Here is a 56,828-nt window from a genome sequence, read left to right as displayed (position 1 = left end):
CCGCCGCCCGAGGCGCGCAGCGCGGCGGCGTCCTGCCGCAGCCCCAGCGGCGACGCGGTCCGGCCCCCTCGGGGACGCGCACCCCGCCCCCGACTCCCCCACTCGAGGTCCGCACCGCCGGGGTGCCCGGGAGGGAGGCCGCCGGCATCAGCAGCGAGCCCGACGGTGCGCCCTCGGTCGCGGCGGGATCGTCGAGGCCGGTCGCACCGGTCTCCTCCGCTCCTCCCGGCGCCTGCCCGGCCCGCCGCTCGGCGCGGCGCCGCCTCCCGTGCCCGCCCCGGCGGTCCCGGCACCCGCCGGCGATCCCGACTCGCCGCCGGTCCGGGTACCGGATCCCGCACCGTCCTCGGTGCCCGTGCCCGTGCCCGTGGAGCCCGTGCCCGCGTCGGTCCTCGCGCCCACCCCACCGTCCGGCACGTCGACCGCGCCGGTCGGGTCCGCCCCGGACCCGACCGGCGTCCCCGGACCCCCGACCGGCTGCGACGGCCCCGCGTCCGCCTCCGGGGACTCGACGGTGCCGCTCCGGTCCCGGCGCACCAGCGGCGGGCCGACTCCCACGAACGAGACCAGCTGCCCGGCCTCGCTGAGCGGCATCGCGGACGCCGAGGACTTCACCGGCGCGGTGTAGGTCCGGCCGAGCTCCGCGGCGAGGGCGGCGCGCTGGGTGGCGCCGCCCGACGTGGTCTCGCCGCGGGGCGGGTCGGGCAGTTCGCCGAACCGGCTCTTCGTCGACGACGCCGTGCTCGACAGCGATTGCACTCGACCGACCAGCTGCGTCACCGCAGCCCCCGTCTCGTACGACTGCGCCGCGTACTGGCCGATCACCGCGTACGAGCCGTCCTGCGCCTCGCCCTGCCACCGGGTGCCGATGGCGGCCGCGTCCCGTTCCAACTCGGCGATGCTGTCTGCCAGCTTCTCCCCCGCCGTGGCTATGGCGCGCGCATCGGCCGCGACCCCCGACGACGAGAGGGCGCGCGCGAACGCTCGCACCTCCCCGGTCGACCAGCCGGTGAAGTCCGTCGCGTCGACGTTGCGAAAGTCCGCCATACCAATTGGACGCACCAGGACGGCCCGCGGTTCCCGATCCGACGGATTACGCTGACGGGGGTGACTGACACGATCGCCATGCCGAACCGGGACACCGTCCTGTGCATCTCCCTGTCGGGCCGTCCCAGCAACATCGGGACCCGGTTCCACAACTTCCTGTACCGCGAGCTCGGGCTCGACTACCTCTACAAGGCATTCAGCACGACCGACCTGCCGGCCGCGATCGCCGGGGTCCGGGGCCTCGGGATCCGCGGCTGCGCGGTGTCGATGCCGTTCAAGGAGGCGGTGATCGAATTGATCGACGTCATGGAGCCCTCCGCCTCCGCGATCGACTCGGTGAACACGATCGTCAACGACGAGGGGGTGCTGCGCGCGTACAACACCGATTACGCGGCCGTCGCTTCGCTGCTCACCGCGAACTCCGTCGACCCGGCGCTGCCGGCCGCGGTGACCGGCGCGGGCGGGATGGCCAAGGCCGTCGTGGCCGCGCTCCGCGACCACGGCTGCACCGACGTCACCGTCGTCGCCCGCAACGCCGCCACCGGCGCGGCGCTCGCCGGCCAGTACGGCTTCCGACACGCGTCCACCCCGCCCGACGGCACCCGGGTCCTCGTCAACGCCACTCCCGTCGGCATGGCCGGCGGGCCGGCCGCCGACGACCTGGCGTTCGGTGCACCGCTGATCGAGGCCGCCGACACGGTGTTCGACGTGGTCGCGATGCCGCCCGAGACACCCCTGGTGCGCGCGGGCCGCGCCGCGGGCGCGAAGGTCATCACCGGCGCCGAGGTGATCGCGCTGCAGGCCGCCGAACAGTTCGTGCTCTACACCGGCGTCACACCCGACCCCGAGCTCGTGCGCCGCGCCTCGGAGTACTCACGGTCCTGCCCTTCGGGCGCTGCTCAACGTGGGCGGCTACTCCGTGTCGATGTCGAGCCCCACGGGCTCCCAGAGCTCCACGGAGCCGTCGTCGGCGCGCTCGCCGACGGTGAGCGCGCGCTGCAGGGTGAGCGGCGCGACGCCGCGGCGATCGAGGGCCTTGAGAACCACCGACATGGCGGCGTCGGCGTCGGTGAGGAACACCGACTCGCGCACGCGCACGAACTCCCACCCGCAGCGCCGCAGCTCCCGCTCGCGCTCGATGTCGGACCGGGCCTGCTCGGGCGTCGATGCGAAGTCCGCGCTGTCGCACTCCACCGCGAGACGCCCCTGCTCCCCCGTCACGACCAGGTCGATGACGCGGTTGTTCACCGTCACCTTGGGGTTCACGTGGTAGCCCATGTCGCGCAGGCGCGCGAACACCTGCTGCTCGAAGAGGGTGTCGAACGGCTCGACGCGGCGGTCCACGGGGACGTCCGGCGGCATCGGCTGCGCCACCTCGACGTCGGCGCGCGTGACGTAGCGCAGCAACGATGCCCGCAGGTCGGCCGGCTTGAGGTCCTGCTCGTCCACCGAGGTGAACAGCCACATCTGGTCCCGGGCGCGGGACGCCGCCACGTTGAACCGCCGCTGGAAGTCACGCCCCGTCAGCGCGCGGAAGCGGTAGCCGGGCGCGATCACCATCGACAGCAGCACCACGTCCCGCTCGTCGCCCTGGAAGTCGGGCGGCGTGCCGACCCGCAGCCGCCGCGCGTCCCACTCGTCGGGGTCGATCGCCTCGCGCAGCCGGCGGTACAACTCATCGACCTCGCCCTGCCCCTGCAGCACGATCACGCCGAATGTGCGACCGGCGTACAGCGGATCGGCGAAACACCGCGCCAATTGGTCGACGATCGCCTGCGCCTCGGCGGGGTTGCTGATCCGCGCCCCCTCGCCCGCGACCTTCGCCTTCGGCACGTGCGTCACCCGCAGGGGTACCGGGCGATCGGCGCCGTAGTGGCGCACCGGGATCAGCGGCGCGTCGCTGTAGAACTGCCGGGAGCTGAAGTCGATGATCTCGGGCATGCACCGGAAGTGCTCGCGCAGCCGCACCGTGTGCCCGAACCTCGTGCGCAGCAGGGTGAACAGGCTCGACCGCGGGGTCAGCGAGTCCCGCAGGTACGGCGGGATGTCAGGCAGCTGCGCGTCGAGTCGCGCGAACACATCGTCGAGGCCGACACCGGTGAACGGCAGGGGCGCACTGATTCTCGTCGCCCACCACGATCACGCGCGGGGCGAGCCACAGCAGGAACGAGCTGGTGATGTCGGCCTGGCTCGCCTCGTCGACGATCACGACGTCGAAGGCGTTGCGGCTGGGCGAGATCGAGGCGACCACCTGCGAGATCGGCATGATCCACGCCGGGACGGCGGACTGGGCCTGCCGCATCGCCTCGCGCGCGGCCACACGGAACCGCTCGGCGTGCCGGCCCGAGCCGCGGCCGACCGACGAGACGTGATCGCGGTAGGCGTGCAACGCCTGGATCTCGTCGAACGTCATGCGGCGCAGGCACTGCCGCCACGCGCTCGCCGTGGCGATCCGGGTCGTAATGGGCCACGTCCTGCTCGGCGGCCTGCAGGTCGGCCTCCAGCTGGGCGTCCTCGCCCGGATGGACGCGCTGGGCTGCCCACGCGACGGCGCGCCGCCACGACCACGCGGCGGCGATCTCGGCACGCGCGCGTCCCAGACGGGGTCGTCCGCCGTGCGGGCCACGAGGTCGAACAGCGCGGGCGCCTTGGTCCGCAGTCGCAGGGCGAGCAGGTCGAGCGCGCCGCGGTCGTCGCGCTCTGCACGAGCCGCGTCCCACGCCCGGCGCGCGTCGCGGATGGGCGCGAACTTGTACTGGCGCAGCGCCGCGACCATCGCGTCGCCCTCCGGCGACGGTCCGCGTTCGACGATCTCCTGCACGCGCACGCGCGCCGCGTCCAGCCGACTGTGGGCCTCGCGCGCGCCCGCCGCGGCGGAGATCGCGACGACCTGCTTCGCGACCCGTTCGGTCTCGGCGAGGTCCTTCGGGCGGGGTGAATGCTCGGACAGCTGCTGCAGGGCGACGACGAGGCTGTCCCGCTCGGTCACGAGCCGGACCACGGTACGCGCGCGCAGCAGCTGATCGGCGGCCTGACTGAGCCGTTCACTGCGGCTGCGGGTCGCGGTCCGACCGGTCGGGTCGGTGGCGGGGGCCTCCATGCCCAGCGCGCGCAGCACGTCACCCACGCGACCGATCGCGTCCTCGACTCGCAGGTGCTCGGACGCGGCGGTCAGGTGCGCAGCCGTCGCGCCCTCGGCACCGTCGACCTCGATGCCGAGGCCCGTGGCCTCGAACGTCTTCTGCTCCGGCTTGCGGAACCGCCGGCGCGGCTCGTTCCCCGCACCGAGATGGCGCGCGTAGTCGGCGATCGCGGCGCGATCGTCCGCGTCGGGGGTGTCGCTGAGCTGCACCGCGACTCCGGCGAGACCGGAATCGAGCTCCTGCGCTGTCGTGATCTCCGACTCGAGACCCACCAACTGGGCGGCCAGGTGCGCGCGGTCGCCGATGAGCATGTCCTCGGCCAACAGCTGCGCCGACGGCGGGTAGCGGCGTACGCGGTCGACCAGTTCGGTGATCACCTCGGCGCGCGCCCGGATCACGGCCAGACGGTCCGCGTCCACCCCGCCGAGGACGTGGGCGAGGGCACCGTCGCTCGAACCGTCCCCGAGAGGGGATCCGGCGAGCGTCGCGCAGAGCTCCTCGATCCCGTCGATCTCCGGGACCTCGACCGACAGGTCGGGAAGGTTGTGCGCAAGCCGGCGCGAGAACCGCTCGTCGTTGCGCCGCAGCAGAGCGATGAGGCGGTCGAACTCGCGGGTGTCGAGCGGAGGCACCGCACCGTCGACGGGACCGGGCAGCCACGAGTAGCGCTCGGCGTCCCGTCGGACCTGCATGACGATCTGGGCGGGCTTTCCGGAATAGGCGGAGGTCACCCAGTCGGAGTCGTCCGTCTCCGCGGAGCGCAGCGCCCACACGCGGCGCAGCAGGTCCTCGCGGTGCGCGATCGCCCGGTCGCGCTTGGCGCGCAGGTCGCGCAGCTCTGCGTCGGCGAGCGCCTCGGAATAGGTTGACTTGCGGGTCGCGATCTCGGTGACGGACGCGGCGAGCGACGCCGAACCGTCCTTGGTGACGTCGGTGACGGACACGACGAGCTGGCGCAGTTCCGGCGGCAGCTTGTCCTCGAGCACCGCCAGCGCCTGGGCCTTCTCGGACACCACGAGCACGCGCTGTCCCTTCGCGAGCAGCGCCGAGAGCAGGTTCGCGATGGTGTGGGTCTTGCCGGTGCCGGGCGGCCCCTCGACCACGACACCCGAATCGGCACCCATGTGCGCCAGGATGTCGCGCTGCTCGACATTGGACGGCAGCACGTAGTAGGCCTCGTCCAGCAGGTCCAGCGGGCTGATCGCGCCGTCGGCCGCCAGGCTCCGCAGCCGTTCGTCGGAGCTCACCGCCTCGACCAGTTGCGCGAGCCCGACGGGGACCGGCCGGTCCGTATCGGCGACGTCGGCCTTCATCGCGTCGTAGAAGCCGAGCAGCGGCGCCGAGCCGCGGGTGCGCAGGACCAGGGCGGGCGCGAAGTCGACGTGCGCTCCCCGTCGGGGGCCACCGCCGCGAGCCAGTCCGCGGTGAACTCGCTGCACGCCGGGTCGAGCACCGTGCGGGCCTTCTCGCGCAACCCGGCCTGCAGCTCGGCGGACGCCGACAGGTCGAACGAGGGCAGGCCCGCCAGCAGGAGCGAGTCCTCGACGCGGGGCACCGAGTCCCGCGGCAGGACCACGGTGAGCTTCTTGCCGCGGCGGTCGCGCTCGAGCAGCACCGGCTGGGTCAGCAGGTGCGCCCGGATCCCCACGTCGCCGTCGCGCGCGGTGAGCAGGCCCGAGGCCAGCACCAGCTCGACGGACTCGGGGTGGTCGTTCAGCTCGTCGAACACCCGCAGCAGACGGGCGTGCGGGGAATCCGGCGCGTCGTCGCGCGGAACGGTGAAGACGGTGCCGCCGGGCTTCGCGTCGGCGTCCCAGGCGTCGGTCAGCGCGCCCTCGCCGGCGAGCGGGAGGGTGGCGAGGTGATCGTCGAGGTCGCGGGCGACCACCGACCGGGAGCGGATCAGCTCGTCCAGGTACTGCAGCAGGCGGACGACGCGATCCCGACGGCCACCCGGGCCGTCGCCCTGATCACCGGCGGCGGTCATGCGCTCCTCAAGTCTCTCGGGTCGGCGGCGGCCGACACTCGGCATACCCCTGGTTGAGCTATACCTTGACTAAAGGTTAATACATGTCGGCGCCGACGCCGACCGTCGTCATCGCTTCCGTCCCGCGCGGAACCGCTGCTTGCCCGCGGAGGGCCGGCCCGACGGTGCGCCGGGGTCCGGTTCGAGGTTGATGAGCTGGCCGGAGATGCGGGTGCGGGCCAGCGCGTCGAACACGTCACGCCCCAGATCGTCGGGCAGCTCGACGATGCTGTGGTCCGGCCGGATGCTGATGTGACCGAAGTCGCTGCGCCGCAGCCCGCCCTCGTTGGCGATGGCGCCCACGATCTGCGACGGGGTGGCGTGCTGGCGCTTCCCGACGGCGATCCGGTACGGCATCATCGGCCGGCCCGTCTTGCGATGGGTCGACGGTTCCCTGTCCCGGTCACGGCCGCGCCGGTCGCCGCGGTCCGGGCGATCGCCGAAGTCGCGGTCCCGGCGGTCGCGGGCGTTGCGCTCACGCTCCGGCGGATCGGGCTTGAGCAGGAACGAGGCGCCGTCGCGGGACTGCAGCGCCAGCGCCGCCGCCACGTCGACCAGGGGGACGTCGTTGGCGCCCACGTAGTCCTCGATGAGGCGCCGGAACAGCTGCAGGTGATCGTTGGCGAGGTTCTCGGTGATCGACTCACCGAACTTCTCGACGCGGTGCGCGTTGACGTCCTCGACCGACGGCAGGCCGATCTCGGCGAGCGGCTGCCGGGTGGCCTTCTCGATGGCGCGCAGCAGATGCCGCTCGCGGGGCGTCACGAACAGCAGCGCGTCGCCCTTGCGGCCGGCGCGGCCCGTCCGGCCGATGCGATGCACGTACGACTCCGTGTCGTGCGGGATGTCGTAGTTGACGACGTGGCTGATCCGCTCGACGTCGAGGCCGCGCGCCGCGACGTCGGTCGCGACCAGGATGTCGACCTTGCCGTCCTTGAGCTGTCCGATGGTGCGCTCGCGCTGCGCCTGCACGATGTCGCCGTTGATCGCCGCGGCGGCGTGCCCACGGCCCGCAGCTTCTCGGCGAGCTCCTCGGTGGCCGACTTCGTGCGGACGAAGATGATCATCCCGTCGAACTCCTCCACCTCGAGGAGGCGGGTGAGCGCGTCGAGCTTGCGCTGGTGCGCGACCTGCAGGTAGCGCTGCGTGATGTTCGACGCCGTCGCGGTCTTGGCCTTGACCGTGACCTCGACCGGGTCGTGCAGGTACTTCTTCGAGATCTTGCGGATGCCCGACGGCATCGTGGCCGAGAACAGCGCAACCTGCTTGAACTCCGGAGTGTCGGCGAGGATCCGCTCGACGTCCTCCTGGAAGCCCATCGTGAGCATCTCGTCGGCCTCGTCGAGAACCAGGAACTCGAGGTTCGACAGGTCCAGCGTGCCCTTCTCGAGGTGGTCGATCACGCGGCCCGGCGTGCCCACGATGATCTGCGCGCCCCGACGCAGCCCGGACAGCTGCACCCCGTAGCTCTGGCCACCGTAGATCGGCAGCACGGTGACGTTCGGCATGTGCACGGCGTACTTGCCGAACGCCTCGGACACCTGCAGCGCCAGCTCGCGGGTGGGCGCCAGCACCAGGGCCTGCGGCTTGCGGTTGTTCCCGTCGATCTTGGACAGGACCGGGACCGCGAACGCGGCGGTCTTGCCGGTGCCGGTCTGCGCGAGGCCGACCACGTCGCTGCCCGAGAGCAGCGGCGGGATGGTCGCGGCCTGGATCGGCGACGGGTTCTCGTAACCGACCTCGGCGAGCGCGCGCAGCACGCGCTCGTCGATTCCGAGGTCGAGAAAGGTCACGGGTTCGGGGTGCTCTCGGCCGGCCTGCTCGTCGGTGTCGACGGCGGCGGGGGCGGTGCGCTCGGCACCGAATTCTTCAGACATTGTTTTCCCAGCATATGCGGTACGCCCCGGTCACGCGAAACACCAGCGGATTCGGACATCGTGCGATAGGTTGGTGAACGCTACCTATCGCCTCCGGAACAGGGCCCGTCTCGTCGGGTCGAACCGGGGTGACGGTCGCGCCTCATCCCACTGAAGGAGTTCCCACTTGCGCATCGAGGCCACCGCCGCCACTCGCACCCACGCACCGTCGGACAACCTGACCACCAGGATCCGCGTGCTCACCGCAGAGGCCCCGGCGACCGAACTGTTCCTCCGCCCCACCGGTTCCGGTTGGACGCCCGTGACCGTCGCGGAGTTCGACGAGCTGATCACCAAGGTCGGCAAGGGCCTGATCGCGCGGGGCGTGCAACCCGGCTCGCGGATCGCCCTGATGAGCCCCACGCGGTACGAGTGGGCCGTCCTGGATTACGCGAACTGGGCCGTCGGCGGCTCGACGGTGGCTGTGTACGAGTCCAACTCGGCCGCACAGGTCGAGCACATCCTGACGGACTCCGCGTCGATCGCGCTCATCACGAACAATCGGGAGACGGCCGACCGGGTCGCCTCGGGCGTCCCCGCCGGCGTCGGCGTCTGGGTGATCGACGACGGCCTGATCGACGAGCTGATCGCCGAGGGCGCCGCGGTGTCCGACGCCGACTACGCCGACCGGATCGCGGGCGTGACCGCCGAATCCGAGGCCACGCTGGTCTACACCTCGGGCACCACCGGCAAGCCGAAGGGCGTCGTCCTCACGCACGACAACCTGCTCAGCGAGTACGACGCGATCCACGACGGCCTCGACAAGATGGCCGGGAAGAACGCCAGCACGGTGATGTTCCTGCCGCTGGCCCACATCTTCGCCCGGGCCATCTCGGTCGCAGCCGTGCAGCACTCCATCCGGGTGGCGCACACCGCCGACCTGTCGAACCTCACCGGCCTGTTCGCCGAGCTCAAGCCGACGTACATCCTGAGCGTCCCGCGCGTGTTCGAGAAGGTCTACAACACGATGAGCGCGAAGGCCGAGGAGGGCGGCAAGGGCAAGATCTTCGGCGCGGCGGTCGATACCGCGATCGAGTTCAGCAAGGCGCAGGACACCGGCGGCGCCGGACTGGTGCTGAGGCTCAAGCACACCCTGTTCGACAAGCTCGTCTACTCGAAGCTCCGCGAGGCGCTCGGCGGCAACTGCACCTGCGCCGTGTCGGGCGGCGCCCGCTGGGCGCGCGCCTCGGTCACTTCTTCCGCGGCGCCGGCGTCACCGTGTACGAGGGCTACGGCCTGTCCGAGACCAGCGCGGCGATCACCTGCAACACCCCCACCGAGCAGAAGATCGGCACCGTCGGGCGGCCGGTCCCGGGCAACGAGGTCGCGATCGCCGACGACGGCGAGATCCTGCTGCGCGGTCCCGTCGTGTTCGGCGGTTATTGGGGACTACCCGAGGCGAACGCCGAGGCGCTGCAGGACGGCTGGTTCCACACGGGCGACCTGGGCTCGCTCGACGCGCAGGGCTACCTCTCGATCACGGGCCGCAAGAAGGAGATCCTGGTGACCGCGGCGGGCAAGAACGTCGCTCCCGCGCAGACCGAGGACGCGCTGCGCCAGCACCCGCTCGTGTCGCAGGCCATGCTGCTCGGCGACAAGCAGCCGTTCGTCGCGGCGCTGATCACCCTCGACCCCGAGGCCCTGCCCGGCTGGCTGACCGCCCGCGGCCTGCCTGCGATGACGGTGCCCGAGGCCGCGGCGCACGAGACGCTGCTGGCCGAGATCGGCTCCGCAGTGGCGACTGCGAACTCCCTGGTCTCCAAGGCCGAGCAGGTGAAGAAGTGGACGGTGCTGACCACCGACTTCACGATCGACGGCGGCGAGCTGACGCCGACGCTCAAGGTCAAGCGCAACGTCGTGATGGACAAGTACGCCGACGACGTGGCCGCGATCTACAACTGACACCGCGTCCGGCGCCGCCGGGCCACCACCTCTTCGGGATGACACTCGGATTCTGTCCATCGCAGACTCCGCGTCCGATACGGACAGGATCCGAGTGTCCCGCAAGAGCCACACCTCGTCGTCCCCAATGCCCGTGACGGGCGTCCGGCCGACGACCGTCAGAGCTGGAACTGCGCCCGGATCTCGTCCGAGTTCTTCTTCTCGAAGTAGAACGACGCGAACGGGATCGTGCCCGCGAGCAGCGTGAGCAGGAAGCGCTTGGCCGGCCAGCGGACCTTCGAGCCCAGATCCAGCGTGAACAGCAGGTAGATGAAGTAGCACCACCCGTGGACGGCGCCGAAGTAGAACAGCCACGCCGGGCTCTCCCAGTCGAAGGCCGGCGCCAGGGCGTACTTGTAGATCATCTCCGCGCAGAAGACCAGCAGAATGACGCCCGTCAGGTTCGCCATGAACCGATAGCGCTTGAGAGCGCCGCCCACCTGATCACGGCGCTTGGCCGCCAGCTTCTCCGCAGTCGGCGCCTGTGCGTCGGTCACTTCTTCTCCTCGATGCCGTCGCTGCTCGCCAACTCGGCGAGGAGCTTGTTGTACTCGTCGTGCGCCGGATCGTCCGGCGCGGTCTCGGGGCCCGACGGTGCCGCCGCCCGCGCGGGCAGGAAGCCCTCGGGAAGCGCCGTCATCGGGGCCGCCACGACAGGCGCGATCGGCCCGACCTCGCCGGTCGTCTGTTCGGCCTCGGCCAGCTGTTCCTGCAGCTCCGCCTCGTCCTCGAGCTGGACGAACCGCTTGTACCCCCACAGGAACGCGACGGCGAACAGCGGCCACTGCATGGCGTATCCGAGGTTCCGCGCGGACCCCGCGGACGATTCGAACCGCCCCCACTGCCACCAGCCCAGCGCTAGGCACGCCACCGCGGCGACCACCACGAACGCGATGAGCGCGGGACGATGGCGACGACGTTTCACGCCTTCGACGGTACCCGTCCCGGCGCCCGTGTCCGAAAACCGGTATCGTGACCTGCGCCGCAGCGGGTACCGTTCGCTGTCGCACGCGCCCGTGGCGGAATTGGCAGACGCGCTGGATTTAGGTTCCAGTACCTCCGGGTGTGGGAGTTCAAGTCTCCCGGGCGCACCGTCGGGCCGTCCTGAAGACGGCCAACCCCCGTCGTGGTCATCCCGCGCGGCGCACCGTTTTCGGACATTTTCCTCACGGTCCTTCGGTCTCCTTCTCAGCCGGGATCCCCCTGGACAGACCGGTCGCACCGCGCGGAAGCGGGCCGCACACCGCCGTTACCTGTGAATTCTCTTGGCCCGAACTCAGATTCGCGTCGGTACGTTCGTCGGCGTGGCCCGGACAGCGTCTACCGATGCGACCGGGCGACCACGAAAGGAGAAAGACATGCTCACTCGTTGGAAGATCGCGGCGACCGCCGGCACCGCAGGCGCACTCGCCCTCGCGCCCGCGGCGATGGCTCAGGCAGCACCATCCGATCCCGTGCCGGGGACGAACTGCACGGTCGCTCAGGTCGAGCGGGCACTGGTCGCCGTCTCGCCCGAGGCCGCGGCCATGGTGAACCAGGTCCCCGGCGGCCGCGCCGAGGCGGAGCGCATCCTCACCCTGCCACCCGCCGAGCGCACCGCCCGAATCCAGGAGCTCGGCCATCAGAACCCGCAGCTCGCGACCTACTACATGCAGAACCAGGGCACGATCAACCAGACGATCGGCGTGGTCGCGGCGACCTGCTCGCGCTACTGATCGCCCACCCGGCACCGAGGCGCCGGCTCCCGGAGGATCCGGCGCCTCCGCCGCGCCCCGAGCCCGACCGTCAGGAGATCGGGATCTCCTTGATCGTCGAGTCCGCGTTCCCGGCGGTCTTGCAGTAGACCCTGGCCTGCTCCTGCAGGGCGGTAACGATCAGCGTGGCGGGCTCGGCGCCGTCGTGCTTGTCCTTGTACAGCGTCGTGACCTGCTCACGCTGATCGCCGTCGGACATCTTCAGGTAGTCCTCGCAGGTGGTGTCGCCGCCCTTCGCGGTACACCCGCTCACCGCCAGTGCGAGCGCCACCACTGTCACCGCGCCGAGCCTCGTCCGCGTTCCGATCCGAGTCATGGGTACTCCTTCGTCAGTCCACGCAGGGGATCTGACCCCCGCGCAGGGTGGTGCCCGAGTCCGGGGTGGGCCCGGGCATCGTGCTCGTCGTGGCCGCCGCCCCGCCCGACGGTGCCGTGGTCGCCACCGTGCGCGGCACGGCGTATCCGACCGGGTCCGGGATCGGCGTGCCGTCCCCTTCCGGCGCGGTCGATGTCGTCACCGACCCCGCCGGTTGCTCGTCGGGGTCGGGCACGGACTGTCCGAAGGCCTTCTGCACCTGGGCGCGGATCGCCTTAGGGTCGACGATGTTCACCGCCTGCTCGTCGATCATCTCGTAGCGCAGCACCGGCAGGGTGGTGAACGTGAGATCCGTCCCGGCGATCCGACCGATCTGCGTGGCGAACTGCTGCAGGTCCCAGCCGTCGGACACCACGACGTCCTTCTGCGCCACCGCGATCAGCGACTGCAGTTTGCGGACGTCGCCGAACACGCCCTGCTTCTGCAGCTGGACCATGACCCCGGCGATGAAGGCCTGCTGCCGGTGCGTGCGGTCGAGGTCGCCGTCGGCGAGCCCGTGCCGCTGCCGGACGAACGCGAGGGACTGCGCGGCGTTCAGCTTCTGCCGCCCGGCGGGGAACGCCGCGCCCGAATAGCCGTCCCGCACGGGGTTGTTGAGGCACACCTCCACGCCGCCGAGCGTGGTCGCCAGATCGTAGAAGCCGATGAGGCTGACCTCGGCGAAGTGGTCGATCGGCACACCCACCAACCGTTCGACCGTGGCCAGGGTGGCGGCGCGCGCCGACTCCCGGCTGCGTCGCTCGAGCTCCGCGCGGTCCGAAACCCCCTGTGCGGCCAGCTGATCTTCCACCTCGGCCTTGCGCAGGCCGTACGCCTCCTTGATCTTGCCCTGCGCGCGGGACTTCACGCCGACGAGCTTCACGTAGTCGTCGCGCGGGATCGAGAAGGCGGTCACCTTCGTCCCGTCGGCCGGAACGTGCAGCAGGATCAGGGTGTTGGTGTTGTACCCGCCGTTGTCGCTGGTACCGGCGTGCAACTGTTCGAGCACGTCGGCGGGCAGCGGGTCACCGTTCTGGTCGCGCCGGCTGTCGAGCCCCATGAGCAGGATGTTGCGGGCACCGCCGGTCGACTTCGCCACCTTCGCCTCGGCCAGCGCTCGCGAGACGTTGAATCCACCGACCACCAGATTGGTGCTCCACCAGATGGTTCCAGTGAGCGCGAGCACGACCACGGACAGCATCGCGACGGCCACGCGGCCACCACGCAACCCCGACGGTCTGCTCTTCACGCGGTCACGCTACCGCGCGCGGGCACCCTATTCGGGGACGCGCGCCGCGAGCTCGCGCAGCGGCTCCACCAGCTGCGCCAGCGCCCTTGCGCGGTGGCTGATCGCGTTCTTCTCCTCCGGCGCCAGTTCGGCCGCCGTGCGGTCGGAACCGTCGGGCAGGAAAACGGGGTCGTACCCGAACCCGCCCTCGCCGAGCGGTTCCCGCAGGAGCGTCCCTCGCCAGGTGCCGCGCACCGTCGTCTCGCCCGACTCGCCCGGCCCGCTGACCAGTGCGCACGCGGAGACGAACTCGCCGCCGCGCCGCTCGTCGGGGGTGTCGGAGAGCTGCGCGAGCAGCAGGGCGGTGTTCGCCGGGTCGTCGCCGTGCCGGCCGGACCAGCGGGCCGACAGGATGCCGGGCATCCCGTTCAGCGCGTCCACGCAGATCCCGGAATCGTCGGCGAGGCAGGGCAGGCCGGTCTCGGCGTAGCCCTGGCGGGCCTTGATCAGCGCGTTGCCCTCGAACGTCGGTGCGTCCTCCGGCAGCTCGTCGAAGGGGCCACCTCGTCGAGGCCCACGATCTCGAGCCCGACGATGCCCGCGTCGGCCACCACCTGCCGCAGTTCCCGCAGCTTCTTGACGTTCCGGGAGGCGAGCAGGACCCGCACGGCGGACGTCACTGCCCGAACTTCTTCTTCTGTTCGCCCTCGAACTCCGGAAGCACGCCCGGGTACGGCGCGGCGAGCGCCTCCTTCTGCACGGCGAACAGCTTCTCCGCGCCGGCGACCGCCGAGTCGAGCATCCAGTCGAGCGTGGTGCGCGCGAACGTGGCCCCCTCGCCGGTGCCCTGTACCTCGACCAGCGTGCCGGTATCGGTGGCGACCACGTTCATGTCGACCTCGGCGCGCGAATCCTCCTCGTACGGAAGGTCGAGCCGCACACGGCCGTCGACCACGCCCACCGAGACGGCGGCGATGGCACAGGAGATGGGTTGCGGGTCGGTCAGCTTGCCCGCGGCGCCGAGGTAGGTGACGGCGTCGCAGAGCGCGACGTACGCGCCGGTGATCGACGCGGTGCGGGTTCCGCCGTCGGCCTGCAGCACGTCGCAGTCGATGGCGATGGTGTTCTCGCCCAGGGCCGCCAGGTCGATGCAGGCCCGCAGCGAGCGCCCGATCAGGCGGGAGATCTCGTGCGTGCGGCCGCCGACCTTGCCCTTGGTGGACTCACGGCGGCTGCGCTCGTGGGTGGCGCCGGGGAGCATCGCGTATTCGGCGGTCAGCCAGCCCCGGCCCGAGCCGCGACGCCACCCCGGCACACCCAGCTCGACGCTGGCGGTGCACAGCACCTTGGTGTTGCCGAACTCCACGAGGACCGAGCCCGCGGGGTTCTGCGTGAATCCCCGGGTGATCGTCACGGGGCGGAGTTCGTCGTCGGCCCGGCCGTCTGCGCGTCTGCTCACGCGCCCAGCCTATCGTCTCGGGCCGACTGCGAGCCCGCGGAAGGTGCTACAGCTCGAAGACGTCGCCACCGCTGACCGCGTCGACGGGGCCGTCGTACACCGACCGCGCCTCGGCGAGCACCGCGTCACGCGAGGTCCACGGCGGGATGTGAGTGAGCAGCAGACGACCGACACCCGCGGCGGTCGCGGCCTCGCCCGCCTCGATCCCCGAGAGGTGAACGCCCACCGGACGGTTGGCGGGGTCGTGCGTCCAACTGGCCTCCGCCAGCATCACGTCGGCGCCGCGCGCCACCTCGACGAGGTTGTCGCAGACGCCGGTATCACCGGTGTAGGCGAGGACCTTCCCGCTGGGCGCGGTGATCCGCAGACCGTGCGACTCCGGCGGGTGGAACATCCGGAACGGGCGCACGGTGAACCCACCCACCTCGTGGTCCGTGCCCTCGTCCCAGGCGCGGAAATCGAAGGTGTCCGAGATGTCGTCGAGCATCGACGCCGTCTCCGCGGACGCACGGCCGATCCGCTCGACGGTGTCGGCCGGCCCGATCAGCGTGGCCCGGCCCTGCGCCGGTGTGGGGTGGTAGCGCCGCCACACCAACAGCGACGGCAGGTCCAGACAGTGGTCGGCGTGCAGGTGCGAAAGCATGACGGTGGCCGTGTTCGGGTCCACTCGCTGCTGCAACTCACCGAGAACGCCGGGCCCGAAATCCATCACCACCGGCTCGTGCCCGTCCACCTGCAACAGATACCCCGAGCAGGCCGCTTGAGGACCGCCGACGCTGCCGGAACACCCGAGGATGGTGAGACGCATGCCGCTCATGCTGCCAGATCCGCGATCGTCACGAGGCAATCGCGCCGACCTGACGAGAATTGCCAGGTCCGGACTTCGCCCGCGAACGCCTCCCCAGCAGCACCGCGGCCAGGACGCCGCCGACCGCGCCCCAGAGGTGCGCCTGCCAGGACACGCCCTGCTGGCCGGGCAGGACGCCCCACAGCATGCCGCCGTAGAGCAGCATCAGCACGACGCCCACGATCAGGTCGACCGGCTTCCGGGTGAACAGTCCCCGCGCCACCAGGTACGTCATCCAGCCGAACAGAACGCCGGACAGGCCGATCACCACGGTGTTCGCACCTCCGGTGAACCACACGCCGACGCCCGACACCACCCAGATCAACACGGTGGCCAACAGGAAGCGACCGGCGCCGGCGACGAGGCCCACGAACCCGAGGATCAGCGCGGGAACGCTGTTGGCGGCCAGGTGCTCCCAGCCTCCGTGCAGCAGCGGAGCCAGGGCTATCCCGCGGACCGCCTCACCGCCGTCCCGCGGGTGGATGCCCCACTGGTCCAGGGAATTGCCGGCGAGGGTGTCGACGACCTCGATCCCCCACAGTGCGGCGACGAAGACCGCGACCACGATCGCGGACCGTACGGCCGTGCTCCCGGCCGCGCGCCGCGCGGGCGACCGCTCGTCGTTGATGGGAACCGTCATGGCGACCTCCTCGCGCGAGCGGAGGCGGTGCCGGATCACGCCCAGAGCTGGCCGTCGAGGGCCTCCTCCGCATCTTCCAACGTACCGTCGTACGCGCCGGTCGACAGATACTTCCATCCGGCGTCGGCCACGACGAAGGCCACGTCGGCCCGCTCCCCGCCGCGCGGGCCTGGTTCGCGACCCCGAGCGCGGCGTGGAGCACCCCACCGGTGGAGACGCCGGCGAAGATCCCCTCGTCGTCGATCAGCTGTCGCATGCGCCGCACGGCGTCGTAGGCGCCGACCGAGAACCGCCTGGTGAGCACCGACTCGTCGTAGAGCTCGGGGACGAAGCCCTCGTCGAGGTTGCGAAGTCCGTAGACCAGCTCGCCGTACCGCGGCTCCGCGGCCACGATCTGCACGTCCGGGACGCGGTCGCGCAGATACCGACCGGCGCCCATGAGCGTTCCGGTGGTACCGAGGCCCGCCACGAACGCGGTGATCTCGGGCAGGTCCGCGAGCAGCTCGGGTCCGGTCCCCGTGTAGTGCGCGCGAGCGTTGGCGGGGTTGCCGTACTGGTAGAGCATCACCCAGTCGGGGTGCTCGGCCGCGAGCTTCTTCGCCTCGGCGACGGCGCGGTTGGAGCCGCCCGCCGCGGGCGAGGAGATGATCTCGGCGCCGTACATGGTGAGCAGCTGCCGCCGCTCGGCGGAGGTGTTCTCCGGCATGACGCACACGATCCGGTACCCCTTGAGCTTCGCCGCCATGGCCAGGCTGATCCCCGTGTTGCCGGAGGTCGGCTCGAGAATGGTGTCGCCGGGGCGAAGCCGCCCGTCCGCCTCGGCCTCGGTGATCATCCGCAGCGCCGGGCGGTCCTTGATCGACCCCGTCGGGTTTCGGTCCTCGAGCTTGGCCCACAGGCGCACGTGCGGCGCACCGTCGGCGTCCTCCCAACGGGGAGACAGGCGCGGCAGCCCGACCAGCGGGGTCCCGCCGAGCGAGTCGAGCAGGGAGTCGAACCTGGCCACGGTCCGCGTGCCCGCTACCCGCCGGCCACCGCGGGCAGCACCGTCACGGTGCCGCCGTCGGCGACGGGGGTGTCCAGGCCGCCGGTGAACCGCACGTCCTCGTCGTCGACGTAGACGTTGACGAACCGGTGCAGCGCGCCGTCGGCGATCAGGCGGTCCTTGATCCCGGCGTGCCGGGTCTCGAGATCATCGATGACGGCGGCCAACGTCGCCCCGTCGGCGGGCACGCGCTTCTGGTCGCCCGTGAGCGGGCGCAGGATGGTCGGGATGGAGACGGTGACGGACATCAATCCTCCTCGATGTGGACGGGCTCTTCGGTGATCACGGAATCGACGATGCGGAAACTGCGGACCTCGGCGTCCGGTCCGAGCTCGTCGCGGGTGGAGATCAAGACGTAGTGCGCGGTGGGCTCGGAGGCGAGCGTTGCGTCGGTGCGCGACGGGTACGCCTCGGTCGCGGTGTGCGAGTGGTAGATCACCACGGGCTCCTCGCCGCGCTCGTCCATGCCGCGCCATACGCGCAGCTGCTCGCCGGAGTCGAAACGGTAGAACGTGGGTGAACGCTCGGCGTTGAGCATCTCGATGAACCGCTCGGGACGGTCCGAACCCTCGGGCCCGGCGATCACCCCGCACGCCTCGTCGGGGTGGTCGCGGCGCGCGTGCGCGATCATCTTGTCCACCAGCTCACGCCGGATCTGCAGGCCCGTCACGCCCCCTGCAACCGCCGCGGCGCGCGCCCTATTCCGGCGCGCGGTCCAGCATCACCGACACCAGCACGTCCAGCATCGCCGACAGCCAGTGGTACACGTCCACGTGGCCGGCCCGCGCCGGGTCGTCGGACGACGGCCCGTCGGGCAGGTCGGCGGTGATGCCGAGCAACGTGCCGAGCGCCAGCCGCAGGTCGTTGATGCAGGTCAGCCAGTCCTGCGCCTCGCCCTCGGTCAGCGAGACGGTGCCCGCCCGCTCCGGAAGGGTGGCCAGGATGGTCTGCGCCGCGGTGCGCTTCGCGTCGATCACCTCGGGCTCGTTGAGCGAGCGCAGCGCGCCGTTCAGGTCCCGGGCGTGCTCCCCCGACGGTGCGCCCTCGGCCTGCGGCGCGTTCGCGTCGGGCCGGTAGAAGTCGGGAAGCAGGCGCCGCAGCACCGTTTCCGGCGGAGGCTCCGAGTGGCCCGTGCGGAGCCCGGTGAGCTCGGCCAGATCGTCGTGCGGCGCGGAGTCCTCCCGCTCGTCGAGCAACTCGACCAGGGAGCCCACGAGCGACCGGACGAGACCGACCTCCTCCGGATCCATCTTCGAGACGAAGCGGATGTCACCGCGTACGCCCCGCTTGACCTGCCAGTTACGCACTCAGCTGTCGCGCTGCATCGTCGCCCACAGCCCCGCCGCGTGCAGCTTGCGGACGTCGCCCTCCACCTTGTCGCGATCGCCGGAGGACACCACAGCCTTCCCCTCGGTGTGCACCTGCATCATCAGTTCCTTGGCCTTGGCCGTGCTGAAGCCGAACAGCTTCCGGAACACGAACGTCACGTACGACATGAGGTTCACCGGGTCGTCCCAGACCACGGTGACCCAGGGCTTGTCGATCGCCTCCTCGGTCCTGCGCTCGAGGACCGCGGACGAGCCGGGCTGGGCGCCGGCGCCCGGGGCCCCGGTGCGGCTGCGCTGCTGTCGGTCATGGTTCTAGGGTACCCAGTGTGACGGTAGATGAAAACGGGGCCGACTCCTCCTGGCGCAGCTCCGCCCTGCTCACGGATCAGTACGAGTTGACGATGCTGGCGGCGGCCCTCAAGGACGGCACGGCGCACCGCCCGTGCGCGTTCGAGGTGTTCGCCCGGCGGCTGCCCGCGGGGCGTCGCTACGGCGTCGTCGCGGGGACCACTCGGGTGCTCGACGAGCTGCGGCGGTTCCGGTTCGGCCCGGACGAGCTGGCGATCGCCGAGCGGTTCCTGGACGCCGAGACCGTCGCCTGGCTGCGCGACTACCGCTTCAGCGGCGAGATCGACGGCTACCGCGAGGGCGAGCTGTACTTCCCCGGCTCCCCCATCCTGACGGTGCGCGCCTCCTTCGCCGAGGGCGTGATCCTGGAAACGCTGATCCTGTCGATCCTCAATCACGACAGCGCGATCGCCTCGGCGGCCGCGCGCATGGTCTCCGCCGCAGCGGGGCGACCGCTGATCGAGATGGGCTCGCGCCGCACGCACGAACGGGCCGCGGTCGCCGCCGCCCGGTCGGCGTACCTCGCGGGGTTCTCCCTCACCTCGAACATGGAGGCGGCCCGGACGTACGGCGTGCCGTCGGGCGGCACGGCCGCGCACGCCTTCACCCTGCTGCACACCGGCCCCGACGGCCCCGGAGAGGAGAAGGCGTTCGCCGCGCAGGTCGCGGCGCAGGGCCCCGGCACCACGCTGCTGGTGGACACCTACGACATCACCGAGGGCGTCAACCGTGCGGTGCGCGCGGCGGGCCCAGAACTCGGCGGTGTGCGGATCGACTCCGGCGACCTCGGCATCATCACGCGGCAGGTCCGCGCGCAGCTCGACGAGCTCGGCGCGACGAACACGAAGATCGTGGTGTCCGGCGATCTGGACGAGTACGCGATCGGGGCGCTGCGCGCCGAGCCGATCGACGTGTACGGCGTGGGCACCTCGCTCGTGACCGGGTCGGGCGCTCCCACCGCCGGGATGGTCTACAAGCTGGTAGAGGTGGACGGGCGGCCGGTCGCGAAACGCAGCTCGCACAAGGAGACCCACGGCGGCGAGAAGCGGTCGGTGCGGCTCGCCAAGCGGACCGGCACCATCGTCGAGGAGGTACTGTTCCCGCGCGGCGCGACCCCGACCGTACCCGCCCACCTCAACGCCACCGAACTGCAGATCCCACTGGTGCGAGGCGGTGAGCAGGTCGACGGCCTGCCGGACCTCGAGGCCGCACGCGAGCACCTGCGCGAGGCGCTGATCACCCTCCCGTGGGAGGGCCTCGGCCTGTCGAACGGCGAGCCCGCGATCCCCACCCGGTACGACGCACCGAAGGAGACTCCCGCATGAGCACCGCCCCGTTCCCCGCGGAGCGCGGCGGAGCACTGATCGTCGTGGACGTGCAGAACGATTTCTGCGAAGGCGGCGCGCTCGGCGTGGACGGGGGCGCGCGGGTGGCGCGGCGCATCCACGACGACCTGCTGGAGCGGTACCCCGTGATCGCGGCGACGCGGGACTGGCACATCGACCCGGGCGCCCACTTCTCCGCGACGCCCGACTTCATGGACTCCTGGCCCGCGCACTGCCGAGCTCGCACCGCCGGCGCCGACTTCCACCCGAATCTGCGCCTGCCGCGGCGGGTCCCGGTGTTCAGCAAGGGCGCGTATTCGGCCGCGTACTCGGGCTTCGAGGCCCACGACCCCGACGGCGCCTCGCTCGCGGAATGGCTCGCCGCGCACGAGATCGACACCGTCGACGTGGTCGGGATCGCCACGGACTACTGCGTGCGGGCGACGGCATTCGACGCCCTGTCCGCGGGCCTGACGGTGCGCGTCCTCGCCGACTACACCGCCGGGGTAGCGCGGGAGTCCACGGCAGCGGCCCTGGCGGAGTTCGCCGCCGCCGGGATCACCGTGGCCTGAACATCACCCGCCGGCGCGGAGCCGCAGCGCCGCCAGCTCGGCCTGCAGCTCGTCCGGGTACTGCATCGGCAGCGAATGCGTCCCGTCCGGCCAGACACGCACAGTCGCGTTCGGCAGGCGCCGTGCGGCGGACGCCGCGGCGGCGGTGTCGGTCATGGCACTCCGCTCCCCGAGCCCGACGAAGACTGGCATCGTCAGGCGGGCGCGGGCGGCACCGTCGAGCACGGCGGGCGTCGGGAGCTTAGCGACGTAACCGGAGGTCCCGGAGTCGACCATCGCGCCGACGGCACTCGCCCGCGGGTCACCGCTGTCATCGCCGCCGATCCAGGAGAGCCCCTTCCGGCGCAACGACTCCGGGAGGAACGGCAGGGCCGAGGGAAGCACGGCGACGTACATCTGCCAGCGCAGTCCTGCGAACACGAGGATCGGCTCCCACAGCGTGAGCGAGACGACCCGGTCGGGGTGGCGCGCGGCGTAGTTCGCCGCGGACCACGCGCCGAACGAATGCCCGACGAGGTGGACCCGGCCCAGGCCGAGCGCCGCCCGTACCTCATCGACCCACGCCGCCACATCGTCCTCGCCGCGGATCGGCTTGTCCTGGATGCTCATTCCCGCATCGCCGAGCGCGTCGACGGCGTACACCGCGCCACCGTCGGCGAGCATCCGCGACAGGTTCTCGGCCCACATCGGCACGCCCGACCCCCGCCCCGGCAACAGCAGGATCGGCGCCCGCCCGGGCTGCGGATCACCGAACCGGTACGCCCGCACCACCCCGAACCCGATGCGCAGATCGCGCGTCTCGCGTGGAGCGGGGAGCTCGGCGAAGGCGCGGCGGTAATCCTGCGCGTACTGCTCGTACGCCTGCGCGGAGCGCCAGTAGCCGACGGGAGCGGGGTCGCGCACGAGGTACGCCGTTACCGCGCCGACGACGAGACCCGTCGCCGTGATCGCGACGGCCGCGCGCCGCAGGAGTCGAGACATGAGACCTCCTTTGTCAATGCGTTCGCATTGTATCAGCATTGCGATGCGCTTGCATTGCTATACTCGAGCGATGCCGAGAGTCGTCGACCACGCGCAACGACGCGCCGAGATCGCACAGACCGTCTGGGAGATCATCGCGACCGACGGGATCGGCGCCGTCACGTTGCGCACCATCGCCGCCCGCGGCGGCGTCTCGATGGGGCGGATCCAGCACTACTTCCCCACTCGGGACGCGATCGTGCAGCACGCGCTCCGCGCGCTCATCGACGCCGCCACCGAGGCCAATCCGGTCCCGGCGGCACCGTCGGACACCCTGCGCATGCTGCTCACGCACGCCGTTCCGCACACCGAGGCGCAGCGGCTCGGCTCCAAGGTCTGGTACGCCTACCTCGCCGAGGCGATCACCGATCCGGAGATCGCGGCGATCGTCGGCGAGGCGCTGCAGGGCGGCGAGGACCTCGCGACCACCACCCTCGACGGTGACCGCGCCCGCGCCCGCGCACTCCTCGCGGCGGCGGACGGCTTCGCCTACCGCACCCTCGTCGGGGTCATCACAGCCCAGGAGGCGGGGGCCGCGATCGACGCCCTCCTCGCGGCCCCCGCGGCGCGCCCCGAGGTTACCTCCGAGTAGCAAGCAGCGGATGCCGGCGTTTCCGCAGGAGGCAGTCTGAGCTAACGCTGTTAAGTGATGGGGGTCGGGGTCGAGCGGCGGAGCGATCGTGGTCGGACTCGAGAGCGACGGCGAGGGTTACAGTGCAGAGATGCGACTGACCGCCGAATTCACCAGCGAGCCCTTCGAGGGCGAGGGCGACGTACCCCGGCACGCGGACCGCGCCGTCGGGGTGTTGCGTGCGGCCGGACTCGACCACGACTTCGGGCCTCTGGGCACGTCCGTGGAGGGCGACCGCGATTCGGTGCTCGACGCGCTCCGCGACGCCCTCGACGCCGCGTTCAGCAGCGGCGCCACCCGCGTCACGGTGCAGATCGAGCGGACCGATGACTGACGCGGAACATCCACTGCTCGAAGCGATCCGCGAACTCGTCGACCGGGTCGGCGGCACTGTCATCGGGCCGGACGAGGTGACCGGATCCGATGTGCCGCTACGCTGGGAGGGGCGCACCGTCGGCGGTGTCCGGCTGCCGGCCGCAAGTCCGTCCGAACCCACCCCCGGCGATCTCGACGCCCTCCTTGCGCACCTCGCCGACGAGTTGGGCGGCCCACTGAGCGAGCTGGACCGCAAGGAGAAGCAACGCGCCGTCCGCCTGCTCGAGGAGCGCGGCGCGTTCAGTTACCGCAAGTCGACCGAGACCGTCGCCGAGGCGCTCGGGGTCACCCGTTTCACGGTCTACAACTATCTCAACCGGCTGCGCGCCTGACACCGCGGCGGAAGAACCGGCGCAACAATTTTTCAACAAACTGTTGACGTGACCCACGTCACATGCCATCCTTCGATCAGTGGAAGACATCTTCCGCAGACCGAAAGAAGGCAGGTCACATGGACCTCGAACAGTTCAACGCCGCGGATCCCGCAGAGCTGAACACCACCCTCCTCGCATGCTGCGACGTGCCCGCCTGGGCCGCTGCGGTGATCGCGGGACGGCCGTACGACTCGGCGGCCGACGCGCTGTCCGCCGCCGCCACCGCGGCGGACGACTTCGCCGCCGCCGACGTCGATCGCGCCCTCGCCGCGCACCCCCGCATCGGCGAGCGCGCCGCCGGCGCCTCCACCGAGGCCGCGTGGTCGCGCAAGGAGCAGGCCGGCGTCGCCACCGACGCCGAGACGCAGGAGGCCCTGCTCGCGGGCAATCGCGCCTACGAGGAGCGCTTCGACCGCGTCTTCCTCATCAACGCCGCGGGGCTGGACGCGACGACGGTGCTGGCCGAGTTGCACCGGCGCCTGAAGAACGCACCGGACGCCGAGGCCACCGAGGTCGCCCGCGAGCTGCGGGGCATCGCCCTGCGCCGGCTCGCCCGGGTACTGGAACTGGAAGACGAACTCGCAGAGAGGCAGTCATGAGCACCGTCACCACCCACGTCCTCGACACCGCGCTCGGGATCCCCGCGGCCGGCGTCCCGGTGCGACTCGAACGGATCGGGCCGGGCACCGTCGACGAGGTGGCGCGCGCCGTCACCGACGACGACGGCCGCGCCCGGGACCTCGGCCCCGACGACCTCCCCGCCGGGACCTACCGGATCACGTTCGACACCGCGGCCCACGCCAGCGCGACCGCCCAGGACAACTTCTTCCCCGAAGTCGCCATCACTTTCACCCTCGTCGCACAGGACGACGGTGCCGTGGCCCACCACCACGTCCCCCTCCTGCTCAGCCCGTTCCACTACTCCACGTACAAAGGAAGCTGATCCACCATGGCAATTCACCTCGGCCCCAACCAGTACGGCAAGGCGGAGAACCGCGTCGTCCGGATCTACCGCGACACCGCGCGGCACACCATCCGCGACCTCAACGTCTCCTCGGCGCTGCGCGGCGACTTCACCGACGCGCACATCAGCGGCGATCAGGCGGCCGTCCTGCCGACCGACACCCAGAAGAACACCGCGTTCTCCTTCGCCAAGGAGAAGGGCGTCGGCGCCATCGAGGACTACGCCCTCACGCTCGGTGGGCACTTCATCGATTCGACCCCGAACGCCGACGGCGCCCGCATCGAGGTGCACGAGTACCCGTGGGACCGCATCCAGGTCGACGGCGAGGGCCACGACCACGCGTTCGTCCGCTCGGGCGGCGGCATCCGGTCGACCGTCGTCAACATCGACGGTCGCGGCGCCGACCGGAAGACCAACGTGGTCTCCGGGATCCACGACCTGACGCTGCTGAAGTCGACGGGGTCCGAGTTCCACGGCTTCCTCAAGGACAAGTACACGACGCTCCAGGAGACCGACGACCGCATCCTGGCGACGTCGCTGGTGACCAAGTGGCGCTACAACCACACCGACGTCGACTGGGACAAGTCGTACGACTCCATCCGCGCCATCCTCCTGCAGCGCTTCGCCGAGATCCACAGCCGGGCCCTGCAGCAGACCCTGTACGGCATGGGCGAATCCGTGCTCGAGCAGCACCCGGAGGTCGCCGAGATCAAGTTCTCCGCACCCAACAAGCACCACTTCCTGGTGGACCTCTCCCCGTTCGGGGTCGACAACCCCGGCGAGGTGTTCATCGCCGCGGACCGGCCGTACGGCCTGATCGAGGCGAGCGTGGTGCGCGACGACGCGACCGACGCCGGCTCGGCCTGGCACGGCGTGCCCGGATTCTGCTAGCGGGATGGCGACCACGATGACCTCTGCCACCGAACTGCGTCCCGAGGACGAGAAGCTGCCCCTCGGCCGCACGCTCGTGTACGGCCTGCAACACATCCTCACGATGTACGGAGGCGTCATCGCGCCGCCGCTGATCGTGGGCGGGGCGGCCGGACTCTCCGCCACGGACATGGGCCTGCTGGTGACCGCCGGCCTGTTCATCAGCGGCTTGGCCACGATCCTGCAGACCATCGGGATCGGCCCACTGGGCGCCAGACTGCCCATCGTCCAGGGACTCTCGTTCGCGAGCGTCTCGACGATGACAGCGATCGCCAAGGACGGCGGCGTCCGCCCGATCTTCGGTGCGATCATCGTGGCCGGCCTCATCGGCCTGGTCCTGTCGTCGTTCTTCGCGCGGCTGATCCGGTTCTTCCCGCCGGTGGTGACGGGCACGATCATCACCGTGATCGGCCTCTCGCTGCTCCCGACCACGTTCACCTGGTCGATGGGCGGCGCCGGCGCGAAGGATCTGGGCTCGATGGCGAACATCGGACTGGCAGGGCTGACACTACTGATCATCCTGGTGATCAGCCGGCTCTTCCAGGGCGCGATCTCCCGGCTGTCGATCCTGATCGGCATCGTCGTCGGGACCGGCGTGGCCGCGCTGTTCGGCAAGGTCGACTTCTCGAAGGTCGGCACCGGACCCGTGTTCTCGCTCCCACCGGTCATGCACTTCGGCACGCCGACGTTCGAGATCGGCGCGATCATCTCGATGACCATCGTGATCCTCGTGATCATGACGGAGACCACGGCCGACATCCTCGCCATCGGCGAGATCGTGGACACCCCCGTCGACGCCCGGCGGGTGGCGAACGGCCTCCGCGCGGACATGCTCTCGACCACGGTCGCTCCGGCGTTCAGCGCGTTCCCGTGCAGCGCGTTCGCGCAGAACGTGGGACTGGTCGCGCTCACCGGGATCAAGAGCAGGTACGTGGTGGCGATGGGCGGCGGCATCCTCGCCGTGCTGGGGCTGCTCCCGATCGTCGGCCGGGTGATCGCCGCGATCCCGTACCCGGTCCTCGGCGGAGCCGGCATCGTGCTGTTCGGCTCGGTCGCGGCCAGCGGGATCAAGACCCTGTCCCGTGTCGATTACGACGGCAACCTGAACATGGTGATCGTCGCGGTCTCGCTCGGCATGGGCATGATCCCGGTGGCGGCACCGAAGTTCTGGGAGGCCTTCCCCACCGCGGTCGAGACCGTGATGCACTCCGGGATCAGCGCGGCCGCGATCGTGGCAGTCCTGCTCAACCTCCTGTTCAACGAGATCAAGGCGGGTAACCGTCCGGACGTGTCGGTGTTCGCCGCCGCGCCCGACGAGCGCGGCAACCGCCCCGAGCACTGAGCGGGGGCCGCGCCGAGGAGCCGGAGCGTGCCGAGCGCGCTCCGGCTCCGTCGATTCAGGCCGCCGGCGCTGCGTCCGTTCCGGTCCACCGTGCCCCCTTGACGTGACTGCCATCACATGCCACAATTCCATGGTACGGAAGTAATTCTTCCAACAGGCGAAAGCTAGCAGGTCGTACGATCTCGCCAGAGCCCGAAACCCGTACGACTCGCCCCCGAAGGAGCACATACATGAACCAGCCGGCGATCCGCCCGAACTACACCGTCAACTGCTCGATCCTGCTCACGGACGTCCCCCTGCTCGACCGCCCGCAGAAGGTGGCCGACGCGGGCTTCGGCGCCGTCGAGTTCTGGTGGCCCTTCGACACCGCGGTCCCGGCCGACAAGGACGTCGACGCCTTCGTCCGCGCCGTCGCCGACGCCGGCGTGCAGCTGTCCGGCCTCAACTTCTTCGCAGGGAACATGCCCGCCGGCGAGCGCGGCATCCTCTCGGATCCCGCCCGTGTCACCGAGTTCCGGGACAACATCGACGTCACCGTCGGGATCGGCGAGCGCCTGGGCACGCCCGCATTCAACGCCCTGTACGGCAACCGGTCCGACGGTGCCTCCCCCGCCGAGCAGGACGAGACGGCGTCCGCGAACCTGGCCGCCGCGGGCACCGCGGCCGCCCGGATCGGCGCCGCTGTGCTCATCGAGCCCGTGAGCGGCGCGCCGCTGTACCCGCTCAAGACCGCGAACGATGCGGTCGCCGTGATCGACCGGGTGCGCGCCGAGCACGGCGTCGACTCGCTCCGTCTGCTCGCCGACCTCTATCACCTGCAGGTCAACGGCGACGACGTGGCTGCGGCGATCGACGCGCACGCCGGCGTGATCGGGCACGTGCAGATCGCCGACGACCCCGGCCGCGGCGAGCCCGGAACCGGCACCCTCGACATCGACGGGCACCTCGCCCACCTGGCCGCCGTCGGCTACCGCGGCTACGTCGGCCTCGAATACAAGCAGTCCCAGCCGGATCCGTTCGCCTGGCTCCCGGAGTCCGCTCGTAGCTCCGCCCTCTCCTCCTCCACCGGAAAGGCCCAGTAATGACCACCATCGCCTTCATCGGACTCGGCATCATGGGCAGCCCCATGGCCGTCCACCTGGCCGAGGCCGGCCACACCGTCGCGGGGTTCAACCGCACACCCGAGCGCGCCAAGCCCCTCGTGGACGCGGGCGGCCGGGCCGCGGAGTCGATCGCCGATGCCGTCGCCGGCGCCGAAGTCATCGCCGTGATGGTGCCCGACTCCCCCGACGTCGAGGCCGTGCTCGCCGGCGAGGGCGGCGTCTTCGACAGCGCGCCCGCCGGGGCCTGATCATCGACTTCTCGTCCATCCGGCCGGACGTGACCACGCGCCTCGCCGAGCAGGCCCGCGAGCGCGGATTCCGCCTCATCGACGCCCCCGTCTCCGGCGGCGAGGCCGGCGCGATCAACGCCGCCCTGTCGATCATGGTCGGCGGCGCGCCCGAGGACTTCGCCGCCGCGAAGCCGGTGCTCGACGTGGTCGGCAAGACCATCGTGCACGTGGGCCCCAACGGCTCGGGCCAGACGGTCAAGGCCGCGAACCAGCTGATCGTCGCGGGCAACATCCAACTGCTCGCGGAGGCCATCGTGTTCCTCGAGGCGTACGGCGTGGACACCGCCGCCGCGGTCGAGGTGCTGGGCGGCGGCCTCGCCGGATCGGCGGTGCTGAACCAGAAGGCCCAGAAGATGCTGGACCGCGAGTTCGAGCCCGGGTTCCGGATCGACCTGCACCACAAGGACCTCGGCATCGTCACCGCCGCTGCCCGCGAGGCCGGCGTGATCACCCCGCTCGGCGCCGCGTTGGCCCAGCTGATGGCCTCCGCCCGCGCGAACGGCGACGGCGGGCTCGACCACTCCGCCCTGTTCCGCGGCGTCGAGCGCCTGTCCGGCCGCACCTCCTAGACCACCGAAACCACTGGAGTACTGACATGGCTCGCATGCGTGCCGCCGAGGCGGCGGCCAAGATCCTGGAACTCGAAGGCGCCACTCAGGCGTTCGGCGTGCCCGGCGCCGCGATCAACCCGTTCTACGCCGCGCTCCGCGCGCACGGCGGAATCGGCCACGTGCTGGCCCGCCACGTCGAGGGCGCCTCGCACATGGCGGAGGGCTTCACCCGCGCGCAGGCCGGCAACATCGGCGTGTGCATCGGCACCTCCGGCCCGGCTGGAACCGACATGATCACCGGGTTGTACTCGGCGATGGCCGATTCCATCCCGATCCTGGCGATCACCGGCCAGGCGCCCGTGGCGCGGCTGCACAAGGAGGACTTCCAGGCCGTCGACATCGCGTCGATCGCGGGGCCCGTCACCAAGATGGCCGTCACGGTGCTCGAGCCCGCCCAGGTCCCGGGCGTGTTCGCCCAGGCCTTCCACCTCATGCGTTCGGGTCGGCCCGGTCCCGTCCTCATCGATCTGCCCATCGACGTGCAGCTCGCCGAGATCGAGTTCGACCCGGACACCTACACCCCGCTCCCCGTCCACAAGCCGGCCGCCACCCGCGCCCAGGCCGAGAAGGCCCTGGACATGCTCGCGGCCGCGGAGCGCCCCCTGATCGTGGCCGGCGGCGGCATCATCAACGCCGACGCCTCCGCGCAGCTGGTGGAACTGGCTGAGCTGCTGGACGTCCCGGTGGTGCCCACGCTCATGGGCTGGGGCACCATCCCGGACGATCACCGCCTCGCAGCCGGCATGGTGGGCCTGCAGACCGCGCACCGGTACGGCAACGCCACCATGCTCGCGTCGGACTTCGTGCTCGGCATCGGCAACCGGTGGGCCAACCGCCACACGGGCGGCCTGGACACGTACCGCGGCGACCGGAAGTTCGTGCACATCGACATCGACCCGACGCAGATCGGGCGGGTCTTCGCGCCCGACTACAGCATCGTCTCCGACGCCGGGGCCGCCCTGGACCAGCTGGTCGCGATCGCGCGCGAGCGGCGCGCCGCGGGCACGCTGCCCGACCGCGGCTCCTGGGTCGCCGACTGCGCGGAGCGCAAGCGGACCATGCAGCGGCGCACCCACTTCGACGACATCCCCGTCAAGCCGCAGCGCGTGTACGAGGAGATGAACCGGGTGTTCGGGCGGGATACCCGCTACGTGAGCACCATCGGGCTCTCGCAGATCGCCGGCGGCCAGTTCCTGCACGTGTTCAAGCCGCGGCACTGGATCAACTGCGGCCAGGCCGGGCCTGGGCTGGACGATCCCCGCGGCGCTCGGCGTGGTCAAGGCCGACCCGACGGCGGACGTGGTGGCCCTGTCGGGCGACTACGACTTCCAGTTCATGATCGAGGAACTCGCGGTCGCGGCGCAGTTCAACCTGCCTTACGTCCACGTGGTGGTGAACAACTCCTACCTGGGCCTGATCCGGCAGGCGCAACGCGCGTTCGACATGGACTTCCAGGTGCAGTTGGGCTTCGACAACATCAACGCCGATGTCGACGACGCCCACAGCACGAACGGATCGGACCCGATGCCGATGGCCCCCAAGGGCTACGGCGTGGACCACGTCAAGGTCGCGGAGGGTCTGGGCTGCAAGGCGCTGCGCGTCACCGATCCCGCCGACATCGCCGGCGCGCTCACCCGCGCCCGGACCATGGCGCGCGAGCACAAGGTGCCGGTGGTCGTGGAGATCTTCCTGGAGCGGGTCACCAACATCGCGATGGGCACCGAGCTCGACAACGTCGCCGAGTTCGAGGACCTCGCGACCGTCGGGACCGATGCGCCCACGGCGCTGCTGCTGCTCGACTAGGAACGAGACCATGACCCGTCGAGTGACCACCGTGCTGCTCTCCCCCGACAAGTTCAAGGGCTCGCTGCCCGCGGCCGGCGTCGCCGAGGCGCTGGCCCGGGGGATCGCCGACATCGCGCCCGACTGGGTGTGCGTGCGCGCCCCCATCGCGGACGGTGGGGACGGCACCGTCGACGCCGCGGTGGCGGCCGGATGGGACCGCGTGCGCGTGGACACCACCGGCCCCACCGGGGCGCCGCACACCACGTCGTACGCCCGGAGCGGGCTCACCGCGGTCGTGGAGCTCGCGTCCGCGGTCGGCCTCGAACTGCTGCCCGACGGTGCGCCGGACGCCTTGGGCGCCACCACGTTCGGCCTCGGGACCGTGATCCGGCACGCCCTCGATGGCGGCGCGCGCGAGATCGTGCTCGGACTGGGCGGCAGCGCGTCCACCGACGGCGGCGCCGGCATGCTGCAGGCGCTGGGCGCGCGCATCACCGACCGGGCCGGCGACGAGGTGCGGCCGGGCGGCACGGCCCTGCTCCAGGCCGCCGCGGTCGACCTGTCCGGCCTGCTGCCCGCGGCCCGCGACGCGCGGTTCACGCTCGCCTGCGACGTGGACAACCCGCTGCTCGGCCCGCACGGCGCGGCCGCTGTCTACGGTCCGCAGAAGGGCGCGGACGCCGCGCAGGTCACCCTGCTCGACGGCGCCCTGCGGACCTGGGCCGACCTCGTCGCCGCCACGGCCACCGACGTGCGGGACGTGCCGGGGGCGGGGGCCGCCGGCGGCACCGCGTTCGGCGCGATGGCCGTCCTCGGTGCCGTCGCGCGACCGGGCGTCGACATCGTGCTCGAGCTTGCGGGCTTCTCCGGCAAACTCCGCAACGCCGATCTCGTAGTGACCGGCGAGGGCTCACTCGACGCGCAGTCGCTGCACGGCAAGGCCCCCGTGGGGGTGGCCGCGGCGGCCCGCGCCGCGGACGTGCCGGTGATCGCGGTGGCCGGGCGCAGCGTGCTCACGCCGGATCAGTTGCACGAGGCCGGTTTCCGCCGGGTGATCGCCCTCTCCGAGCTCGAACCCGATCCGGCGGTCTCCATCGCGAACGCGGCGCAGCTGCTGCGGCGGGTGGGGCGCTCCATCGCGTCCGGCTGCGCGGGCCGGTTGAGCTGATCCGCCCGTCGGGGCACGCCGACCAGGGCGGGTACCCGACCGGCGATCACGCGACGCGCCAGCGGACGAGCGCGGCACCCACCGCCACCACGGTGAGCGTGGCGACGCCTAGCCCCAGCGCGGGGTAGGTCCACGCCGAGACCACGACGCCGGAGGCGAGCCCGCCGCCGGCACCGGAGAGCGCGATGAGCACGTCGACCTTGCCCTGGACGCGCGCCCGGTCGACGAGCTCCGTCCCGTCGACGACCAGCGCCGTACCGGCGACCAGCCCGAAATTCCAGCCGACGCCCAGCAGCACCAGCGCGGCGATGTTCGCCGCGAGCGACTCGCCCGGGCCGACGGCGGCGAGCAGCCCCGCCGCCGCGAGCACGACGCCGGACGCGACGACCATCGGCAGGCGCCCCACCCGGTCGACGAGCAGTCCCGTGACCGGCGACGGCAGGTACATCCCCGCGATGTGCAGGCCGATCACCATACCGACGGCGCCGAGCCCGTGATGGTGGGACTGCATGTGCACCGGGGTCATCGTCATCACCGCGGTCATCCCGATCTGCGTGACCACCATGACCGCAGCGCCGAGGTACGCGGGCGGCCGCACCCTGCGGCGACGCCGCGGACGGCCTCCTCCTCGGGGACGGCGCCGAGCTCACGGGCGAGGATGAGCGGGTCCGGCCGCAACAGGACCACCAGCACCGTTCCTGCGGCGGCGTACGCGACGGCGGCCAGGAGGAACGGACCGGCGAGCGCGGGAAGGCCGAGCCGACCCGCGAGCACACCCAGCGGCTCGACGAGGTTCGGCCCCGCGACCGCGCCGAGGGTGGTGGAGAACAGAGCGAGGCTCACGGCGGTGGCCCTCCGCTCGGGGATCGCGAGGTCGGTCCCGGCGTACCGCGCCTGCAGATTCGTCGCGGTGCCCGCGCCGTAGACGAGGAAGGAGGCGAACAGCAGCGCGACGCTGCCGAGGGCCGCGGCGACGACCACGCCGGCAGCGCCCGCCGCGCCTGCCGCGAACCCCGCGGCGAGCCCGACCCGACGCCCGGCCCGCTGACTGATCCGCCCCACCAGGTACGCGGCCAACGCCGAACCGAAGGTGAACATCGCGATCGGGAGCCCCGTGAGCGATGCCGAGCCCAGCATCTCCTGGGCCAGCAGGGCGCCCACGGTGATGCCCGCCGCGAGCCCCGCCCCGCCGAGCACCTGCCCGGCCATGACCACCGCGAGGGTGCGACGCTGCACGCGTTCGCGCGCCGCTTCGGTCTCGACGTGAACGTTCATCACTCCGCCTCTCAACTTGTATCCCAGTTGTATCCCAGTAGGATGGGTACTGTCCAGTGGTCCGAGAACGCCGTCGTTTCTCGGCGTCGACCCCGAGGAGGAGCGGTGCCACCGTCCGACAGCGCGGCGGACCGCGCGCACGCGCACATTCGCGATGCGATCGTGGGAGGCGCGTTCGCCCCGGGGACCATGCTCAGCGAGAACGCACTGGCCGCGGAACTGGGACTGAGCCGGACACCCGTGCGCGCCGCCCTGGCGCGGCTGCGGGACGAGGGGTGGGTACGGATCTACGCGCAGCGCGGAGTGCAGGTACTGGGCCTGTCCGCACGCGAGATCCGCGAGTCGGCGCAGCTGCGGCTGGCGCTCGAGTCCGCGGGCGTGTTCCACTCCACCGAGGCCGGGCGGGAGGCGCTCGCGGCCTGGGCGGAGGGGAACATCGCGGAGCAGGAGCGCGCTCTGCGCGCCGGCGACTACGCCGCGTTCGCGGAGGCGGCGATGGACTTCCACACCTCGTTCGTGGAACTCGCCGGCAACACGGTGATGTCCGCGACCTACGCGCGCCTGCGCGACCGGCAACGATTCTCCCTGACCCACCACGAGGGCACGATCAGCGGCGACCCCGACCAGGTGATCGCCGATCACCGCACGGTGATGGCGGCCGCCGTGGCGGGCGACTGGATCCGCTTCAGCGAGTTGCTCGACGCGCATCAACGCGACAGCTACGGCACGGGCGACGCCCATTCCTGACGCGGCGCGGCGAGGGGCACCGTCGTCACCCCGACGCCCCGGTAGGCTCTTCCGGTGACCGAACCGCCGATCGTGCCGAAACTGCTGGACACCGCGGTCTCCGCGCTCGGCGGTAGCAAGCGCGAGGGACAGGTGCGGATGGCGGCCGCGGTCGCGCATTCGCTGGACACCGGCGAGCACCTCGCCGTCCAGGCCGGCACCGGCACCGGCAAGTCGCTGGCGTACCTGGTGCCCGCCATCCGGCACGCCGTGACCTCGGGCAAGACGGTGATCGTGAGCACCGCGACCATTGCGCTGCAGCAGCAGCTCGTGGATCGCGACCTGCCGCGCCTGTCCAAGGCCCTGAAGCCCGACATCGGCCGTGAGCCCGAGTTCGCCATCCTCAAGGGGCGCGGGAACTACCTGTGCCTCAACAAGTTGCACAGCTCGGTCGCCTCCGAACCGGACAGCGAGGAGCTCTTCGACCCGTTCGCCGCGTCGCGGCTCGGCCGCGAGATGAAGCGGCTGCGCGAGTGGAGCAGCGACACCGAGACCGGTGACCGGGACGAGGTGAGCCCGGCGGTCTCCGACCAGTCCTGGCGCCTGGTCAGCGTCGGCGCGCGCGAGTGCCTCGGCGCCACCAACTGCACGTACGGACAGGACTGCTTCGCCGAGGCCGCGCGCAAGCGCACCGGCCAGGTGGACGTCGTGGTGACCAACCACGCGCTGCTCGCCATCGACGCGATGACCGAGGTGAAGGTCCTTCCGGACCACGACGCCGTCATCGTCGACGAGGCACACGAGCTGGTGGACCGGGTCACCTCGGTCGCGACCGCCGAGCTCACTGGTGCGACGGTCGCCGCCGCCGCCCGCCGCGCGGGCAAGCTCGTCGAGGAGGAGATCGCCGACTCCCTCGTCGCGGCCTCGGAGGGCCTCACCGCGCTGCTGGACGCGTCCGGCACGCGCCGTTGGCTCGGCCTGCCCGACGGTGCCGGCCCCGCCCTGGCCGCGGTCCGCGACGCCGCGTGGGCCGTGCGGACCGCCGTCGGGCCCGCGCGCGGCGCCAATCTCGACTCCGACGCCGCGGCGGCCCGGAGCGCGGCGCTGACGGCCCTCGACGACGTGCACGACACCGCCGTCCGCGTCCTCACCGCGTTCGACGAGCCCGACGAGTCCAAGCGCCGGGACGTGGTCTGGACCTCCGACGTGCCGACCCGGGGCGGCGGCTTCCGCCGCACGCTGTACGTCGCGCCGCTGTCGGTGGGCGGCCTGCTGCGCACCCGGCTGTTCGGCGAGTCGACGGTGATCCTGACCTCCGCGACCCTGGCCGTCGGCGGCGCTTTCGACACGGTCGCCGGCTCGTGGGGCCTGCCCCGCTCGGACGGCGCACCGTCGGCCGAACCCGACCGGGACCCGGCGCTCGCGACCGGGAAGAAGCCCGATGCGAAACTGGAGTGGAGCCACATCGACGTGGGCTCGCCCTTCGACTACGCCCGGTCCGGGATCCTGTACGTGGCGACCAAGCTGCCGCCGCCCGGACGCGACGGCACCAGCCCGGCCCTGTTCGACGAGATCCAGACGCTGATCGAAGCCGCCGGTGGACGCACGCTGGGACTGTTCAGCTCGATGCGCGCCGCGAAGGCCGCCGCCGAGGCGCTGCGCGAGCGGATCGACACCCCGATCCTGTGCCAGGGCGAGGGCAACACCGGGCAATTGGTGCGGGACTTCGCCGCCGACCCGTCGACCTCTCTGTTCGGCACCCTGAGTCTGTGGCAGGGCGTGGACGTGCCGGGGCCGTCGCTCTCGCTCGTACTGATCGACCGGATCCCGTTCCCGCGGCCCGACGATCCGCTCCTGACCGCCCGGCAGCGCGCCGTCGAATCGCGTGGTGGCAACGGCTTCATGGCGGTCGCGGCCACCCACGCCGCCCTGCTGCTGGCGCAGGGCGTGGGCCGGCTCCTGCGTTCCACCGACGACAAGGGCGTGGTCGCGGTACTCGACTCGCGACTCGCGACGGCCCGCTACGGCGGCTTCCTGCGGGCCTCGCTCCCCCGTTCTGGGAGACCGCGAACCGGGACACCGCGGTCGCCGCGCTGCGGCGCCTCGCGCAGTCCTGACCCCGCGTTCCGGACGCGTCCGGGCACGACCGGAAGCACCCGCGGACCGCCTCGCGTCGGTCTCCCCGCGAGCCCGGAGTACCCGCCCGTAAACCGGCCGCGTCGACTACCGTTGTCCCGGTGACAGGGCGCATCGGCATCGACGACATCGAACCTGTGGTGTCGTGCGGTCAATACCCCAGCAAGGCCGTCGTCGGCGAGGTCGTCCCGGTCTCCGCCACGGTGTGGCGCGAGGGCCACGACGCGGTCGCCGCGTCGGTGGTGGTCACCGCCCCCGACGGCGCGACCACGTACATCCGCATGTCCCCCGCGCAGGAACCGGATCGCTTCCACGCGCTGTTCCGGCCGGACCTCACCGGATACTGGTCGCTGCGCATCGAGGGCTGGTCGGACCCGGCGACCACCTGGCGCAGTGCCGTGCAGAAGAAGCTCGCCGCCGGCCAGGGCCCGGCGGAGCTCGCGAACGACCTCGAGCTCGGGGCGCGCCTGCTCGACCGCGCCGCGCCCGGCGTGCCCGACGGTGACCGTGCGGCCGTCCTCGCCGCCGCCTCGGCGCTGCGCGACGGCGACCGCAGCCTGGTCGAACGGACCGGCGCCGCACTGCATCCCGACATCACCCGGCTGCTGCAGCAGTACCCGGTGCGCGACCTCGTGACCAAGTCCCGGACGTACCGGGTGTGGGTGGACCGCACCCGCGCGCTGTTCGGTTCGTGGTACGAGCTGTTCCCCCGCTCCACGGGCGGCTGGGACCACGAGGGCCGCCCCGTGCACGGCACCTTCCACACCGCCGCGGAGGACCTGCCGCGCGTGGCGGAGATGGGCTTCGACGTCGTCTACCTGCCGCCGATCCACCCCGTCGGCACCGTGAACCGCAAGGGCCGCAACAACACCCTCACGCCGGGACCGGACGACGTGGGTTCGCCGTGGGCCATCGGATCCGCCGCCGGCGGGCACGACGCGGTGGACCCCGCGCTCGGCACGCTGGAGGACTTCGACTACTTCACCCAGCGCGCCCGTGACCTGGGGATGGAGGTGGCGCTGGACCTGGCGTTCCAGGCCGCGCCCGATCACCCCTGGGCCGCCGAGCACCCCGAATGGTTCACCGTGCTGCCGGACGGCACCATCGCCTACGCGGAGAATCCGCCGAAGAAGTACCAGGACATCTACCCGATCAACTTCGATGACGACCGGGTGGGCATCTACCGGGAACTGTTGCGGGTCACGCTGTTCTGGGTGCAGCGAGGCATCGAGATCTTCCGGGTGGACAACCCGCACACCAAGCCGCCGGACTTCTGGTACTGGATGATCGCCGAGGTCAAGAAGGTCAACCCGAACGTCCTGTTCCTGGCCGAGGCGTTCACCCGCCCGGCGCGCATGTACGGGCTCGCCAAGGCCGGGTTCACGCAGAGCTACACGTACTTCACCTGGCGCACCGCCAAGTGGGAGCTCGAAGAGTTCGCGCGCGAGCACGCGGCCGAGACGGACGTGTGCCGCCCCAATCTGTGGGTGAACACGCCCGACATCCTGCACGAGAGCCTGCAGCGCGGCGGGCCCGGCATGTTCGCGATCCGCGCCACGCTGGCCGGGACGCTCTCGCCCAGCTGGGGCATGTACTCCGGGTACGAGCTCTACGAACACGTCCCGGTACGCGAGGGCAGCGAGGAGTACCTGGACTCCGAGAAGTATGAGCTGCGCCCGCGCGACTACAAGGCCGCCCAGAGCCGCGGGGAATCGCTGGAGCCGTGGATCACCCACCTCAACGGCATCCGCCGCCGCCACCCCGCGCTGCAGCAACTGCGGAACCTGCACTTCCACGCCGTCGACAACGACGCGCTGATCGCCTACAGCAAGCACGACAGCACGACGGGCGACCTGGTGCTGGTGGTGGTGAACCTCAATCCGTTCGGCGCGGAGGCGGGCACCGTGTGGCTCGACCTGCCCGCCCTGGGCATGGACTGGCACGAGCGCTTCCCGGTGCGCGACGAGGTGTCCGGGGAGGTCTACCACTGGGGTCAGGCGAATTTCGTCCGCCTCGAGCCGTGGCGGAACGTGGCCCACATCCTCGTTCTGCCGCAACTGAACCCGCACGCGCGCCGGGAACTGTCGTATCGCGAGCCGTAGCGCATCGTCGAACCTGCAGACCCGGCGAGGAAGGCCCCACCCGATGAGCGAGAACACCGAAACCGCAGCGGCGGCAGTCGACCCCGAAACCGTGGCGCGGCTGCTGGCGGGCAGCTATCACGACCCGCACGCCGTCCTCGGCGCGCACCCCACACCCCGCGGCACGGTGCTGCGCACCCTCAAGCCCGGCGCGACCGCCGTGTCGGCGGTGATCGGCGGCGAGCACTACCCGATGGCCCGCATCCAGGGCCCGTTGTGGGGCACCGAGGTTCCGATCAGCGATCTCGCGGACTACCGGTACGAGGTGCTGTACCCGGCGGGCAGCGCCATCGTCGCGGACGGGTACCGCTTCCTGCCCACCATCGGGGAGCTGGACCAGCACCTCATCGCCGAGGGCCGGCACGAGCGGCTGTGGGACGTCCTCGGCGCCCACTTGCGCAGCTACGACACCCCCGACGGCACCGTCACCGGCACCTCGTTCGCGGTCTGGGCTCCGAACGCCCGCGGCGTCACCGTGATCGGCGACTTCGAGTACTGGTCGGGCGAGTCGTACCCCATGCGCACGCTCGGCTCCTCGGGGGTCTGGGAGGTGTTCGTGCCGGGTGTGGGCGACGGTGCCGCCTACAAGTTCCGGATCTTCACCGACGGCGGGCCCGTCGAGAAGGCCGACCCGATGGCACGGCGCACCGAGGTGCCGCCCGCGACCGCGTCGATCGTCACCGCGAGCCACCATGTCTGGCGTGATGAGAAGTGGATCGCCGAGCGCGCCAAGCAGATCCCCACCGATCGTCCGATGAGCACGTACGAGGTGCACCTCGGCTCGTGGCGGCAGGGCCTGAGCTACCTCGACCTCGCGCACGAGCTGGCCGACTACGTGACCGACACCGGCTTCACACACGTCGAGCTGCTGCCCGTGGCCGAGCATCCGTTCGGCGGGTCATGGGGTTACCAGGTGACCTCGTACTTCGCCCCCACTTCGCGGTTCGGGACGCCGGACGAGTTCCGCGAGTTCGTCGACGTGCTGCACGCCCGCGGCATCGGCGTCATCGTGGACTGGGTCCCCGCGCACTTCCCGAAGGACGCGTGGGCGCTGGCCCGGTTCGACGGTAAGCCGCTCTACGAGCACGGCGACCCGCAGCGCGGCGAGCAATTGGACTGGGGCACCTACGTCTTCGACTTCGGGCGCCGCGAGGTGCGCAACTTCCTGGTGGCCAACGCGCTGTACTGGTTCGACGAGTTCCACATCGACGGGCTCCGGGTCGACGCGGTCGCCTCGATGCTGTACCTCGACTACTCCCGCCCCGAGGGCGGGTGGACCCCGAACGTGTACGGCGGCAGGGAGAACCTCGAGGCGGTGGGGTTCCTGCAGGAGATGAACGCCACCGTGCACAAGCTGTTCCCCGGCGTGGTCACGGTGGCCGAGGAGTCGACCAGTTGGCCCGGCGTCACGCGGCCCACGAACCTGGGCGGCCTCGGCTTCACCATGAAGTGGAACATGGGCTGGATGCACGACACCCTGGGCTACCTGGGGCGCGACCAGGTGCACCGCAGCTTCCACCACCACGAGGTCACGTTCTCGCTGATGTACGCGTGGAGCGAGAACTTCGTCCTCCCGATCAGCCACGACGAGGTGGTGCACGGCAAGGGCACGCTGTGGACGCGGATGCCCGGCGACGCGCACACCAAGGCCTCCGGCGTCCGTGCCCTGCTCGCGTACATGTGGGGCCACCCGGGCAAGCAGCTGCTGTTCATGGGCCAGGAGTTCGGGCAGGTGCGCGAATGGTCCGAGGAGCGCAGCCTCGACTGGGACAGCCTCGACGGATGGGAGGGCGAGCTGCACGCCGGAATCCAGGCGCTGACGCGGGATCTCAACGCCGCGTACCGCTCCCACCCCGCGCTGTGGAGCCAGGACACCACCCCGTCGGGGTACGAGTGGGTGGACGCCAACGACTCGCAGAACAACGTGCTCAGCTTCCTGCGCTGGGGCAGCGACGGTTCCGTGGTGCTGTGCCTGTACAACTTCTCCGGGCAGACGCACGAGCGGTACCGCGTGGGCGTGCCGTTCGCGGGCGCCTGGCGCGAGATCCTCAACACCGACTCCGCGGCGTACGAGGGCACGGGCGCCGGCAACATGGGAGGCGTGACCGCCGAGAAGCGGTCGTGGCACGGCCGCGAAGCCTCGGTCGAGGTGGTCCTCGGCCCGAACTCGGCCGTCTGGCTCACCTTCGACGGCGAGGCGGCCGCCGAGAAGTGATGCGCGAGCTCGCTTCCGGGGTCTGGTTCGGTTCCGGGACGCACGTCACCTTCCTCGCGCTGGTCGACGGTGCCGACGTCACCCTGATCGACGCCGGCTGGGCCGGCGACGCGGATCGGGTCGAGGCGGCGCTGGCGTCGATCGGCCGGCGCCCGCAGGACGTGCGCGCGATCCTGGTGACGCACGCCCACATCGACCACGTGGGCGGCGCCGCGAAGCTGCACGAGCGGTACGGCACACCGGTTCTCGCGCACCCGAAGGAGCTCGCGCACGCGCGCGGCGAGGCCCACGAGCAGGCCGGGCCGCTCGACCTACTGCCGATCGCGTGGCGGCCGCGCACCCTGCGCTGGATGGCCGACGTCGCGCGCGTCGGGGTGCTCGGGCACGTGGCAATGCCGTACGCGCAGCCCTTCCCCGACGCCGCGCCCGGCGCCCCGCTGGACGTCCCCGGCGCGCCGGTGCCGGTGCTGTGCGCAGGGCACACCTCCGGCCACACGGCGTTCCTGCTCCCCGGCGGCGTCGTGGCCACCGGGGACGCCCTGGTCACGGGCCACCCGCTCTCGGGTTCGACGGGGCCGCAGCTGCTTCCGGCGTTCTTCTCGCACGATCCCGCGCGGACCGCCACGACCCTCGACGCGATCGCGGGAGCCGACGCCGACCAGCTGGCCCCCGGCCACGGCGAACCGTGGCGCGGGAGCCCCGCCGACGCGGTAGCCCTGGCCCGCGCCGCCGGGTAGCGGCGCCGTCGGGTAGCGGCGCCGTCGGGCAGCGGCACCGTCGGGTTGCGGCACCGTCGGGTAGCCGCGCCGTCGGGCAGCAGCGCGGCCGGGCGGGGATCAGTAGGGCGGGATCAGTAGGGCGGGATCAGTAGGGCGGAGGAGCGCCCGGCGGTGGCCCGATCCGGCCGGGATCACCGCCGGCGAGCACGGCGGCCAAGCGATGCTCGACGGCGCTCGTCGTGAGTGCATCTCGTTCCACCTGCACGGCGTCGAGGTGCGCCTGCCGTAGCCGCTGCCTGCGAGCGTGCTCGCGTTGGAGCTTCGTGGGACCGCTGAGCTTCTTCGGCTTCTTTCCGTCCGCCTCCGGCCGGCGCGGGGTGGTCCACTGGATCCGCGTCAGGTCCGGGAACAGGGCCAGGACGGTGGCCGACGGGTCGACGATCACCCGCTGCCCCGCCGGCCCGATCCACAGGATCCGACCGTCCGGAAGAGTGGCGTCGGTCCAGAGACCCGCCGTCTTGAGTGCGTGGTGCGGGATGCACAGCGGCTGCCCGTTATCGGCCGTGCTCAGCCCGCCGCGCGCGGGCTCATGGTGATCGAACTCGCGCTTGTGGTCCCATTGGCACCGCGACGCCGGCCTCGTGCACAGCGGAAACACGCACCGCGGGAACAACAACGTGAAGTACCGGGTCAGGTCCGCAGAGAAGCGGTAGCCGCTGCTTCCCGCCGCGATCACCAACGCCCTCGGCGTCACCGGCGCGGGTGCGGGCGGCGCCGATGCGGGTGGCGCAGGTGCAGGCGGCGCCGATGCGCGCGGCGCCGATGCAGGCGGCGCAGGTGCAGGTGCAGGTGCAGGTGACGCAGGTGCAGGTGCAGGTGACGCAGATGTGGGCGGCGCGGGTGCAGGTGCGGGTGACGCAGGGCCAGGTGGCGCGGGTGCAGGTGGCGCAGGAGCGAGTCGCTCAGGCTCAGCCGACGCGGGCTTCGGCGCAGGATCGCCGGCCGCCGCAGCACGCCGGCACCGTGCCGCGAGCCGCACGGTCCACGGCGTCCGCACCACGTCGACGAACGCCCACGACGCACCGGACCCGAGCCCGAACGGCGCCATCGCTTCCGGTTCGGCATCCGCAGCGCCCGAGTCAGCACCGCCAGCCCCAGCACCGTCGGAAGACGAAGCCTCGGGATCCCCCTGCGCATCGACGATCTCGGCGGACGGCACGTCCGCAGCATCCGCGGGCGCGGCTTCTGCGGGCGTGGCGTTCGCGGGGACGTCCGGGTACGTTTCCTGCTCGAATTCGTGCCCGAACGGGCGGATCACGGCGTCCTCGCGCGCTGCGAGGTCACGCGCATGCTGCGCGGTGATCGGCCCGTGCCCGACCAGGTACGCCGCCTCGGCATTATCGGGATCGGACAACGTCCGCTCGTTGATCACCACCTGGATCAGGGTGCGGTACTTGACGATCACCCGCGCGCCGTCGGCCTCCTCGCCGCCGTCCGCGAAGTGCCTGGGTACCCGCAGCGGGCACTGCGCGTTCTCGCACCGGCAGCCCAACGTGACGAAGCCCCGCAGCCGCATCACCCACGCGTCCGCCTGGCGCTGCGCCACCGTCCGTGGGTCCGCCTCGCACACGGACTGGGCCACCTCGTCGACCAGCACGGAGACTTCCCGTCCCTCGTGGGCGGTGAGCAGCGCGAACGCGGCCGCCATTCCATCATCCGCGGGGCGGATGGTGAACCGTCGATCCTCCTCGGCCTGCTTGCGACGCCGCTCCGCCGCCGCCGGATCGATCTCATGAACGATCCGATCGGCCGCCTCACGGAGGGCGGGCAGCGCCGTCACCTGCAGTGCGTCCCGCTCGAGGAACTCGGCCAGCACCTCGTCGTACTCCAGGGCCTGCGCGGTGGCGAGCACCCGGCCACGGCTCAGCGCCTCCTGCCCGGACCGTGGGGAGATCACGTTCGCGCCGATCAACGCGAAGATCCGTGGCATGCGCTCGATGAACCCCACCGCTTGGTCGATCACGGTCTCCGTGGCCATCGGGCCGATCCGTAACGCGACCGACAGTTCCGCCTTCACCGACTCGTACGCCAGCGACAGTTCCCGCCGTTGGGCGTAGAACAGTGTGCCGCTGTCGATCTCCGAGGACAGGAACGCCGATTCGCGCTCGCCGTAACGGTCACGGAACAGTGCGTACACCGCGACCATCGTGCGGCAGAACGCCACGTTCTCCGCCGCTCGCTGTGCATCGAGTATCCCGCCGAGCTGCGCCGACCCGAACGCTCCGTCGACGAACCTCGGGGGCAGCAACACCTCCGGCAGAATCGTCCACGCGTTCGATTGGTTCATAACACAATGCTACGCGCGTTCGAACGCGATCGCAATAGCAGAACGAACAGTTCGGCCACACCGGCCACTGCGCGCCTACCGGCAGGTGACGGCGATCTCGAACGGCTTCCGGACGACCCCGGCCCCGGGATTCGACATGCTGGCTCCCTGCGCCGTTCCCGTGATCGTGTAGCGGGTCCCCGCCACGCGCACGGTCGCCTCGCCGACCCCGCCGCCGACCGCGAGCGTTGTGCCCTCGGCGGTGATGCCCACGTTCTGGAGGACCGGCGGGTTGTGGGTCGTCATCGTGACCGCGACGGCGCCGTTCGCGCCACCCGTGCCGATCACGAAGTTCTCCCCCTGCCGGACGCAGGTGATCGTGGACAGGTCGAGGCCTGCCACGTCCTTGCCGTCCACCTTCACGACGGCGTCGGCGCCCGACCGCACCGAGTCCGAGTCGTTCCCGCACGCGGCGAGGCCGAGCGACCCGACCGCGAGCACCGACAACACGACGAGTGAGCGTTTCATCACGAGCCTCCTAGGCACCGAACCGAATGAGCGAGACACGCCGCTACTTGCAGGTGACGACGATCTCGAACGGCTTCTTGACGATCCCCGCCATCGGGTTGCTGATGTTCGCCCCCTGCGCCGTGCCGGTGATCGTGTAACGGTCACCGTCGACCTTGACGGTGGCCTCCCCGACGCCGGGCCCGACGGCGAGGGCGCTGCCGTCGACGGTGAGGCCCACGGCCTCCACGGTGGGCGGGTCGCCGGCCTTGAGGGTGGCTCCGACGCCGCCGGACGCACCGCCGGCGCCGATCGCGAAGCGGTCGCCCTGCTTCACGCACCCCACATTGCTGAGATCGACGCCGGTGAGGTCTTTGCCGTCGACCTTCACGACGGTCTTCGCGTCGGTGCTCCCCGACGCGGTGTCGGATCCGCTGTCCGATCCCCCACCGCACGCGGTGAGTCCGATCGCGGCGAAAACGACCGCCGAGCTGATGACGAGGGAGCGATTCATAGCGGGCCTCCTTAGGCACCTAACCGGATTCGGGCGTATCGCCCGAGTGGAGGAAAGCACACGTCAGCGCGCGACGGGCAGCTTCTCCGAGTTTGCTTGCGCCTGCATCGGTTCGTCGAGTCCCCAGCGCCGCAGGAGGTCCTGCATGATCGGGACCGCGGTCGACGCACCGGGCGAGGCGCCGAGGAGGCCGGCGATCGTCCCATCGGCGCCGGTGACCAGTTCGGTGCCCTGTTGGAGCACGCCGATCCGCCGCGGGTCGGGGGTCACGAGCTGGGCGCGCTGACCGGCCGCGATCAGCTGCCACTGCCCCGGATCGGCGTCGGGGTAGAAGCGCTGCAGCTGCGCGAACTTCTTCCGTTTCCCGGCGGCGAGCTCGGCGATCAGGTACTTCACGAGCGACAGGTTCTGCGCCATCGCCGCCGCGATCACGGGCAGGTTGCGCGGCCGCAGGGTGGTGAAGAAGTCCAGCAGGCTGCCGCGCTTGAGCAGCTTGGTGCTGAACGTGGCGTACGGGCCGAACATGAGGTGGTCGGCACCGTCGACGTAGCGGCGGTCCAGATGCGGCACCGACATGGGCGGCGCCCCGATCGCGGCCTGCCCGTACACCTTTCCATCGAGGCTGCGCGCCACCTCGGGATCGGAGCAGCGCAGGAACGCCGCGCCGACCGGGAGCACGGCGTACCCGCGGACCTCCGGGATCCCGGCGCTCTGCAGCAGCCGCAGCGCCATCCCGCCCGCACCGACGAAAACGCGCCGTGCGCGGATCTCGAAGCGGCCCTGCCGATTGCGGCCGCGGACCGTCCAGCCCGCGAAGGTGCGCCGCAGGCGCGTGACCTCGTGCTCGAACCGCACCTCGCCGCCGTCGGCAACCAGCAGGTCCGTCAGGCCGCGGGTGAGCGCGCCGAAGTCGACGTCGGTGCCGCCCGGGTGCCGGGTTGCCGCCATGCGGCCCCACATGGACTCGGGCCCGCGGCCGTCCATGACCAGCGGCGCCCACTCGCGAATCGTCTCCGGGTTCTCGGTGTACTCCATGTCCTCGAACCCCCGGAGCGCGGACAGAGTCTCGAAGCGGCGCCGCAGGTAGGTCATGTCGCGGTCGCCGAACACCACGTCGAGGTGCGGCGTGCTGTGCAGGAAGTCGCCGTCGAGGCGGCCCGCCGCCACCAGCCCTCCCCACCAGGCGCGGGTCCGGTCGAACTGCGCGAGCATCGACTGCGGCTTCGTCGCATCGGCGGGGTCCGGCATGTAGTTGAGCTCGCAGAAGCCGGTGTGACCGGTGCCCGCGTTGTTCCAGGGGCCGCTGCTCTCGGCGGCGAGCCCGTCGGTGCGCTCGAGCATCAGGATGCGCCAGTCCGGCCGGCGCTCGGCGAGCATCACGCCCAGCGTGGCGGACATGATGCCGCCGCCGATCAGCACGACATCGGCGTCGAAGCCGCGGGTGGAGTGGGTGACCATCGGATCCTCCTCGGGTGGGTTCGACATCCAGCATCGACGCCGCCCTACTCATCCGTCCAATGAAGTATTGCTTCGATATGATCCGATAATGGAACATTGGCTCGGGCTGCTCGCACCGCAGCTCCAGGCACTCGCCGAGCTCGCCGCGCACGACGGGCACATGACCCGCGCCGCCGAGGCGCTGGGAGTTCCCCAGTCCTCGATGAGCCGCCGCATCCACGCCCTCGAGACCGACCTGCGGATCCCCCTCCTCATCCGCACGGGCCGGACGGTGCGCCTCACCCCGGCCGCGATCGACCTGGCCCGCCGCATCGGAGAGCCGCTGCGCGAGCTGGGGCTCGCGATCGACGCGGTGGTCGGCGAGAACGACGGCGAGCACGGCACCGTCCGGTTCGGCTTCCCGCTGACCATGAGCACGGGCCGCATCCCCGACCTGCTCTCGGCGTTCCGGCACGCGCACCCCGGCATCACGGTGACGCTCACGCAGGCGCACGGCGCCGAGCTGGCCGCGCGGCTCGAACGCGGCGCCCTCGACCTCGCCATCGTGATCCCGCCGCCGGAACACCTGCACCACACCGTGATCGGATCCCAGGAGATACTGGCCGCGCTGCCCTCCGACCATGCGCTCGCCACCCGCGAGTCGGTGTCGCTGGCCGAACTCGCCGGCGAGACCTTCATCGCGAACCCGCCCGACTACCACCTGCGCCGGATGACCGAGCAGTGGTGCGCCGAGGCCGGATTCACCGCCGACACCGCCTTCGAGGTGAACGAGTTCGGCACGATCGCAGAGCTCGTGGCCCGCGGGCTCGGCGTCGCGCTCCTCCCCGCGACGACCGCGCACCGTCAGGCATGGCGACGGTGCCGCTGGCCGGGCGGCACCACCGCGCCGTGGCGCTCGCCCGGGCGACGGCGACGCTCGCGCCCGCGGCCCGCGCCCTGCACGATTTCATCTCGAGACCCTGATCCGGCCGGCTGGAGCTCACCGGCTCGGATCGCCCCCGCGGACGTGGGGCGCCGATCGGCTGCGGCGTCCATGTGCGACCGCAGCTCCCTGTCGAGAGCGGCGTCGAGCGCTCTGTCGAGTGCCGCGTGCGCGTTCTCGGTGCCGGCGCGGCGCATCGCGCCGAGCAGGTCCACCGCCCATGCCACGTCCTCGTCGGACGAGGGCACCCAGCCGGGGCCCCGCCGACGGTCGACCTCCTGGCGCGCGGCGGTCATGAGGATCTCGGCGGCCTCGTTCACCGTGGCGACGAACCTCCGGTGCACGTCCACGATCACCGCGAGATCCATGCCCTTGGCCACGAGCCGCGACAGGTTCCCGATGATGCGCCGGTCGGCGGCCTCGTACCGCCCTGGCTCCGCGGTCTCCGTGAGGACGCCAGCCTCGAGGAGCGACGCGAGCGCGGCATCGTCGAGCGGACCGAGCCGTGCGTCGAGCTCCTCTCGGTCCAGCACGGGGCGATGCGACGACGCCCACGGCTCATCGAGGATCTCGTCGAGGTCGAGCGCATCGCCGATCCGGGCTCCGGGGTTGGTGAGAAAGGTGGCGATGTGTCCCAACGTGAATCCCTTGCTGAGCAGCTTGTTGATCGCCAGCAGGTTCCGCAGGTGCTTCTCGGTGTAGATCGCGACCCGCCCCCGGCGCAGCGGCTTGGGCAGCAGCCCGCGCTCCTGGTAGCCCCGGATGTTACGGGTCGTCGTGCCCGACACCCGTGCCAGGTCGTCGATCCGGTACTCGGTCATGCCCGCATGCTATCCGGCCGCCACCGCCGCGCCGGCCTCCTCGTGCACCAGGATGCGGTAGTCCCGCAGGTCGACGGTACGCAATTGACTCACGTACTGCGAGGCGAAGCCGGGGTACATGGTGGCGTTGAAACCGTCGTCGGTGAGGTACCAACTGCTGCAGCCCGAGTTCCACGTGGTCGCGGTGAGCCTCCGCTGGATGTCGCGGTTGTACTCCTCCTGGACGTCGGCGCGCACGTCGAGTGCCTTCCAGCCGTTGCGCAGCAGCTGGGCAATCGCGTCGGTGATGTAGTCGATCTGCGCCTCCATGTACACGAGCGCGGAACTGTGGCCCGGCCCGGAGTTGGGGCCGAAGGTGACGTACAGGTTGGGGTAGCCGGAAACGGCCACGCTGCGGTAGGCGTACGCGCCACCGCTCCACTCGTCGGCGAGGACCCGGCCGTCGAGCCCTGTGACGGGGACCGGCGAGCCGGTCTTGGACACGTCGAAGCCGGTGGCGAAGACGATGCAGTCGAACCGGTGCTCCACTCCTCGACGGTGCGGATCCCCTGCGGTGCGATGCGCGCAATGGGCCACGTGACGAGCTTGCAGTTCTCGCGCTGCAGTGCCGGGTAGTAGTCGCTGGTCATCAGCAGCCGCTTGCAGCCGGCCGCGAAGTCGGGGGTGAGTTGGCGGCGCAGCCACGGATCCCGGACCTGAAGGCGCAGGTGCAGCTTGCTGACGGCCTCGACGACTCGCGTGAGCGGAGTGTTCCAGACGACGCCGAGTGCCACCGATTCGTGGCCCCAGAACCAGAGGGCGCGCGCCAGCTGCTGCGCACCGGGGATCCTCCGGTAGATCGACTTGGTGAACTCGCCCGTCTCGGTGTTGATCCGGGGCAGTACCCAGCCGGGCGTGCGCTGGAAGACCTTGACGGAAGCTGCCTGCTTGACCAGCTCGGGCACGATCTGGACGCCGCTGGCACCGGTGCCGACGACAGCCACCTTCTTTCCGGTGAAGTCGTAATCGTGGTCCCACCGGGCGCTGTGGATCTTATGGCCCTCGTAGTCCTCAATGCCACGGATCGCGGGGAACGAGCAGTTCGCGAGAGGCCCCGAGGCAATGATTACGGCGCGCGCCCGCTCGGGATCGCGGCCTTCGAAGGAGATCGTCCACTCCCCCGCGTCGGCGTCGTAGACCACGCCGGTCACGGTGTGCTCGAAGCGGATGTGCGGCGCGATCCCCGACGATTCGACCATGCCGTCGATGTAGGAGAGGATCTCGGCACTGCCCGAATAGGTGTGGGACCAATCGGGGTTCGGGGCGAAGCTGTAGGAGTACAGGCGCGACGGGATGTCGCAGGCGGCACCGGGGTAGGTGTTGTCGCGCCAGGTGCCACCCACCCGGGTGTCGCGCTCGAAGACGACGAAGTCGTCGATCCCCTTGTCCTGGAGGCGAATGGCGGCGCCGATACCGGCGAAGCCGGCCCCGATGACGGCTACGGAGTGGGTCATGGCTGTGATGTCCTCGTCAGGCGGTGGGCTCGTAGGTCAGTTCCTGCGACCAGGTGGGCGTGCGGTGCACCAGGGGGAACGGGATGAGGGAGGTCGCCTTCACCAGCGTGTCCGCGGGTACGTGGTAGAGCCTGTTGCCACGATCGATGACGCGGCTACCGTGCCACGCGACGACGCGGAACATCGGGAGCCGCTTGATGTACTCGCTGCGGTCGCCGGCGGCGCGGTAGCGCTTCATCGCCCCGTACAGCCGCTCCTCGTCGACGCCCATCTCGACGATGTTGTCGCGCATCTTGTTCAGCAGCGGCACGTAGCTGAGGAAGCCGATGAGCAGCGAGGGCTTGATCCAGCCGCCGACGAAGTCGATGGAGCGCTTGCGCAGGTCGGCGTGGCCGAGCATGTCCATGACCTCGAAGTCCACCGCGAGGTGGCGGGACTCATCGGCGTTGATCCGCTTGAACACCTCCTGGGCGATGGGGTCCTTCACCTCGTCGGTGATGAACTTGATCAGGGCGCCGTCGAGGGCGACCTCGAGCATCGGGATGACGGTGCCGAGGAAGGAGAGCGACATGCCGTCGGAGTACTGGTCGAGCCAGTTGATCACGAGCTGCACGTTGACGTTCGGGGACGGGATCTCGTCGTCGTCGAGCATGCCCCAACGGCGCATGAGCGCGAGCTCGGCGTTGGCGTGCTTCTGCTCCTCCGCGTGGAAGTGCTCGTAGATGCTCTTGAGGGTCGGGGTCGGGGCCTTGCGCGCCATGGCTGCGAAGCCGCGGGCGCCCACGTTCTCGATCCACATCAGATCGGATAAGAAGGGCTTGAGCTTGGCGTGCAGATCCGGGTCGATGAGCTCGGCACCGGGTGCCTCCCAATCGATGTCGGCAAGGGCCCACTGCCGGTCCTTGATCATCGTGAGCATGTTGTCGAGGTCCATGGCCATGACGGAGTTCCTTTCGGGGGTGCGGCGGTCAGGAGGCGGGCAGGAGTCGGGTGAGCAACCCCAGGCCGCGGACGTAGGGCGTCGGGAAGTGGCGCTTGAGGTGCCAGATCACGTTCGCGTCGAGCTGCGGCACCACGTAGAGGCGACCGAGGTCGAGCGCGTCGAGGGTCTGCGCGGCGACGCCGGCGGGCGAGACCCCGGTGAGCTTCATCAGGGTGCCGGCGAGGTTCTTGCTCCCCTTGGTGATCCGGCCGTCGCGGGCGACATTGGTCTTGACGAACGTGGGACACAGGACCGTCACGTTCACGCCGGATCCCGCGAGCTCGGCGGCGAGGGTCTCCGAGAGGGACATGACTCCGGCTTTGGAGACGTTGTACGGCCCCATCGAAGGCGCTGCGGCGAATCCGGCGGCCGAGGCGACGTTGATGATGCCGCCGCGCCCGGCCTCGCGGAGCATCGGCGCGAACAGCTCGCAGCCGTGCACCACGCCCCACAGGTTGATGCCGAGGGCCCAGTTCCAGTCATCGAGCCCGATGTCGCCGACGGACCGTCCGCCGATGCCCACGCCGGCGTTGTTGATCACCAGGGTGGGCGGGCCGTCGAAGACGGTGCGCGCGAACGCCGCGAGGTTCTCGACGGCGGCGTGGTCGGCCACGTCGACGGTGACGGCGTGCGCCGTACCGCCGCGGGCCTCGATCAGCGCGACGGTCTCTTTCGCGCGCCCCTCGTCGATGTCGGCGCAGACGATCTCGCCGCCGCGCCGGGCGAGCTCGAGCGCGAACGCCCGGCCTATGCCGCTGCCGGCGCCGGTCACCACGGCCCTCGCTTCGACGGTGAGGGGATCGCGGACGAGATGGTGCAGGAGTCGGTCGATACCGAACATCATGAAACCTCCGAATCTGTGTGGGTGGGGGCGCTTTCGAGCGCCGCGAGGAAGTCGCGCACCCGCAGGAGCGCGCCGTCGGCCTCCGGGGCGAGCCGGGGCAGCGCCTGGAAGACGTGCATGAGGCCCGGCCAGATCTCCAGCGTGCTGTCACCACCGTGGCTGCGGAGCTCCGCGTCGAGGTGGCGGGCGTCGGCGGAGAGCATCTCGGCGCCGCCGGCCTGGATCAGGAACGGCGGCAGCCGGTCCGCGCGCCGGACGTCGAGCCGCAGGCGCGGATGTGCTGGATCCACGCCCTGCGTGTACTGGTCGACGAGACGCTTGGCGGCCGCGGCGGAGATGGCAGGGTCGCGCCGGATCCGTTCCTGCTGCGCCGCGAGCGCGAAGGTCAGATCGATGAGCGGGGAGAAGAGGACGGCAGCGGCGGGCTGGTCGCGATCGGTCTCGGCGCGGTGCAGCAGCAGGTCCGCGATCAGGTGCCCTCCCGCCGAGTCGCCGGCGATCACGACATCGTCCGCCGTGTAACCCTGGGTGAGCAGCCAGTCGAGGCCCGCTGCCACATCGGTCGCGGCGCACGGGAACGGGTGTTCCGGCGCGAGGCGGTAGTCCACGACGAAGACCGGCAGTCCCGTGGCGGCCGAGAGCCGCGCCGCCAGGCTGCGATGAGTGCGCGCCGAGCAGATGACGTAGGCGCTGCCGTGCACGTAGTAGATCGCTCGCCGGCCGTAGCTGACGTCCGGCCCGAGCACCCATTCGCCGCGCACCGGCGTCCGGACGGCACTGACGGTGGTCCCCCGCGGGGTCGAGCCGAGAGCGCCCATGATCGTGGCGACCAGCCCGCGTGCCACCCGGATCCCGACGGCGTTCATCGGGATGAGTCCGCTGGTCACGCCCAAGCCGTAGCGCGTGACGAGCGCGGCGACGTCCGACCGGGTGGTCGACGCCGACGGGACCGACGGGGCCGGTGTCGTTGTTCGCATGTCCTACACACCATCAGCAACCGTGCCATTTGTCAATGGCACAGTTGCCGCGGTAGCGTCCGGGAACCCGACGAAGGAGCAGGACACCGTGGATTCATCGGCGGCCGCACGGCCGCATCCGCTCGAGATCATCGACGTGATCGAGGAGGCCGCCGACGCGGTCTCCCTCGTCTTCGCGCATCCCGCCGAGGGCCGCCTCGACTACTCGCCCGGACAGTTCCTCACCCTGCGCGTCCCCGGCATGCCGGAGGACGGCACGCGCTGGGCGCCGCGCTGTTACTCGCTGTCGAGTACTCCCGGACTCGACGAGCACCTCAAGGTCACCGTCAAGCGAACCACCGGTGGCTACGCCTCGAACTGGCTGTGCGACAACGCCGAGCCGGGAATGATCCTCGACTCCCTGCCTCCGAGCGGGCGGTTCACCGTCCGCGGCGCTGCGGACCGGCTCGTGCTACTCGCAGCGGGAAGCGGCATCACGCCCGTCATGTCGATCCTCCGCGCCACACTTGCATCGTCGGCGACGCCGGTGACGCTCGTGTACGCGAACAGGGACCGCGACGCCGTGATCTTCCACGCCGCGATCGCCGCTCTCGCCGACGAACACGGCGACCGGCTGTCGGTGACCCACTGGCTCGAGTCCGACCGCGGGCTCCCCGACTCCGCGGGCCTCGCGTCACTGTTACCCACACCGACAGGCACGACCTCGGCGTACGTGTGCGGTCCCGCCGCCTTCATGGACTGCGCTGCGGCGGCCGCGGCGGCCATCGGCATCGACGAGGGCCGGATCCACCGGGAGAGCTTCTCCTCGCTGACCGGCGATCCGTTCGCCACACACGCTCCGGAACCCGGGGCGGACGAGGCCTCCGCCCCGCCGGACGGTGCCGCGACCGTCACCGTCGACCTGCACGGCGACACCACCGTCCTCACGTGGCCACGCGAACATGTACTCCTCGATGCACTCCTGGACCGAGGGCTCGACGCACCGTACGTCTGCCGCGAGGGCAACTGCGGCGGCTGCGCATTCACCCTGCGCAGCGGTGAGGTGCACATGATCGTCAACGACACCCTCGATGACCACGAGCTCGGCAACGGCATCCGCTTGGCGTGCCAATCGCTTCCGCGTACCGACGAGGTCGCCGTCGAATTCCACTGACTGTGGACATCGCGACAACCACTGCGATGGTTCCCGACCGAACTTCCATTACCCGCTCGGCGGGAGGGCCTTCACCGCTCAGCTCCTCGTGCACCACCCGAGCCGCGCTCGGCGCACGCCGCTTCCGCTCGGCGGATTAGTCGGCGAGCAGCTGCTTCTTCTGCACCTTGCCCATGGGATTGCGCGGGAGGTCGTCGACGAAGCGGATCTCCCGGGGACGCTTGTGCTTCGACAGCGTCTCCCCCACGAACGCGACGATCCCGGACGCCGCGGAGTCGTCCCGCGCACCGTCGGCGACGACGAACGCGACGACGCGCTGCCCGAGGTCGTCGTCCGGCAGCCCGACGACCGCCGCCTCGCGGACGTCGCCGTGGCCGAGCAGTGCCGCCTCGATCTCGCCGGCGCCGACGCGGAACCCACCCGTCTTGATGAGGTCGGTGGAGGCCCGGCCGACGATGCGGTGGAAGCCGCCCGCGTCGATGACCGCCACGTCGCCGGTATCGAACCAGCCGTCGCCCACCCAGGATTCGGCCGTCGCGTCGGGACGGTTCAGGTACTCGGCGCCCACCATGGGGCCGCGGATCTGCAGCGCGCCGATCGACTCCCCGTCGTGCGGTGCCTCGCCGCCGGATTCGACGATGATGCGCGACTCGACGCCGCCGATCGGCAGGCCCACCCAGCCGGGACGGCGCTCGCCGTCGGCCCGCGCGCTGACGGTGATCAGGGTCTCGGTCATGCCGTAGCGCTCCACGATCTCGTGGCCCGTGAGTTCGCGGATGCGCTCGAACACCGGCGCGGGCAGCGGGGCGCTCCCCGAGATCAGCAGGCGCGCGTCCCGCAGCGCCGCAGCGGATTCGGGATCCCGCGCCATCCGCGACCACACCGTGGGGACACCGAAGAACAGCGTGCCGCCCTGCTCCCGCGCGGCCGCCGCGTAGGCCTCGGGAGTCGGCTTCCCGGTGTGCACCAGCGGGCTTCCCACCCGCAGCGGACCGAGCACGCCCAGGATGAGACCGTGCACGTGGAACAGCGGAAGCCCGTGCACCAGCGTGTCGTTCGCCGTCCACGCCCACGCATCGGCGAGGCCGTCGATGCACGCCGCGATCGCCTCGCGGCGGATCGGCACGCCCTTCGGCGCACCCGTGGTGCCCGAGGTGTACATGATGAGCGCCGTCGCCCCCGCCGGCGGTTCGGGCAGCGCGTGCCAGCCGCGCGCGTGCTCGCGCACCGGCACCGTCGGCAGACCGAACCGGGCGGGATCGGCCGGGGTCGCCCCGAGCCACGCCTGCGCGCCGGAATCGGCGAGCACGTGCGCGATCTCGTCGGTGCCGGAATCGGGCGGGACGGGCACGGCCGGGACCCCGGCGCGCAAGGCTCCGACCAGCGCGACGACGGTGGCGAGCGTCGGCTCGGCGAACACCGCCACCGGACCGCGCACCCCCAGCCCGTTCAGCCGCTCGGCGACCGCCGTCGACGCCCCGACGAGGTCGGTGCGCGAGAGCGTGCGGCCGCCGATCGTGACGGCCGGCTCGTCGTCGGAGCCGGGCGGAACCGGGGTCACCGTGTGCGGCAGCAGCATGCCGTCATCGTAGGCCGCCCGGAGGCCGCGATCGCGGTGGTCCCGCGTTCCACGATGTCAGCGCCCGCGGATTGGTACGGTGCTCACAGCACCGAAACGAGGAATCGAACGAAACCAGGGCCGCCGACAACCGTGGCGCAGACTCGGACTCGCGCGGAATCCGTGCCAGTGTGCGACGGCCCGAACGAGAGGTCGCGACCGTGAGATCGAACAAGAATTCCTGGAGCAAGAACGGGTTCCGCCGAGGTGTCGCCGCCGTCGCAGCGGGCGCGCTCGCGGCGACGGTACTGGCGGGTTGCACGAAGACCGACCAGGACGGCGGCAAGAGCACCCTGGAACGACTACGGGAAGCGGGAAGCATCACCGTCGCCTTCGCCGGGGAGGCGCCGTACTCGTTCGAGAAGGACGGCGAACTCACCGGGGGCACCATCGCCATCGACCGCGAGATCTTCAAGAATCTGGGGATCAACGAGGTCAAGGGCGTGAAGACCGACTGGGCGGGACTGATTCCGGGCCTCAACGCCAAGCGCTACGACATGGTGAGCGCAGGCATGTCGATCCTGCCCGACCGCTGCGCCCAGGCCGCTTTCAGCACACCGCTGATCAACTACACGACCGCGCTGATGGTCAAACCCGGCAATCCGAAGAGTCTCACCTCGATCGAGTCGATCAGGGAGAGCGGCGCCACCATGGCGGCGGTGACCGGTGCGATCGAGGCTGACTACGCGAAGAACGCCGGTATCGAGGCCACGCTCGTCGGCGCCCAGCAGGACGGCTTGGACGCCGTCGCCTCCGGCCGGGTGGACGCCTTCGCGTACACGGCCGTCTCGCAGAACTACCTCAAGAACAACCCGCCGAACCCGAACGTCGAGGTCACCAAGCCGTTCATCGCGAATCTCAACGGCAAGCCCTACAACCCGGCCGGAGCCGCCGTGTTCCGGTCGGACGACACCGACCTCCTGGACGCCTACAACGCCGAGGCGCAGAAGATCGTGCGGGACAAGGCGAAATACATGGAACTGCTGGGCCCGTTCGGCTTCACGGAGGAGAACATCCCGGATCCGGCACTGACCACCGAGCAGCTCTGTACGACGGGCGGCTGACGCCCGCCGGTCACCCATCGTGAACGTCGACATCGGCGCCCTCACCGATGCCCTGCCGCTCCTGCGGAAAGGCATCCTGGTGACGGTCGAACTCACCCTCGGCGGCGGCCTGCTGGCCTTCGTGATCGCCCTCGCGCTCGGCACCGTCGTGCGCGTGCGCTTCCTCCCCTCCGGGCGCTCGCGCGAGTGGTCATCGAGGTGTTCCGCGGCAGTTCGCTCGTGGTCCAGCTCTTTTTCTTCTTCTACGTCCTCCCCCTGCTCGGCTATCGGCTGGAGCCCCTGGTGTGCGGCATCGTCGCGCTCGGCCTCAACTACGGCGCCTACGGGGCGGAGGTGGTGCGCGGCGCCCTCAACGCGGTGCCCCGACCTCAGGTCGAGGCGGCGATCGCGCTGAGCTTCTCACCGTGGCAGCGGCTGCGCCGGGTGATCTTCCCGCAGGCGTGGGCCCTCATGGTGCCGTCACTGGGGAACCTGCTGATCCACCTGCTCAAGGGCACCGCGTTCGCCTCCTACATCACGCTGTACGACCTCACGGCGGGCATCACGGACCTGCGGAAGGCCTCCGGCGACACCCTGTTCTCCTTCGGCGTGGGCCTCGTCGTGTACCTGGTGCTCGCGCTCGTCCTCCTCGCGGCCATCAACCTCGCGGAGACCCGCGCGAAACACCGCCTCGGCCGGGGCCCCTCGGTGCGCGACGCCCTCCGTGGCGGGCTCCGGCTCCGGCCCGGCGCGGGCGATCGCACGGGGGCGCTCCGATGATCGACTGGAGCTGGAAGCGCGCCGGGGAGGCACTCCCCGTGCTGTGGCAGGGATTTCAGATCACCCTGCTCGCCACCCTGCTCGGCTTCCTGCTGGCGGCGGCACTGGGCCTGCTGATCGCCGTGGCCCGCAGGGCCGCGCCGCGCTGGATCTCGGTGCCCGTCCACGCAGTCGCGGAGTTCGTCCGGCTCACCCCGATCGTGGTCCAACTGCTGTTCGCGTACGCACTGCTCCCTCAGTTCACGGCACTCAGCATCGGTATCGCGGTGCTCGGCGTGCACTACTCGACCTATATGGCGGAGGTCTACCGCGCCGGGATCGACGACGTGCCGAAGGGACAGTGGGAGGCTGCCCGGGCGTTGTCGCTCTCCCCGGCGCGGACGTGGCGCGCCGTGATCCTGCCGCAGGCCATCCGCAGAAGCATCCCCGCACTGGGCAACAACGCCGTCTCGATGTTCAAGGACACCCCGTACCTGTTCACGATCACAGTGGTCGAGCTCGTCACCGCCGCCCAGCAGTACGGCGCCTCGAAGTTCGCCTACCTGGAGGCGATCACCATGGCCGGCGCGTTCTTCCTCGCCGCCAGTTACCCCACCTCAGTGCTCATTCGA

At 71.0% G+C, this 56,828-nt stretch carries 46 protein-coding genes, 1 tRNA gene and 13 pseudogenes (1 of these 60 only partly in view); 29 read left to right on the top strand and 31 right to left on the bottom strand.

What is annotated here, in order from left to right:
• Positions 1-147: 147 nt before the first annotated feature.
• The gene (locus MTP03_RS06605; RefSeq protein WP_248491265.1) at positions 148-1,047 is read right to left on the bottom strand and encodes a hypothetical protein; all 900 of its coding nucleotides are present in this window, start codon (positions 1,045-1,047) and stop codon (positions 148-150) included.
• A 78-nt stretch (positions 1,048-1,125) separates the two neighbouring features.
• Here MTP03_RS06605 and MTP03_RS06600 point away from each other — a divergent pair.
• Positions 1,126-1,929: pseudogene (locus MTP03_RS06600) on the top strand (shikimate 5-dehydrogenase); the annotation flags it as partial.
• A gap of 30 nt (positions 1,930-1,959) precedes the next feature.
• Here MTP03_RS06600 and MTP03_RS06595 read toward each other — a convergent pair.
• The 4 genes and pseudogenes from MTP03_RS06595 to MTP03_RS06580 form a co-directional block, all read right to left on the bottom strand.
• Positions 1,960-3,126 (bottom strand): AAA domain-containing protein, encoded by a 1,167-nt coding sequence (locus MTP03_RS06595; RefSeq protein WP_248491264.1) that lies wholly within the window; start codon positions 3,124-3,126, stop codon positions 1,960-1,962.
• On the bottom strand, positions 3,095-5,314 hold the full coding sequence (locus MTP03_RS06590) for an AAA domain-containing protein (RefSeq protein ID WP_248492068.1): 2,220 nt from the start codon (positions 5,312-5,314) through the stop codon (positions 3,095-3,097). The genes MTP03_RS06595 and MTP03_RS06590 overlap by 32 nt, the downstream gene beginning before the upstream one ends.
• Positions 5,315-5,499: 185 nt before the next feature.
• The gene (locus MTP03_RS06585; RefSeq protein WP_248491263.1) at positions 5,500-6,177 is read right to left on the bottom strand and encodes a hypothetical protein; all 678 of its coding nucleotides are present in this window, start codon (positions 6,175-6,177) and stop codon (positions 5,500-5,502) included.
• A gap of 108 nt (positions 6,178-6,285) precedes the next feature.
• Positions 6,286-8,093: pseudogene (locus MTP03_RS06580) on the bottom strand (DEAD/DEAH box helicase).
• Positions 8,094-8,328: 235 nt separating this feature from the next.
• Between MTP03_RS06580 and MTP03_RS06575 the strand changes: the two are divergent.
• From MTP03_RS06575 to MTP03_RS06565, 3 genes and pseudogenes are all read left to right on the top strand, one after another.
• Positions 8,329-9,108, top strand: a pseudogene (locus MTP03_RS06575) (AMP-binding protein); the annotation flags it as partial.
• 167 nt (positions 9,109-9,275) lie between these two features.
• Positions 9,276-9,458 (top strand): annotated as a pseudogene (locus MTP03_RS23470) (AMP-binding protein); the annotation flags it as partial.
• Between the two features lie 177 nt (positions 9,459-9,635).
• Positions 9,636-10,034: a hypothetical protein gene (locus tag MTP03_RS06565; RefSeq protein ID WP_248492381.1), complete on the top strand. Its 399-nt coding sequence runs from the start codon at positions 9,636-9,638 to the stop codon at positions 10,032-10,034.
• 158 nt (positions 10,035-10,192) lie between these two features.
• Here MTP03_RS06565 and MTP03_RS06560 read toward each other — a convergent pair whose 3' ends face one another.
• A complete protein-coding gene (locus MTP03_RS06560) occupies positions 10,193-10,570 on the bottom strand; it encodes a DUF3817 domain-containing protein (RefSeq protein ID WP_248491262.1) in 378 nt (125 codons plus the stop codon).
• Positions 10,567-10,998, bottom strand: a complete 432-nt coding sequence (locus MTP03_RS06555; RefSeq protein WP_248491260.1) for a transcriptional regulator — start codon at positions 10,996-10,998, stop codon at positions 10,567-10,569. Before MTP03_RS06555 ends, MTP03_RS06560 begins: the two co-directional genes overlap by 4 nt.
• Positions 10,999-11,083: 85 nt before the next feature.
• On the opposite strand from MTP03_RS06555, the gene MTP03_RS06550 reads away from it, so the two are divergent.
• Positions 11,084-11,164: transfer RNA gene (locus MTP03_RS06550), tRNA-Leu, on the top strand.
• Between the two features lie 267 nt (positions 11,165-11,431).
• Positions 11,432-11,788 (top strand): hemophore-related protein, encoded by a 357-nt coding sequence (locus MTP03_RS06545; protein WP_248491258.1) that lies wholly within the window; start codon positions 11,432-11,434, stop codon positions 11,786-11,788.
• Between the two features lie 70 nt (positions 11,789-11,858).
• Here the strand turns inward: MTP03_RS06545 and MTP03_RS06540 are convergent, their stop codons facing one another.
• The 11 genes and pseudogenes from MTP03_RS06540 to clpS form a co-directional block, all read right to left on the bottom strand.
• Positions 11,859-12,143: a hypothetical protein gene (locus MTP03_RS06540; protein WP_248491257.1), complete on the bottom strand. Its 285-nt coding sequence runs from the start codon at positions 12,141-12,143 to the stop codon at positions 11,859-11,861.
• Positions 12,144-12,156: 13 nt separating this feature from the next.
• Positions 12,157-13,383: an LCP family protein gene (locus MTP03_RS06535; RefSeq protein ID WP_248492067.1), complete on the bottom strand. Its 1,227-nt coding sequence runs from the start codon at positions 13,381-13,383 to the stop codon at positions 12,157-12,159.
• Positions 13,384-13,458: 75 nt separating this feature from the next.
• Positions 13,459-14,078 (bottom strand): annotated as a pseudogene (locus MTP03_RS06530) (non-canonical purine NTP pyrophosphatase).
• 8 nt (positions 14,079-14,086) lie between these two features.
• Positions 14,087-14,869 (bottom strand): ribonuclease PH, encoded by a 783-nt coding sequence (gene rph / locus MTP03_RS06525; protein ID WP_248491255.1) that lies wholly within the window; start codon positions 14,867-14,869, stop codon positions 14,087-14,089.
• A gap of 46 nt (positions 14,870-14,915) precedes the next feature.
• On the bottom strand, positions 14,916-15,677 hold the full coding sequence (locus MTP03_RS06520) for a cyclic nucleotide-degrading phosphodiesterase (RefSeq protein ID WP_248491253.1): 762 nt from the start codon (positions 15,675-15,677) through the stop codon (positions 14,916-14,918).
• Positions 15,678-15,705: 28 nt separating this feature from the next.
• On the bottom strand, positions 15,706-16,281 hold the full coding sequence (locus tag MTP03_RS06515; RefSeq protein WP_248492066.1) for a rhomboid family intramembrane serine protease: 576 nt from the start codon (positions 16,279-16,281) through the stop codon (positions 15,706-15,708).
• A gap of 110 nt (positions 16,282-16,391) precedes the next feature.
• Positions 16,392-17,362 (bottom strand): annotated as a pseudogene (locus tag MTP03_RS06510) (PLP-dependent cysteine synthase family protein).
• Between the two features lie 14 nt (positions 17,363-17,376).
• Positions 17,377-17,649, bottom strand: coding sequence for a MoaD/ThiS family protein (locus MTP03_RS06505; protein ID WP_224646353.1), 273 nt, complete (start codon positions 17,647-17,649; stop codon positions 17,377-17,379).
• Positions 17,649-18,032: a Mov34/MPN/PAD-1 family protein gene (locus MTP03_RS06500; protein WP_248492065.1), complete on the bottom strand. Its 384-nt coding sequence runs from the start codon at positions 18,030-18,032 to the stop codon at positions 17,649-17,651. The genes MTP03_RS06505 and MTP03_RS06500 overlap by 1 nt, the downstream gene beginning before the upstream one ends.
• 67 nt (positions 18,033-18,099) lie before the next feature.
• Positions 18,100-18,708 carry a DUF2017 domain-containing protein gene (locus tag MTP03_RS06495; RefSeq protein WP_371820905.1) on the bottom strand — a complete coding sequence of 203 codons (609 nt, stop codon included), beginning with the start codon at positions 18,706-18,708 and terminating at the stop codon, positions 18,100-18,102.
• Positions 18,709-18,993 (bottom strand): annotated as a pseudogene (clpS, locus tag MTP03_RS06490) (ATP-dependent Clp protease adapter ClpS); the annotation flags it as partial.
• Between the two features lie 137 nt (positions 18,994-19,130).
• Here clpS and MTP03_RS06485 point away from each other — a divergent pair.
• Both MTP03_RS06485 and MTP03_RS06480 read left to right on the top strand, forming a co-directional pair.
• Entirely contained in the window at positions 19,131-20,402 is a 1,272-nt protein-coding gene (locus MTP03_RS06485) for a nicotinate phosphoribosyltransferase (protein ID WP_248492063.1), read from the top strand.
• Complete coding sequence (locus tag MTP03_RS06480; RefSeq protein ID WP_248491249.1) at positions 20,399-20,974, top strand: isochorismatase family protein; 576 nt, start codon at positions 20,399-20,401, stop codon at positions 20,972-20,974. Before MTP03_RS06485 ends, MTP03_RS06480 begins: the two co-directional genes overlap by 4 nt.
• Before the next feature lie 3 nt (positions 20,975-20,977).
• Here MTP03_RS06480 and MTP03_RS06475 read toward each other — a convergent pair whose 3' ends face one another.
• Positions 20,978-21,955, bottom strand: a complete 978-nt coding sequence (locus tag MTP03_RS06475) for an alpha/beta fold hydrolase (protein WP_248491248.1) — start codon at positions 21,953-21,955, stop codon at positions 20,978-20,980.
• Positions 21,956-22,025: 70 nt separating this feature from the next.
• Here MTP03_RS06475 and MTP03_RS06470 point away from each other — a divergent pair, with 70 nt between their 5' ends.
• The 11 genes and pseudogenes from MTP03_RS06470 (at position 22,026) to MTP03_RS06420 (ending at position 31,567) form a co-directional block, all read left to right on the top strand.
• The gene (locus tag MTP03_RS06470) at positions 22,026-22,586 is read left to right on the top strand and encodes a TetR/AcrR family transcriptional regulator (protein WP_248491241.1); all 561 of its coding nucleotides are present in this window, start codon (positions 22,026-22,028) and stop codon (positions 22,584-22,586) included.
• A 130-nt stretch (positions 22,587-22,716) separates the two neighbouring features.
• A complete protein-coding gene (locus MTP03_RS06465) occupies positions 22,717-22,959 on the top strand; it encodes a thiamine-binding protein (protein WP_248491238.1) in 243 nt (80 codons plus the stop codon).
• Positions 22,952-23,332, top strand: coding sequence for a helix-turn-helix domain-containing protein (locus MTP03_RS06460; protein ID WP_248491236.1), 381 nt, complete (start codon positions 22,952-22,954; stop codon positions 23,330-23,332). Before MTP03_RS06465 ends, MTP03_RS06460 begins: the two co-directional genes overlap by 8 nt.
• A gap of 119 nt (positions 23,333-23,451) precedes the next feature.
• Positions 23,452-23,973 (top strand): 2-oxo-4-hydroxy-4-carboxy-5-ureidoimidazoline decarboxylase, encoded by a 522-nt coding sequence (uraD, locus tag MTP03_RS06455; RefSeq protein ID WP_248491234.1) that lies wholly within the window; start codon positions 23,452-23,454, stop codon positions 23,971-23,973.
• On the top strand, positions 23,970-24,317 hold the full coding sequence (uraH, locus tag MTP03_RS06450) for a hydroxyisourate hydrolase (protein ID WP_248491232.1): 348 nt from the start codon (positions 23,970-23,972) through the stop codon (positions 24,315-24,317). The genes uraD and uraH overlap by 4 nt, the downstream gene beginning before the upstream one ends.
• 6 nt (positions 24,318-24,323) lie before the next feature.
• Complete coding sequence (gene pucL / locus MTP03_RS06445; protein WP_248491230.1) at positions 24,324-25,229, top strand: factor-independent urate hydroxylase; 906 nt, start codon at positions 24,324-24,326, stop codon at positions 25,227-25,229.
• Between the two features lie 16 nt (positions 25,230-25,245).
• Positions 25,246-26,610: a nucleobase:cation symporter-2 family protein gene (locus MTP03_RS06440; RefSeq protein ID WP_248491228.1), complete on the top strand. Its 1,365-nt coding sequence runs from the start codon at positions 25,246-25,248 to the stop codon at positions 26,608-26,610.
• 230 nt (positions 26,611-26,840) lie between these two features.
• A complete protein-coding gene (locus MTP03_RS06435; protein ID WP_248491227.1) occupies positions 26,841-27,692 on the top strand; it encodes a hydroxypyruvate isomerase family protein in 852 nt (283 codons plus the stop codon).
• Positions 27,692-28,572: pseudogene (locus MTP03_RS06430) on the top strand (2-hydroxy-3-oxopropionate reductase). Before MTP03_RS06435 ends, MTP03_RS06430 begins: the two are co-directional and overlap by 1 nt.
• Positions 28,573-28,598: 26 nt before the next feature.
• Positions 28,599-30,417, top strand: a pseudogene (gene gcl / locus MTP03_RS06425) (glyoxylate carboligase).
• 22 nt (positions 30,418-30,439) lie between these two features.
• Entirely contained in the window at positions 30,440-31,567 is a 1,128-nt protein-coding gene (locus tag MTP03_RS06420) for a glycerate kinase (RefSeq protein ID WP_248492062.1), read from the top strand.
• A 46-nt stretch (positions 31,568-31,613) separates the two neighbouring features.
• Here the strand turns inward: MTP03_RS06420 and MTP03_RS23465 are convergent, their stop codons facing one another.
• Together MTP03_RS23465 and MTP03_RS23460 are read right to left on the bottom strand one after the other, a co-directional pair.
• Entirely contained in the window at positions 31,614-32,132 is a 519-nt protein-coding gene (locus tag MTP03_RS23465; protein WP_371820904.1) for an MFS transporter, read from the bottom strand.
• Positions 32,108-32,842 (bottom strand): MFS transporter, encoded by a 735-nt coding sequence (locus tag MTP03_RS23460; protein ID WP_371820903.1) that lies wholly within the window; start codon positions 32,840-32,842, stop codon positions 32,108-32,110. The genes MTP03_RS23465 and MTP03_RS23460 overlap by 25 nt, the downstream gene beginning before the upstream one ends.
• Before the next feature lie 105 nt (positions 32,843-32,947).
• Between MTP03_RS23460 and MTP03_RS06410 the strand changes: the two genes are divergently transcribed.
• The 5 genes and pseudogenes from MTP03_RS06410 to MTP03_RS06390 all read left to right on the top strand — a co-directional run bounded on the left by MTP03_RS06410 (position 32,948) and on the right by MTP03_RS06390 (position 40,797).
• The gene (locus MTP03_RS06410; RefSeq protein ID WP_248491225.1) at positions 32,948-33,589 is read left to right on the top strand and encodes a GntR family transcriptional regulator; all 642 of its coding nucleotides are present in this window, start codon (positions 32,948-32,950) and stop codon (positions 33,587-33,589) included.
• Between the two features lie 54 nt (positions 33,590-33,643).
• A pseudogene (locus MTP03_RS06405) lies at positions 33,644-35,685 on the top strand (ATP-dependent DNA helicase).
• Between the two features lie 120 nt (positions 35,686-35,805).
• Positions 35,806-37,806 carry an alpha-1,4-glucan--maltose-1-phosphate maltosyltransferase gene (locus MTP03_RS06400; protein WP_248491223.1) on the top strand — a complete coding sequence of 667 codons (2,001 nt, stop codon included), beginning with the start codon at positions 35,806-35,808 and terminating at the stop codon, positions 37,804-37,806.
• A gap of 43 nt (positions 37,807-37,849) precedes the next feature.
• On the top strand, positions 37,850-40,060 hold the full coding sequence (glgB, locus tag MTP03_RS06395; RefSeq protein ID WP_248491222.1) for a 1,4-alpha-glucan branching protein GlgB: 2,211 nt from the start codon (positions 37,850-37,852) through the stop codon (positions 40,058-40,060).
• A complete protein-coding gene (locus MTP03_RS06390; RefSeq protein WP_248491220.1) occupies positions 40,060-40,797 on the top strand; it encodes an MBL fold metallo-hydrolase in 738 nt (245 codons plus the stop codon). Before glgB ends, MTP03_RS06390 begins: the two co-directional genes overlap by 1 nt.
• A 127-nt stretch (positions 40,798-40,924) precedes the next feature.
• On the opposite strand, the gene MTP03_RS06385 is transcribed toward MTP03_RS06390, so the two are convergent.
• The 4 genes from MTP03_RS06385 to MTP03_RS06370 form a co-directional block, all read right to left on the bottom strand.
• Positions 40,925-43,126 (bottom strand): HNH endonuclease signature motif containing protein, encoded by a 2,202-nt coding sequence (locus MTP03_RS06385; RefSeq protein WP_248491218.1) that lies wholly within the window; start codon positions 43,124-43,126, stop codon positions 40,925-40,927.
• Between the two features lie 75 nt (positions 43,127-43,201).
• Entirely contained in the window at positions 43,202-43,633 is a 432-nt protein-coding gene (locus tag MTP03_RS06380; protein ID WP_248491217.1) for a lipoprotein LpqH, read from the bottom strand.
• Between the two features lie 43 nt (positions 43,634-43,676).
• Positions 43,677-44,126: a lipoprotein LpqH gene (locus MTP03_RS06375; RefSeq protein ID WP_248491216.1), complete on the bottom strand. Its 450-nt coding sequence runs from the start codon at positions 44,124-44,126 to the stop codon at positions 43,677-43,679.
• 63 nt (positions 44,127-44,189) lie between these two features.
• On the bottom strand, positions 44,190-45,584 hold the full coding sequence (locus tag MTP03_RS06370) for a malate:quinone oxidoreductase (protein ID WP_248491215.1): 1,395 nt from the start codon (positions 45,582-45,584) through the stop codon (positions 44,190-44,192).
• Between the two features lie 88 nt (positions 45,585-45,672).
• Here MTP03_RS06370 and MTP03_RS06365 point away from each other — a divergent pair.
• Positions 45,673-46,547: pseudogene (locus tag MTP03_RS06365) on the top strand (LysR family transcriptional regulator).
• Here the strand turns inward: MTP03_RS06365 and MTP03_RS06360 are convergent.
• The 5 genes and pseudogenes from MTP03_RS06360 to MTP03_RS06340 form a co-directional block, all read right to left on the bottom strand.
• Positions 46,428-47,327, bottom strand: coding sequence for a MerR family transcriptional regulator (locus tag MTP03_RS06360; protein ID WP_248491214.1), 900 nt, complete (start codon positions 47,325-47,327; stop codon positions 46,428-46,430). The pseudogene MTP03_RS06365 and the gene MTP03_RS06360 overlap by 120 nt on opposite strands.
• A 9-nt stretch (positions 47,328-47,336) precedes the next feature.
• Positions 47,337-48,820: pseudogene (locus MTP03_RS06355) on the bottom strand (flavin-containing monooxygenase).
• Between the two features lie 16 nt (positions 48,821-48,836).
• A complete protein-coding gene (locus tag MTP03_RS06350; protein ID WP_248491213.1) occupies positions 48,837-49,760 on the bottom strand; it encodes a ferritin-like domain-containing protein in 924 nt (307 codons plus the stop codon).
• A 28-nt stretch (positions 49,761-49,788) separates the two neighbouring features.
• Entirely contained in the window at positions 49,789-50,643 is an 855-nt protein-coding gene (locus MTP03_RS06345; protein ID WP_371820959.1) for an SDR family NAD(P)-dependent oxidoreductase, read from the bottom strand.
• A complete protein-coding gene (locus tag MTP03_RS06340; protein ID WP_248491210.1) occupies positions 50,643-51,623 on the bottom strand; it encodes an alpha/beta hydrolase in 981 nt (326 codons plus the stop codon). Before MTP03_RS06340 ends, MTP03_RS06345 begins: the two co-directional genes overlap by 1 nt.
• Positions 51,624-51,711: 88 nt before the next feature.
• Here MTP03_RS06340 and MTP03_RS06335 point away from each other — a divergent pair, with 88 nt between their 5' ends.
• Positions 51,712-52,776 (top strand): ferredoxin--NADP reductase, encoded by a 1,065-nt coding sequence (locus MTP03_RS06335; protein WP_248491208.1) that lies wholly within the window; start codon positions 51,712-51,714, stop codon positions 52,774-52,776.
• Positions 52,777-52,912: 136 nt separating this feature from the next.
• Here the strand turns inward: MTP03_RS06335 and MTP03_RS06330 are convergent, their stop codons facing one another.
• Positions 52,913-54,355: an acyl-CoA synthetase gene (locus MTP03_RS06330; RefSeq protein WP_248491206.1), complete on the bottom strand. Its 1,443-nt coding sequence runs from the start codon at positions 54,353-54,355 to the stop codon at positions 52,913-52,915.
• 200 nt (positions 54,356-54,555) lie between these two features.
• Here MTP03_RS06330 and ehuB point away from each other — a divergent pair, with 200 nt between their 5' ends.
• From ehuB to ehuD, 3 genes and pseudogenes are all read left to right on the top strand, one after another.
• Positions 54,556-55,458, top strand: coding sequence for an ectoine/hydroxyectoine ABC transporter substrate-binding protein EhuB (ehuB, locus tag MTP03_RS06325; RefSeq protein ID WP_248491205.1), 903 nt, complete (start codon positions 54,556-54,558; stop codon positions 55,456-55,458).
• Between the two features lie 19 nt (positions 55,459-55,477).
• Positions 55,478-56,217, top strand: a pseudogene (ehuC, locus tag MTP03_RS06320) (ectoine/hydroxyectoine ABC transporter permease subunit EhuC).
• Positions 56,214-56,828, top strand: the 5' portion of a protein-coding gene (gene ehuD / locus MTP03_RS06315; protein WP_248491203.1) for an ectoine/hydroxyectoine ABC transporter permease subunit EhuD. It continues 27 nt past the right edge of the window; the window shows 615 of its 642 coding nt (coding positions 1-615); it begins with the start codon at positions 56,214-56,216; its stop codon lies off the right edge, out of view. The pseudogene ehuC and the gene ehuD overlap by 4 nt, the downstream one beginning before the upstream one ends.

It is taken from the genome of Tsukamurella sp. PLM1 (genome assembly GCF_023168325.1).
Classification (GTDB): Bacteria; Actinomycetota; Actinomycetes; order Mycobacteriales; family Mycobacteriaceae; genus Tsukamurella.
The sequence above is the reverse complement of the archived record's forward strand: the minus strand, read 5'-3'. Positions and strand labels throughout refer to the sequence as shown.

What these genes read in the sequence shown, in the direction of transcription:
- MTP03_RS06470 (WP_248491241.1), top strand. Translation starts at nt 22,026, where the DNA reads ATGCCGAGAGTCGTCGACCACGCGCAACGACGCGCCGAGATCGCACAG.
- MTP03_RS06435 (WP_248491227.1), top strand. Translation starts at nt 26,841, where the DNA reads ATGAACCAGCCGGCGATCCGCCCGAACTACACCGTCAACTGCTCGATC.
- MTP03_RS06590 (WP_248492068.1), bottom strand. Translation starts at nt 5,314, where the DNA reads ATGGGTGCCGATTCGGGTGTCGTGGTCGAGGGGCCGCCCGGCACCGGC.
- MTP03_RS23460 (WP_371820903.1), bottom strand. Translation starts at nt 32,842, where the DNA reads ATGAACGTTCACGTCGAGACCGAAGCGGCGCGCGAACGCGTGCAGCGT.
- MTP03_RS06465 (WP_248491238.1), top strand. Translation starts at nt 22,717, where the DNA reads ATGCGACTGACCGCCGAATTCACCAGCGAGCCCTTCGAGGGCGAGGGC.
- MTP03_RS06340 (WP_248491210.1), bottom strand. Translation starts at nt 51,623, where the DNA reads ATGCGAACAACGACACCGGCCCCGTCGGTCCCGTCGGCGTCGACCACC.
- MTP03_RS06585 (WP_248491263.1), bottom strand. Translation starts at nt 6,177, where the DNA reads ATGACCGCCGCCGGTGATCAGGGCGACGGCCCGGGTGGCCGTCGGGAT.
- uraD (WP_248491234.1), top strand. Translation starts at nt 23,452, where the DNA reads ATGGACCTCGAACAGTTCAACGCCGCGGATCCCGCAGAGCTGAACACC.
- MTP03_RS06480 (WP_248491249.1), top strand. Translation starts at nt 20,399, where the DNA reads ATGAGCACCGCCCCGTTCCCCGCGGAGCGCGGCGGAGCACTGATCGTC.
- MTP03_RS06350 (WP_248491213.1), bottom strand. Translation starts at nt 49,760, where the DNA reads ATGGCCATGGACCTCGACAACATGCTCACGATGATCAAGGACCGGCAG.
- MTP03_RS06460 (WP_248491236.1), top strand. Translation starts at nt 22,952, where the DNA reads ATGACTGACGCGGAACATCCACTGCTCGAAGCGATCCGCGAACTCGTC.
- MTP03_RS06485 (WP_248492063.1), top strand. Translation starts at nt 19,131, where the DNA reads ATGCTGGCGGCGGCCCTCAAGGACGGCACGGCGCACCGCCCGTGCGCG.
- pucL (WP_248491230.1), top strand. Translation starts at nt 24,324, where the DNA reads ATGGCAATTCACCTCGGCCCCAACCAGTACGGCAAGGCGGAGAACCGC.
- MTP03_RS06390 (WP_248491220.1), top strand. Translation starts at nt 40,060, where the DNA reads ATGCGCGAGCTCGCTTCCGGGGTCTGGTTCGGTTCCGGGACGCACGTC.
- MTP03_RS06370 (WP_248491215.1), bottom strand. Translation starts at nt 45,584, where the DNA reads ATGGTCACCCACTCCACCCGCGGCTTCGACGCCGATGTCGTGCTGATC.
- MTP03_RS06330 (WP_248491206.1), bottom strand. Translation starts at nt 54,355, where the DNA reads ATGCTGCTGCCGCACACGGTGACCCCGGTTCCGCCCGGCTCCGACGAC.
- MTP03_RS06500 (WP_248492065.1), bottom strand. Translation starts at nt 18,032, where the DNA reads ATGATCGCGCACGCGCGCCGCGACCACCCCGACGAGGCGTGCGGGGTG.
- MTP03_RS23465 (WP_371820904.1), bottom strand. Translation starts at nt 32,132, where the DNA reads ATGGTGGTCACGCAGATCGGGATGACCGCGGTGATGACGATGACCCCG.
- MTP03_RS06540 (WP_248491257.1), bottom strand. Translation starts at nt 12,143, where the DNA reads ATGACTCGGATCGGAACGCGGACGAGGCTCGGCGCGGTGACAGTGGTG.
- MTP03_RS06520 (WP_248491253.1), bottom strand. Translation starts at nt 15,677, where the DNA reads ATGCGTCTCACCATCCTCGGGTGTTCCGGCAGCGTCGGCGGTCCTCAA.
- MTP03_RS06375 (WP_248491216.1), bottom strand. Translation starts at nt 44,126, where the DNA reads ATGAATCGCTCCCTCGTCATCAGCTCGGCGGTCGTTTTCGCCGCGATC.
- MTP03_RS06360 (WP_248491214.1), bottom strand. Translation starts at nt 47,327, where the DNA reads ATGACCGAGTACCGGATCGACGACCTGGCACGGGTGTCGGGCACGACG.
- glgB (WP_248491222.1), top strand. Translation starts at nt 37,850, where the DNA reads ATGAGCGAGAACACCGAAACCGCAGCGGCGGCAGTCGACCCCGAAACC.
- MTP03_RS06345 (WP_371820959.1), bottom strand. Translation starts at nt 50,643, where the DNA reads ATGTTCGGTATCGACCGACTCCTGCACCATCTCGTCCGCGATCCCCTC.
- MTP03_RS06380 (WP_248491217.1), bottom strand. Translation starts at nt 43,633, where the DNA reads ATGAAACGCTCACTCGTCGTGTTGTCGGTGCTCGCGGTCGGGTCGCTC.
- MTP03_RS06475 (WP_248491248.1), bottom strand. Translation starts at nt 21,955, where the DNA reads ATGTCTCGACTCCTGCGGCGCGCGGCCGTCGCGATCACGGCGACGGGT.
- MTP03_RS06440 (WP_248491228.1), top strand. Translation starts at nt 25,246, where the DNA reads ATGACCTCTGCCACCGAACTGCGTCCCGAGGACGAGAAGCTGCCCCTC.
- MTP03_RS06505 (WP_224646353.1), bottom strand. Translation starts at nt 17,649, where the DNA reads ATGTCCGTCACCGTCTCCATCCCGACCATCCTGCGCCCGCTCACGGGC.
- MTP03_RS06535 (WP_248492067.1), bottom strand. Translation starts at nt 13,383, where the DNA reads ATGCTGTCCGTGGTCGTGCTCGCGCTCACTGGAACCATCTGGTGGAGC.
- uraH (WP_248491232.1), top strand. Translation starts at nt 23,970, where the DNA reads ATGAGCACCGTCACCACCCACGTCCTCGACACCGCGCTCGGGATCCCC.
- MTP03_RS06545 (WP_248491258.1), top strand. Translation starts at nt 11,432, where the DNA reads ATGCTCACTCGTTGGAAGATCGCGGCGACCGCCGGCACCGCAGGCGCA.
- MTP03_RS06605 (WP_248491265.1), bottom strand. Translation starts at nt 1,047, where the DNA reads ATGGCGGACTTTCGCAACGTCGACGCGACGGACTTCACCGGCTGGTCG.
- MTP03_RS06385 (WP_248491218.1), bottom strand. Translation starts at nt 43,126, where the DNA reads ATGAACCAATCGAACGCGTGGACGATTCTGCCGGAGGTGTTGCTGCCC.